Raw genomic sequence first — 54511 nt, 5'->3', positions numbered from 1 at the left:
TAGAGGAAATACACAAATTTTTGCAGGTGATACATTATATATTCTTATTTCGAAGAAAAAACGGGATAAAGTAAAAGCATTTTTCCAAAAAAATACGTCTGATGGGGACGAAAGAGAAGGAAAAACCAGTTAAAAAATTGGTTAAAGTCTTTACGAGAAAAACAGCACTCGATTATTGAACGGAGTGCTGTTTTTGCTGTTGCATCAAATAAAGAGATTTATAATTGGGGTGATGTTTTAAAAGTTCTGAGACCGTTACAAATTTATACCCCTCTTCCTTTAACTTCGGCAAAATTTGTTTTAATGCTTCAATGGTTTGGGTTCGATCTCCTCCCGTATCATGAAACAATACAATATCTCCTGACCTGGCATGGTTAAGCACTTGACTTACAATTTTACCTACGCCTGGATTTCTCCAATCAAATGTATCTTGATGCCAAGACCAAAGAATAATGGTATACTGCTGATTTTTAGCAGCTTTTACTACCCGATCGTCATAATAGCCAGTAGGTGGACGAAACAGGTAAGGTTTTATTCCTGTAATAGCTTGTATACGTTCATCCGCTTTTTCAATTTCTTGTTCAATTCTCTCTACTTCCTGGCCCCTTACTTTCAAATGGCTATATGTATGATTAGCAAGTTCATGCCCTTCACGAACTTCTCTTTGAGCAAGCTTGGGAAACGATGTTACTCGATCGCCGACTACAAAAAAAGTTGCTTTGGCACCGTACTCTTGCAATAAATTCAAAATGGTAGGCGTATATTTAGGATCTGGTCCATCATCAAATGTAAGCGCAATTAACTTCTCGTCTTTCATGGGAACTTCCCATACGATATCTCCTTTTTTTTCATAATAAAATCTGCTCTTCTTTGCAGCATCCGCCTGAATACCATAGAAATTAATGGAAACAATAATGATAATTGACAAGCACCATTTCACTCAATGACCTCCTTTTTTGTCTAGGTGTGATTCATGCGTATTGTCAATAAACGCTTTGATACCAACTGCAAATAATCGTTCATCACCCAAACACACGCGCTGTTGACGGCGATTAGCTGCAGAAGTTGATTTACGGTTTTTCATAGTCTTCTCTCCATTACTAATTGATTGTGTTTTTAGCTTTACCAAAAAGTCAAAAATAAACCTACGGGTTCTAACATGGCGAAAACATTTTTTTATAGTAATTACACGCTGTCTAGCGTTTTGAATAGGAGATATATACATGCGAAAATTTTATTTAGCGCTTCTGTTAATGATAAGCATAACCATGGTTATACTGCCTTCTGTTAAAGCAGTCAGTGAAAGCAATAAGGAACATCAGCAGCTCACCGTAAGCGAACAAGGATATTCTCTTTCATTGCCCAATGAATATACGCTTCAAAAAGAAGAGGATGGAAAAGATATTCTTTTTTCAACCAAGACTCCCTATACGTGGATGCGAATTGAAGTCCTTTCCGGGAAAGAAAGTACAAGCAAATCATATCTAGATCGTTCAAAAAAATTGTTTGATGACCAGTTTGGAAAATCGTTAAAAATTTCTTCTGCATCCCCATTTCTTCAACCCGTTGTGTTTGCATCTACATCAGGGAGTAAAAAAGAAACGGCAAAGCTGTATGTACTGAGAGAAACAAAGGGGCACCCTGCTTTAAAAATCACGATGGTTACAGCTAAAAATTCTGATGATGAAAAAAAGTTAATTTCAATTGTGAACTCAGTAAAAACGCATGAATGAAAATAGATAAGGAAGCCAGCTATGAAAAAAAAGATATTTCTTGTTTGCTTTATATGTTTGATGAGTGGCTGCTCAACTGCTTTTCGTGAAGAGCTTATTAACACACAAGAAGAAATTCCAAAAGAACGCTTGCCACAGCAAAAGTTCACCTATCCTTACAAAGGAAGCAGCAGAACAGATGCGGGTTATCTTAAAAGAAGCACCAATCAAAACTATACGCTTTACGTACTAGAAGGATACGAGTTTACAGAAGAAGAGCCACGAAAAGATGTCATTTACAACAAAAAAAATGATGCTTTGTGGATGCGGATTGAAGTGTTTCCCTCAAATAAAAGTGTAAAGGAGCTCAATAAAGAAACAAAAGAAATTTTAAGAGCTGGCTTTTCAGAAGTGGCTTCCCTTGATACGCACCTCATTCACCATAACTTAGAGATAGAAGCTGCGTACAAAGCATCAGATGATAAAAGTAACGCATACGGTTTTCTCGTTCGAAAGCAAAATCATCACCCTACTTTCCGGTTAACGATCTTTGCTCCTAAATCCGAAAGGGATTTAACGCCGTTTTTAGAAATGGCGAGAACGCTTCAAAATGCATAAAACAGAGAAAAAGTCGGTTTACAAAGTGTATAAACCGACTTTTTCTTTATTTCATATCTAACAGTTTAGTTTTTAAATCTTTTTCCATTTGATACAGCTCTGATTCCGCCTCGGTACGCTTCGTACGTCCTTCTTCTTGTATCTTTAGCACTTCTTCTAACGTGGTAATCAAATCGGACTGTGTTTTTTTCAATGTTTCGATATCGACAATCCCCGCCTCGTTTTCACGAGCTACTTCAATCGTGTTCTGCTTGAGCAGCTCTGAATTTTTAGTAAGCAAGTCGTTTGTTGTCTTAGATACTTGCTTTTGGGCTTCCATTGCTTTCTTTTGGCGTAATAAAGTGGTTGCGATTACTACTTGATTTTTCCAAAGGGGAATAGCTGTTAAAATAGAGCTTTGAATTTTTTCAACAAGGGTCTGATTGACTTCTTGAATTAATCGAATCTGCGGTGCACTTTGAATGGCAATTTGACGGCTCAGTTTTAAATCATGCACTCGTTTTTCTAGCCTATTGATAAATTGATTTAAATCATTGACCTCCTGAGCCATCAAGTAGTCATTTTTTTGAGATGCTGTTTGCTGAAGCTGGGGCAGCGTTTCATTCTGCAGCGCCACTAACTTGTATTCTGCCGCTGCAATGTAGACGTTAAGCGCCTCGTAAAACTGTTTATTTTTATCATATAAGCTATCTAGCATTGTAATGTCTCGATACAGCATTTGTTTTGAGCGCTCTAACTTATCTGCAATTTTATCAATTTCAACATTAATGCTTTGATATTTTGTTAATAAATTTTGAATAGGCCTAGAGACTCCTGAAAACAATCGACCGATAACTCCTTTTTTCTTTGCAGAAAAATCATCGGGATTCACTTGGCGAATCTTACTCATTAAATCTCCTATAACGTCTCCTACTGGTCCCGTATCTTTCGTTTGCACATGCTGTAGCACAGATTGAGAAAACTGAGATAGTTCTGACTGAGCTGCTACCCCGTACTGTAAGATAGCCTGCTGATTTTTATAATCAATTTGATTTGCGATTTTCTGTGCTTTTTCCTGATATTCCGGTGTCAAATCATCGTATGTGTTTCTTTTTGCAGCGCGAGAGTCCGATTGTACCTGCGGGGTAGGCGACGCAAAAGGATCATCAAGCAGCGCATCTAACGATTGATTTTGATTATATTCTTTCATCATAAAATCCCATCCTTTGCATTTACGTTACTTTGTGCGATTAGTAGCTGTCGGTATATACGGCTGCTCTTCTTCAAATGCTTGTTTTAGCACTTTAAGCTCTACATCTAATGTCAGCTTATCTTGTGAAAGAGCATTTGTTAATAAATGCTCATACTTCCCTGATAACCCGCGCAGCATGTCTTCCGCTTCATGAAGACTTTCTTTGACTTCTATGCTTTTCGTTGGTTTTGATAATAAAAACATATACCTTTCAATGACGGTAACCGTTGATTGTAAGTAGTTCGTAAAAAAGGGCTGAACATCTTTATAACGTGCGGGCTCTTTTTCTACCATTTCAATGATGCTTTTACCTACTTTGTATAGTTTAGAAAGTTCTGTCCACATATGAACAGACCGAATTTTAAAACGATAGCTTCCAATGGTTCTTAATTGCTTTCTTGCCTCTTTTACTTGATGACGAACGTATGCAATTTCTTCTCTATACGGATTTTGATAATGACGTCGAGCACTGCTTATAATAAAGAACAGGCTCATCACGACCATTACTCCTATACTAATGCCAAAGGATTGAATCATCGTGGTACTAAATCCAAAATAGCTGACCGGAACGGCTACTGCTCCTGTTACCCAAATGGCAAGAATCTTTTTTATGATTCGAACGACTTTCATCGCTTTCACTCCTATCTCAAATGTGACCGAACTTTTAAACGTATACATATTATACCATTGTCTTCCCGTCTCTTAAAACGATTACTGTTATAATTTATATACGGATAAAACCTTTAAAGGTTTCACAAAACAAAAAAACAGGCAGCTATTAAAAGCTGCCTGTTTTTTATTGATCTTCGCGCTTGTTGTAATCATACTTCGAGCGTTCAATTGGTTTGAACCCTTCTGGTGTATGAAAGCGGAGTAAATCTCCGTAAACAAGTTTATCTGATAGTTCTAGCTTTTTCTTAACTAGTTCATCATACTTATCGTACTGTTTCGCTTCCTTATCTGAAAGCTGCTTGCCCGTTGCATTGTCATACACTTTCTGGTCAACTTTTGTTACCTTAGGTGTAACAAAGTCACCGTTACGGAAAGGCACAACTTGCTGATGTTCTTTTGATAATAAGTCTGTACCAAAGTCAATATAGTCTTTTGTATCAAGACCTAATAAATGCATCACTGTTGGACGAACATCTACGTCTCCACCATACGTATGATTTACGCCGCCTTTAAGGCCTGGTGAAGTAATAAATAATGGTACGCGCTGCAGCTGAGCTTGTTCAAAATCATTGATGTTTTTACCCATTACTTTGCCCATTGCACGCTTATGGTTTTCAGAAATACCGTAGTGGTCACCGTACATCACGACCATCGTATTGTCTGCTAAGCCAGAGGCCTGTAAATCCTCAAAGAATTGCTTGATTGATTCATCTAAATAACGAGCCGTTTGGAAGTATTGGTCAACTGACTTATCTCCCGTATTGTGAGGTCCAATCGTTTGGTCTTCCTTATCTAGCGGATAAGGGAAGTGGTTTGATAACGTAATGAACTTCGCGCTAAATGGCTGCTTTAAGCCTTTTAGGTACGGCATTGATTCTTTAAAGAATGGTTTATCTTTTAAACCATAGTTCAGCGTATCTTCGTCTGACATATTGTAATAAGCTGAATCAAAGAATTTTTCTACACCCATTGATTTATACATTTCGTCACGGTTCCAGAACGATTTTCCATTTCCGTGGAACACAGATGTTGTATAGCCTTGCTGATCTAGAATACCAGACAGCGACTGATAGGTGTTATTTGCTTTTGTTGTAAATACAGAACCTTGAGGTAAGCCGAATAATGAGTTCTCCATCATGAATTCAGCATCTGATGTTTTACCTTGCCCTGTTTGATGGAAGAAGTTATCGAAATACATTGTGTTCTGATCTTTTAATAGTGAATTTAAGAATGGCGTTACTTCTTCACCATTTAACTTATAACCAATCATAAATGACTGAAGTGACTCTAATGAAATATAGATGACGTTTTTGCCTTTTGCTTGACCGAAATATTCTTTGTTCGGCTCAGCATATGTTGCTTTTGCATAGTTCTCTACCTCAGCCACATCACTGCTATCTGCTAGCGCGCGCTGTGCTGAAGATTTCGAGCTCTGGATGATGTCATAGATCGTATAGTTATACGTTCCTAAATATTTTACTAAATAGTTGCGGTCAAATGTTCTTGTTAATAGTTGCGGACGATCCATTTCCGCTAGTGCGATGTTGGCACTTAAGAATAAAATCCCTGATAAAAATACACCTGTCACAGTACGTCGACTAATCGTTGCTGGTAAGTCAACTTTTTTCCATAGTACTAAAACTAAAAGAATAAAGAAATCTGTGAAGTATAAAATATCAGTTGGGCTAATTAAAGCCATGGCACTGCCGCCTAATTGACCAAAGTTGTTTGACTGAGTCAATACAGGAACAGTAATAAAATCATTAAAGAAGCGATAGTACACTACATTTGCGTACAGGATGAATGAAAGTAAAAAATTCATTCCAAGCAGTGCTCGTACTTTTCCGCGCCCTTTAAATAGTAGTGCAATGGCAAAAAAGAAAATTGCCGAACCAATTGGGTTTATGAAAAGTAAGAACTTTTGCATAAAATTATCTAGCCCTAAGTTAAATTCGATACGATAAACGGTATACGTTTTAATCCAAAACAACAAAACTGCAATTAGAAATAACGGCAGCTGTTTCGAAAAAATATTTTTACCGTTTGTCATGAGCTGTTTCATATTCCCACCTCTGTCTCTATTGAAATTTAAGCTCACTTTTATTTTTATAGTAAATGTAAAAAGAAATCTCTCTTACAAAAAATGTAAGAGAGCTAATCTGTTCTTTCACATTTTAACTCTTTTAAAAAAATTGTCAACACCGCTACGTATAATTTTCACCAAACGTGAGAAAATAACTACTTTCTTATTCCCAGCTATATCGGCTTTCAAACACAAATGTTTCCTATGCTTTTTTCTTCTCACTATTTAATACGGACAGCTTCTCTTTAAGTTTCACTATTTTATATTTATTTTTTATTTTGTCCACTATACATATAAATTTAACACTTGCCTTAGTTTTCCTTCTCCTTTACAAGAGAATGCATAAAAGCACTTGTGAATATTTGTTATATCAATACCTCTTATTTTCTTTTCTTTCTACAGTAAACCACATATTTTGAGTTATTTCTTTCTTTAAATTTGAAAAAAATGTGTCAGTTTGCATCGAAAATTTTTATTTTTTTACCTTTTTGTTTATAATATAAATTATAAATATTATTTGAAATTTCAGATCTCTTTAACGTCTGATCTAGAAAGTGCATTTTTTATATAAAGTTGGAATGAGTATGGGCTATGCATGCTTGTATACCTAGAAGTTTAAACGTCTTACATTTTTATAAAGGAGAAAAAATGAAAGAATGTATTGTTTTCATTACAAATATTATTAATGTATTGCACGACGGATTAATTTATATTTTTTATTTACTAGGATTTTCTCTTTCAGATAAAGAACTTCACTTCTGGATTATTGGTATTATTGGACTTCTCACGTTTTTAAGCGTTTATATGATCTTTAAATTATTGTCAAAGTGGAAATTTAGTATTACAGCTATTTCTTTTATCTATACCCTTACCGTTATGCTTGTCTTAGTTTTTGCCATTGAAATTCAGCAAGGAATTACCACTCGGGGCAATATGGAATTTGATGATGCCATAGCAGGTTTATGGGGGTTTTTAGTCTTTTTTAGTATTTATATCGCCTTTGCTTCTTTTTTTCTTTTATCCAAGAAGTTATTGTCTTCGAATAAGGAGAAAAAGATAAAAAACGAGGCCCCTACTCGGAGCCAAAGGCACGTGAATTAATTTCATTTGAGTTTCAAAACAACTTGATGAATTCGTATTCGATTATATCGTTGAACCAAGATAAACGGTACGTTTGCGACAATCGCATAAATAACCATCCAAACACCTATAGAAGGAGAGTTCCATATAAAAAAAAGAATAGAAGGAAGTATGCTGATCCAGTGAGTTAACTCTGCTCGATTTGTTTCAATTAAAAAAAGCTGTGCATATTCCTTCGTTCTACTCTCCCATTTCTTTTTATAAAATCCTCGCTTAAATAGCTTTCCTGCATCAGGAAGCCACGTTTTCCATCGGTGCACCCCGAATTTTTTATATATCCCAACTGTTTCCCACCTTTGAACCTTAAACAGCGCAAGGTCCTTCTTTAAATAAAAGGCAGAAATTTTTGTGCATCTGTAGGCGATGAACATGTGAATCACAAACCATGCCATGATATTAATTAAGAGCTGAGCACCTGTCATTTTATCACTTTCTTCTTTTTTTCTTCTTCTATAGATATGCTGCGTTCTTTCCATTTAACTTGCTTTCTCACCGCCGTTTGGACGAAAGACCATACGAATAGACCCAGAAAAAACAGTATATGAATAGGAAATAAGCACAAAGAAAAAAAGGTAAACGAACCTATTTTTCTTAAGCTATTAAATAAGAGGCTTACATAGCAAACATAGCTGCTAATTGCCAAGCCTGCATGTTGATTCCATAGAGTCGGTAAAAAAAGGATATAATTAATCATGCTAGTAAGCCACAAGCTTACTAGAAATAAATAAATGGCTTCCGTTTTCCCCGCACCTGAAGCAAAACTTTTACTCCACCCTCTTATAAGGCTTTTCATACCATTTGGATACATGCGCATGGAAAGAGCTCCCTGTCCACTCATACACGTAATAAATTCACCTTGTTTGTTCATTTTCTCAACCAGCGCCATATTTTCAACCACTTCTTTTTTTATCCCTTCGTGGCCTCCGCTTTGAAAGTAGGAGGCTGCGCTGCAAAGCAAGCACTGCCCGAAACCGACAGAAGGACTTTTCCAATTTTTAAAGGGGTGAAACGCGCCAATCGATGCAAACGTAACATAGTGAAATAAAGCAGAAAGCATTTCATAAGGCCTCTTAACAAGGTGATAAGGATGAACCGACAGCACACCCCCTTGCTGTTGATAATAGAAAAATACTTTTTCAATTCCGTCTTTCTCTACTGTAATATCAGCATCTAAAAACAAAAGCACCGAGCCTTTTGCTTCTCGTGCTCCATTCCAGCATGCCCATGACTTTCCTAGCCACCCAGCTGGAAGTGCGCCCGGTTGCACTACTTTTACGCCAAATGCTTTGGCTACCCTCTCAGTATTATCTGTTGAGTTGTCATCTACAACAATCACTTCAAAGTCAGCGTTCCGTAACTGGAGTGACTGCAATAAAAAGGTAAGGTTTCTTTCTTCATTTCTAGCTGGAATAATAATGGACAAACATGACATATTGTTTCTTACTATTTTTACACGTTTAAATGTAGGGATAGTGATGACAAGCGTAGCTGTCAAGACAAGAGCAACCAGTAAAAAAGACATCCTTTTCTCCTTTCCTTCACGTATGAAAATTAGCGAACTGGACAAAATAAAAAGTTGTAGACCTATTTTTATTTTGCGTGAAGTCATTTTATACACATTGTTGACAACTCGCTTTTGTTTTATAAGGAGGAAAAAGATGAAAAAGAAAGTAATTGTTGTAGGCGCAGGTTTAGGTGGTCTGTCAGCTGCTATTCGTCTGTCAGCTGATGGATATGATGTAACAGTCGTTGAAAAAAGCGAGCGAATTGGCGGTAAGTTAAATATTCGCAGCGGCAAAGGATTTTCTTTCGATACAGGACCTTCTATTTTAACGATGCCGTGGGTGCTAGAGCAGCTGTTTGACAGTGCAGGCCGCAATATCCACGACTACTTAACAATAGAACGAATTGAGCCTCAGTGGAGAACTTTTTTCCAAGATGGAACACAAATTGATTTGACCAGTGACCTTCCTCGCATGCTTCAGCAGCTTCAAGAACTTGCTCCAGAAGACATTGAAGGTTTTTTTGACTATTTATCTTATGCAAATAAAATGTATGAATCGAACTTAAAAAGTTTTTATAAAAAAAGTTTATCTGGACTGCATGATTTACGAACGATGCACACGGTAAAAGAACTGCTTCAAATGGATCCAATGAGATCTATGGATGCTACTACACGCAAATATTTTTCAAACAAACATTTGCGTCAATTGTTTAATTTTTTAATTATGTACATCGGTTCTTCTCCTTATCATGCACCGGCTGTATTAACACAGCTTGCTCATGTTCAACTAGGATTAGGTATTTATTACGTAAAAGGCGGAATGTACAAAATCGCTGAAGCGATGGATAAGCTTCTTCAAGAGCTTGGCGTCACTGTGCATCTAAATACGCCGGTAAAAGAAATCACAACAAGCGGAGCAAAGGCAACTGGGATTACACTAGAAAATGGCGAGAATCTATCAGCAGATATTGTGGTATCTAATCTAGAAGCAATTCCAACTTACCGCTATTTATTAAAAAATCATGCGCAGGCAGCTAAGCAAACTCAGCAGCTTGCTAAATTCGAGCCTACTGTTTCTGGCCTTGTTCTTTTATTAGGGGTTAACAAACAGTACAAGCAGCTTCAACATCATAATTTCTTCTTCTCAAAGGATCAGAAAGAAGAGTTTGATACAATCTTTAACAAAGGTCAAGTAGCCATGGATCCGACAATTTACATTGGCGTATCGTCTAAATCAGACCCTACGCAAGCTCCTGAAGGAAAAGAAAATCTGTTCGTTCTTACCCATGTACCTCCTTTAAAAGAAGGCGACGACTGGGCTGCATTAAAAGACCGCTACCGGGAAGTCATATTGAAAAAGCTTGAGGCAATGGGATTAGAAGACTTACGTTCAAGCATTGAGTTTGAATATACGTTTACTCCTAACGATATCCAAGAGCTTTACGGTGCTAACGGTGGGTCCATTTATGGGGTAGCAACTGACCGTAAGAAAAATGGAGGTTTTAAAATTCCGGCAAGAAGTCAGCTTCTTTCTAACCTTTATTTTGTGGGCGGCTCTACACACCCTGGAGGCGGCGTGCCAATGGTGACATTATCAGGTCAGCTTACAGCGGACGCAATTAATGAAGATTTTCAGATTCCTCGTATGCAAAAAGATATTGGATAATGAAAAAGTGCAGGAAATTCCTGCACTTTTTTTAAAAGTTCATTTTTGACTGTCCACCGTCTACGTTTAACGTAGCACCCACTATCCATGAAGCTTGAGAAGATGCTAAAAAAACAACGGCGTTTGCCACTTCTTCCGGCTCCCCAAAGCGCCCTGCTGGTATTTCGTTTTCAACAAACTGCTTAATTTTCTCCGGATTTTCATCCATTCTTTTTTTCCAATTACCCGTTTCATGCAAAATGCTTCCCGGCGCTACTCCATTTACACGAATTCCTTTAGAAATCATTTCATCTGCAAACGACTTTGTAAAGCTGATAAGCGCTGCTTTTGCGTTATTGTACGTGACTTTCCCTCCACTTTCTCTCCCGAAAATAGACGTCACATTAACGATTGCCGCATCTTTTGTCATACGAGCTGCTGCTAGCTTGCTCAAATGAACAGCTGAAAAATAGTTAAGCTCCATCGCTTCTTTGAAAAGGGATAAATCTGTTTCCATTGCCTTGCTTCCATTACTTCCTCCAGCGTTATTAATTAAAATATCAATGCTTCCGAAGTCTTTAATGAATTTCTCGATTAATGCAACTCTGTCTGATTCGTTTGTTAGGTCTGCTGTATATGTACGTACGTTTTCTAATTTTGACTGTGCATCCTGTAGCGCTTCCTCTCCTCTTGCCGCAATTCCAACGTTTGCTCCTTCTTGAATAAACGAGGCAGCAATAGCTTTCCCAATTCCTTTTGACCCGCCGGTAATAAGTACATTTTTATTTTGCAACTGTAAATCCACACGTATCCCTCCACGTTAAATGATAATTACTATACTTTCTATCATAGCTCACTGCCTGTCAAAATTAAAATCATATACTGTTTTACCTTTTTACTCCTTTTAAACCGGTGCGTTTTATGGATACGTTCTTTGAATTTATTGTCAGAACTCTTAGCAAAAACAAGCCACGGCGTGATATAATGCTTTTTGGTGTAAATGTTTTCAAATTGGGGGTTTTTTAATGCAACAAATGTTTTCAACGTCTCAAAAAGTTAAGCAGTTCATTTTTATTTTATTTCCGATATTGGTCACCCAGTTTGGAATGTTTTCAATGACTTTTTTTGATACGATGATGTCAGGAAGGGTAAGTGCAGACGACTTGGCAGGGGTAGCGATTGGTTCAAGCTTATGGGTGCCTATTTTTACAGGGCTAAGCGGAATTTTAATGTCTATTACGCCAATTGTTGCACAGCTTGTCGGAGCTAATCAAAAGAAAAAAGTTCCGTTCTCCGTCATTCAAGGGCTTTATGTCTCCATTTTAATGGCCGTTGTTATTATTTTAATCGGCTTTTTTGTTGTTGATCCTATTTTAAAAGGGATGAATTTAGAAGCAAACGTAATGCGCATTGCCAAACAGTATTTAATTGCTTTATCTTTTGGTATTATTCCGCTTTTTATTTATACGGTTTTACGAAACTTTATTGATGCTTTAGGGCAAACTCGTACGTCTATGCTTATCACCATTTTAGGGCTTCCGGTTAATGTAGCTTTAAACTATGTATTAATCTTCGGTAAGCTGGGCTTCCCACACTTGGGTGGAGTAGGCTCCGGTTATGCAACTGCCGTTACGTATTGGTGCATACTCATTGTATCCATTGTAATTATTCATAAAAAAGAACCTTTTTCTAACTTCAGTTTATTTAAGAGATTTCACCGTATCTCTTTTTCTACTTGGAAAGAAATATTAAAAATTGGTTTACCTATCGGTTTTTCGGTCTTTTTCGAAACAAGTATTTTTTCAGCCGTCACGCTGTTTATGAGCTCGTATAATACCATTACAATCGCTTCTCACCAAGCAGCTATTAATTTTGCCTCATTTCTCTATATGATTCCGCTGAGTATTTCTATGGCTTTAACGATTGTTGTTGGATTTGAAGCGGGTGCTAAGCGTCATCAAGATGCACGAAGCTATAGCAGGATCGGTGTAACTATCGCTGTGGGCATGGCTTTTGTTTGCGCAGGTCTTTTATTTACTCTTCGAGAATCAGTAGCATCTTTATATACAAAAGATGCAGAGGTACTCGCATTAACTTCTCATTTTTTGATTTATGCAATTTTCTTTCAGCTTTCTGATGCTCTTCAAGCTCCTATTCAAGGCGCTCTGCGAGGATATAAGGATGTAAATGTTACCTTTTTAATGTCCTTGGTATCTTATTGGGTAATTGGTCTACCTTTAGGCATTGTTTTAGCAAAATACACCGATTTGCAGGCGTTTGGCTATTGGATTGGACTAATTGCGGGGCTTGCTGCAGGAGCAACAGGACTTGCGTATCGTTTGATAAAAATACAAAAAAAGCAGCTGCTAGAGGAGAATAAATCTTCTCGAACGGCTTAAACAAAAAAAGAACGTTCTCAAAAGAACGTTCTTTTTTTGTTTAAAAATGGATTGATACTCTTCCTTATACTAAGGCCTAAAACTTCTTATTTGTTTAAGGTACGCTCTAACTCTTGTAAAAGCTGTTCCGCACCTTTTTTACTTAACACAACGTTTCCATTCCCAAAGGTTAAGTTTTCGCGCGTAATTTCCCCAGTTACTAAGCAAGCACCATACGGGCTATACTTTTGTAAAATAATAATATCTTCATCAACATATATTTCTACTGGATCACCTGTGTTGATATTTAAAATGCGGCGCAATTCAATAGGAATTACTACGCGACCCAATTCATCTACTTTTCTTACAATTCCTGTAGACTTCATAAAATCCATTCCTTTCATAGTAAACAAATAATATCTTCTCGATACAAATCTAGTCAAATTCGTCAGAGTTGCTAAAACCAAAATGCTTCAATGATGGTCTGATAACGGTTTATAAGTTCTTAAAATATGGCAAATAACGCATTAAATAGATTTATATACACTTTGTATCATATCAATTCGTACACTATTTATGAATAGTACATAATCTTTAAAATCGAATTCATCCATATATGTTAAAAGTGTGTATTTTATCCATAATATAACTATATATCCATCTTTTACACTACTTTGTACCCATTTTATAACTTTTATTCCGACATAAGACGACAAAATCAGCTATAGAAAAAACGTGTCTTTTCTAACTAAAGACACGTTCATTTGGACCCGAAGTTGTCACGAATAGCTTTTTGAATCATAGCTTCACACCGCTCCAACTCTACTTTTAATTGTTTTTTATATAGTTTAGCTTTCTCTTCTCCCTCATTTGTAAATGTATAATAAACCACTTCTTGAAGCTTCATTCCTTCTTTTTTACGCTTCACCTGTTTGAGGACACCGTCTTCAATCAAGTCATGAAGGGCTTTGTATACTTCAGAATGATTAGGTTTGAACCCAAAAGGGCGAAATTCATCTCTCAACACATCTAATAACCGAAGGCCATACAGACGCTCTTGTTCTGTCATCGTAATCATATATAATTTTAAGAAAGCACGTTGTTTTAATAGAAAACCACTGGATGTACGCTTTTCTCTCATCTCAACTTCCTCCTTCACATACTTGCTTTCATTCAGGAAAATAGAAAGCTCTATACGTAATTATACTTTTTTTATTCTACATAATCCTTCTTTTTCACTCAAAATCTCTTTTTTTTCTCACATTTTTTCACTTATTTACGCGTTTTTCTCATTCTTTGTAAGCAGGCATTGAATTTTCTTTTTTTCATATATATAGAAGGAATTTACGTGAATATAAGGAGGGGTTCCTTTGAGTAAAAAATATGAAGAGATTGATTGGGGTTCGATTCAGCATAAGGTAGAAGATATGCTTGGAAATCACTTTTGGAGCGATTTAAATCACATCTTACCAAAGCGATTTCCAAACGTCGACTTATATGAAACCGATAAAGAAGGCATTATCGTCGTTGAGGTTCCTGGACTGCATTCAACTAACGACATTCAAATCAAGTTGGACGCAAATATATTAACAGTTGAAGGGAACGTTCCTTATGCTTATGAAGCTTCTAAACAAAAGTTAAAGCTCAACGAACGCCATACAGGCGTATTTTCTCGCACGGTCAAACTTCCTTTTCACTACACAGACGAACCAGTTCGCGCTAAGTACAAAAATGGATTATTGGAAATTCGACTGAATAAGATAGAAAATGACCAAACCATTGCCATACAATTTGAAGATGATTAACTGCACGTAACAAAAACCCTTCTGTTAGCAGAAGGGTTTTTGTTAGAGCGCTGAACTTAACACAATGTTTCCTTTTGGCGTCTTATTATTCGCGTTCGGTTCTAAAGTAATCGCCATAACATCCCACTTTTCAGTCTGTTCTTTTTGGCTCATCGTATAGACCACTGTCCCGTTTCCATTTTTATCTGTTACAAAAGCACCTGCCGGATGAGGCTTATCACCTTTTATGAGCCACACCTGATAGACTTCATTCCCCTTTACGTTTTTCAAGTTATTCGCTTGAATAACCACATTTAAATTTCCACCTTTTTTCGTAAGAGATGCTGTTGCTTCGCCAGAAACGTTCGGCTCTGCCTGCAGCTTCATTGTTTTCTCAGATGTAAGAGGTTCGTTTTGAGGAGCAACCGAAACATTTGGCTCTTGTTTGCCTTTGTCTCCATCTTTCAACAGAAAGTAGCTGTTTCCTGCAAGGGATAAAAGAAGTGCCGCAGCTAATCCAATAATGATGGACTTTTTATTTGATTTCTTAGACGCAGCATGTTGTTTTTCACTTTTTAAAGCGATTGGTTCTCTCTTTGTCTCATCTTGATCTTCTTCAAATACGTTCGCAAGTATTCGCTGTTTCATTTCTGGCGGAGGAGATTGTTCTGGTGTCAAATACGTTAGATCTCCAAGAACTTCCTCCAGCTCTCTTAGTTCTTCTTGACAGCTTTGACAGTTTTTCAAGTGCATTTCAAACTCTTTTTTCTCATGGGAAGTCAACTGATCATTATAGTAATCAATTAGTTTATTGCACATACTCATGAATCAGCTCTCCCTTCTGTATCAGTACCTAAATATGTTTTTAATTTCCGCAACGCTAATCGCACCCTACCCTTTACTGTTCCTAATGGGATTTGCTGCTCTTCTGCTACTTTTTGCTGCGTTAATCCCTTAAAATAAACGGATTGAATAATCTTTTTTTGGTCTTCAGACAATTTTGATACGGCGTGCCGTACTCTCTGCTGTTCTTCTTTCCACTGAAGCTGCTCGTCAATCTGAGGATGATCATCTTCAATAAAATCAAAAATTTCTTCTGAGAAAATAGGATCGTTTTTTCTTTTTCTTACAATATCAATCGCGGTGTTTCTTGTAATCGTAAACAGCCATGATGAAAACTTCCCTTTTTCATCGCTGTAAACTCCTTTTCCTCTCCACAGCTTAATAAATACTTCTTGAACAGCTTCTTCAGCAATATCAGAGCTATTTGTTAACCGGTATATAAACGAATAAAGAATTCGCTCATACTTGTCATACAGCAGTTCAAGGGCTTTTTTGTCTCGTTCTTTTATTCTATTGTATAAGACAACGTCGTTTTGCTCTTTCATACCCTTCTCCTTTAACTCTTATGAGTCCTTATTATATAATCGAATTACCTTTGAATTTGGATCACTTTCACATCTTTTAAACGTACCTTTATTTTTCAAAAATAACAAGTAATTATACTTTTTTTATGGAATAGGAGCGAAATCGTCCAATGAAACATTTAATTCTTTTTGATGGTATATGTAATTTATGTAATAGCAGTGTTCAATATATTATTAAACATGATGAACAAGCTTTGTTTTCTTTCGCTTCTCTTCAATCAGATTTCGGAAAGCAGCAGCTAGCCTCTCACGGCTTACTTCCTGAGCAATTAGACAGCATTGTATATATTCATGGAAAACAAAGATATGTAAAATCAACGGCTGCTTTAAAAATCGCTAAGCGCTTAGATGGACCCGTTAAATTTTTATATGCTTTCATTATCATTCCTGCACCTATTCGAGATATAGTATACAACTGGATCGCTCGCAACCGATATAAGTGGTTTGGCAAACAGCAGCACTGCATGCTCCCAACTTCTGATATGAAAAAGCGGTTTGTTGATGACTAAAAAAGTTTGGGATATAGAGAAAAAACAGTTCCAAAGAGGAATGTATGTTAAGGAAGTTTATTCATTAAAAAATCCGAACTGATTCAACATTCTAATGAAAGAATGCTGAACTATAGTTCGGATTTTTCAGCTAACATATGGTTGTACGAGTTTTTTAACTTCCACCCATTGCTTTTTTATTCGTTGCTTCAATTGCCTGTTTCATTATTAAAGAGAAGTCCTGTTCTTTCATCACTTTTAACCCTTCGGCAGTAGCGCCGCCTGGAGTTGTTACTTGCTCTCTTAAAGACGCAGGATCTTTGGTTTCATGCAGCATTTGTACAGAGCCATACATCATTTGAATAACTAAATCTTTGGCTGTTTTTTCGTCTACACCGTAAGCAGTAGTTGCATCAATTAACGATTCTGCAAAATAATATAAAAACGCAGGTGCACTGCCAGTTACAGCCGTTAGCTCATGTACTTCTTTCTCTGAACACTCATGCGCTTCACCAATTCCTTTTAAAATCATGTGAAGCACTTCTTTATGCTCTTTTGTGGCAAAAGTTCCAAGTGTATACAGTGACATCGATTGTCCAATCATAGCAGCTGTATTTGGCATAATCCAAGCGACAGGCGTATCCTGCGGAAGATGATTTTCTAAGTAACTCGGACCAATCCCTGCCGCTAACGTTACGACAAATTGTTGATTTAAATGAGTCGAAAGTTCCTTGAGCACGGAGGGATGGGCCTCAGGAGGCATCGCTAAAATAATAACATCCGAATTGTCAACTTCTTGGCGCCAATTTTGCGTCGTTTGTACGCCGTACGTTTTTTCAACACGCTGTAACCGCTCAATGTCTCCGTTGTTTGACATCACCACTGCCTCAATACTGTCAGCGCTGCTCGTAACCAAACCAGCCGCTACAGCTTCAGCCATTCGTCCTGCTCCAATAAATAAAATTCGCTGTTTTTTCATCTGTTACTCCCAGTTATATGTCCAGAATTCTTCTCTAGTTAATAAACGTTCCATTTGCGGATAGTCAGATAAGCGGTCGAAGTCAATTGCGTTCATCATTCCTTCTGTTTGAGAACGATGGGCTTTTAACGCTTCAATTTTTTTATCTTTCATCGCTGTTACATCAAAAATAACATCTGGTTCTCCAATATGTTCAATACGATCTTTCGAAAACGCATGACACCAAACAACCGGACGCTTTTCTTTTGGCATACGTTTTACCGCTTGAATCGTAGCTGCTCCTGTAGCATTATGATCAGGGTGTACCGCAAAGCCAGGGTAATGCGTTAAAATGTGAGTCGGCTTTACATCGTTAATGATTTCTTCAATTTTATCTGCAAAAACATCAATATCAAGAAATTCCAGCATTTTATCACGAAGCCCTAGCATACGCAAGTCTTGAATATCTAAAACGTTCGCTAAATCTAAAAGTTCTTTTTTTCGGATTTGGGGTAAAGTTTCACGGTTAGCAAACAGCGGTCTACCCATATTTCGTCCCATTTCACCTAGCGTAATACAGGCATATGTAACGGGCGTTCCTTTTTGTCTCGCTTGCGTGATCATTCCTGCTGCTCCATATGCTTCATCGTCAGGATGCGGAAATACAATTAATAATCTTTCTTCCATGTTCTATTCTCCTCTCTTTTCTGTTATGAAAACGGATGTTCACTTAATTGAAGGGCAACTGCTAAACGACCTTCAAAGTCATGCCCAGCTAGAAGAAGTCGACCTTCTTCATCAATTTCCCAATCTGTTAATCCCTCTGCATAAATCCATCCTAAGTCAATTTGAAGACCTACACGATAAGGACCTTCTCCAGTTATCTTTCCGTTTGAAATAGTGACTTTACCATTGCGAATAAAAGCCCCAACTGTCATTACTTTTTCATTTACGTGTGAAGCATATGCACCGTTTGTCGTTTCAAGGTGTACATATACGTCTTTATTTAAAAATGTTTGTATTTTTTTTTGGACTGTTTCTTTATGAATTGGTTGCACGCTTGTTACTCCTTTCTCATGTTCATAAATTGTATTGTACTAAAAATCATGAGCGAATCCTAATGTTTAGTTCTAGACTTTGAATTTCTTTATTCCATCGTTCATAATCATACATAAATGTTAATTCTTTCCAATCCAACATGCTGATTTCTTGAATGTCTATAATAATCTCAGCAAGTTCACGACTAAGCATACCTAGTTCTTTTCCTTCGACCAGCTTTTTTTTGTACCGATTAAAAGCTGGATCTAATTGTTCAATTTGTGCATAAATTTCATGGATAGAGCCATATTGTTGAATAAGAGGCAGTGCGGCTTTTTCTCCTACACCAGGAACGCCCGGAATATTGTCAGATTTGTCACCAAGCAATGCTTTTACGTCCACCCATTGACGAGGATGAATATTGTATTCTTCTTGAAAGTGCTTAAAGCCATAAACAAGATCTCCCACCTGCTTTTTAGCAATAATTTGTGAAATATGTTGATCTAGGAGCTGAAGCAAGTCTCGGTCGTTGCTGTAAATATATCCTGGGCTTTGCTTTTCTTTGCTCCACTTATTTGCCAGTGCGCCGATTAAATCATCTGCTTCATAAGAAGACAATGACATTTGATAAATCCCGACGGTGTCAAAAAACTGCTTTAACGTTTCGTACTGCTGAATCAGCGGCTCAGGCAGCTCTGCTCTTGTTTGCTTATATAGGGCGTATGTATCTTTACGTTTTGTATCCTCGCGCTTAACATCCCAAGCGACGAAAATATGGGTTGGCTCATATTGGTGAATCAATGCATGCATTTTTTGAATCGTTACTCTCAGGGCATTCGTAAATTGGCCCTTACTGTTTCTTGTCAACGCTGCTTCATCTCTGCCATAAGAAGTAGCAAAATAACAGCGGCTTAATAAATTAAATCCATCAATTACTAATAGTGTTTCGTTCACATGGTCACGTCCTTTGAAAACTTTGCTCCTTTCGCTTTTAGAGCAAACATACTATAGCACTTGTTCTTTGCACGCGTCAATGAAGGGCACAAAGCTCAAAACACGCCCATTTTTTTCTCTCAATGTAAATGTAGTATAAAGATGTTAAATTGTTGTTATGATTTATTCGTTTGACTTTTAGAACTTTTGACTATCCTATAAAATGAGGATGAAAGATCAATCCTACAAATGAAGGTGAAAAAAGTGAATAAAAACACGATGATTAAAACATTAAAAGTTATATCTGTTGTGTCGCTTCTCGCTTTGTTATTTATCATTGCTTATGATCGTTCCATGTCTACATCCATGATTATTTTGTTCAGTTCGCTCATTTTCTTTGTATTTGTACTTAGCGACTTTTTTTTCGATCGCAAGCCATGGGGATTAAAAGGCCTTCAATTATATATATCACTGATGTTATTCATCATTGCCATTTTTGAAATGCATCAAGTTGTCAGTTCACTTTGCGTTATTTCCATTATGGCTCTACCAAAAGTTATTGACGAATTAGCTTAAGTGTGAATGATAAATGATAAAATCCATGATCACAATGATCATGGATTTTATTACGTTTTGAGTAATTTTTCAGAGATGCGAAGAGCTTCTTCTATGCCAAATTTACGCACTAAACTGATGGCTTCCTTTATTTCTCGTTTTTTCAAATCATGGGTCGGATTTAAATTTAACAACACTTGAATAACAACTAAATCCCGCATCGTAAACATCATATTCTTTTTCATATCTCGCTGAAATGTATACTGCTCTTTTAAGAGCCGGTCACTTATTGCTAACACTTTCGACTCCGGAAGATGTAGCTGCGCTCCTGCTTCTTGACAAGACCACAATTTTTTCACTCGATCTTCAGCATTCATATTTGCGACTCGTGCATATGTAATATCGCTGTTTTCTTGACGAATCTCTATCTCTTTTAACGTTGGCTTTAGCACCGTTTTTCGCTTGGAGGCTTTGTTCTTATCAACTCCTGTATCCCTGGGGCTTCTGCCGTGAACGGTGTAAATGTCGTATTCATTTTCTCTTTTTACATCTTGTTTATTGTATTTTGGAAAATAACCATTTACAAGCATCGTTCTTAGCATATCCAATTCTTTTTTTAATCCATGAACTTCAATATATCCAACAGTATAAATCTCTTTGTGAAATTTTTTTGTGTTGCTAACGCCTTTTCCTGCAACGTGAGCTCTTATTCTTTCTAATAGAGAGCCTGTCGTTGTTCCGATATACAAAAGCCTGCCGGGTTTATCGAAGAAAAAATAAATGCCGGGAGCGGAAGGCAATTGTCCTATTTCTGCTGTACTTAGCAGCTTCTGCAGTACCTGTATGACTGCTAAATCAATTTTCGCTGTCATTATTTTTGATAACCTTTTAACATTTCTTCATACACTTTTAGATGCGTATACACAGTTTGAAGAAGGGGTACGTGTATAGACGATTTTTCAGCTAATGTCAGCAAATATCCTTGAAGGTGGTCTCCTTCAATTTGAGAACTTTTTTCCATATCACGCTGCATCGATGACTTCATGTCATACGTCATTTTGTCCATCGTATTCATATGCTGTTCAATAATCCCTTCAGCTAATGGTGCATCGTATGCCATCATAATATTTTCAACTTCTTTAAAAAGCTCTTGTACGAATTGACGTCCTCCTTTTGCCGCTAGCACTGGGCCAACAGGTGCGCGCATAAGAGTGGTCATGCCTGACATAACCGTAATAAATAAATACTTATGCCACATATCCTGTTCAATATATGAACTTTTTACAAACGAAGCTTTTGTACCACTGAACGCTTGCTCAATCAGTTGTAATCTTTCTGTTTCCTTCTGCTTAAATTCACCAAATACAAGTCTGTGAGCAGGACTCGTCTGGACGACATCTCCATCTTTGTTTAACGTCGTCTCAATAAAGCACAGTCCCCCAATGACTTTTTCTTCCCCAAAAGCTTCTTGTAAAGGACCCACGTGAGCCATACCGTTTAACAATGGTACGACAACTGTCTGATTCCCTATAAAAGGACGCACGTCCTCAATTGCTTGTTTAAGATGATAAGCCTTAGTTGTGAACAAAATAACATCATAAGGCTCTTTCATCTCAGATTTTGTAATAGCTTGTACAGGTGAAGTGAAGTCACCGTGTATGCTCTTGATAACAAGTCCATTTTGTTCCAGCTCTTTTTTTCGGCGATCTCTGACAAGGAAAGTCACATCCTCTCCTTTTTCCACAAGCCTGCCTCCAAAGTAACCTCCAACGCCGCCTGCGCCTAAAACTAATATTCGCATAACTTTTGCTCCCCTTTTTCTTTTTCTTTTATTGTAGCACAGCTAGTTTGAAATTTTATAATATTCTTATTTCATTGTGTATTTTGAGTTTTTTACAAAAGATAGCCATAGCGCTTTTAAAGTTGTTATAATGAATACAAAAAAGCATAAAAATTTACTCTTAGATATTTATCCCCTCTTGGATATACTATTTACCAATCGGTAATCGGAAAAGTTTCGATTTAAACAATGTTATTTACATAGGAGAGACTGAAATGAAAACAGAAATCTACATTTTATCTGGGTTTTTAGGCAGTGGAAAAACAACGTTACTTAAACAGCTGCTTCAGCAAGAAAAAGATCGTAATCGCAACATTGCTGTTGTGATGAATGAGCTTGGCCAAGTTTCGATTGACTCAAATGAAGTAGAAAAAGACACGCCGTTAAAAGAATTGCTAAACGGCTGCGTGTGCTGTACTATTCAAGGTCAATTTGAAACTCAGCTTCATTCACTTCTACAGGAGAACACATTGGATGCTATCTATATAGAAACAACCGGAGTTGCACATCCCATTGAAGTGTTGGATGCCTGTATGTCTCCTCTTTTTGCACATCAAGTCACGATTAAAAGTATTATCACTACACTCGATGCAACAAGGTGGAAAGAACGTGGGTCCTTAAGCATTCAACTTCAAAAACTTCTTCAAGAACAAGTAAAACATGGGGATGTAATTTTATTAAATAAAACGGACATGCTGTCTGAGGCGGAAAAGTCTTCCCTGCTTTTTGAGGTTCAATCAATTAACGCTCGTGCAATAACATTATTAACGACATTTTCCCGCGTGAAGCTTGACCTGATTCAAAAAGCTCAGCTGTCTCAAAAACAGCCGCACGAGAAGGCTCATGTTGAAGATCATCTTCATTTGAAAACATTTGTATATGAGTTTACAAAAAAAGTGGATCTTGAATTATTTGAAAATTGGCTGCGCCAAATGCCAGATACCATCTATCGTATTAAAGGCTATATGCGCTTTACTCATTCGGATGATACGTATTCGTTTCAATATTCATACGGCATGCCTCTATATATGAAAGAAATGATGAAGCTGCCCACCACTCTTGTCTTTATAGGGGAAAACCTCGACCACGCTCAGATGAAACAAGAATTATTTAATCTTGAACAGCAGTCCAATTAAAAATCCCGCCTAGAGCGGGATTTTTTTATTACTTATAAACAGGCATTTTGTACTCTGCGCAAAATTTCATATGCACGATTTCCGGCTAACTCTGTCAATTCTTCAAATTTTTCATCTCTTTTCAAATCAAGTTCAATAATTTCTTTTGCCAGCTCAATAATCTCTTCTTTTTTCAATTGTTGCACAGCCATTTAAAACGCCCTTCCCTTTTAGAATTTATGTATATTCTCACATTTATTTTCTATTCATCATTTTGAAAGCAAGTGATTAACCACAAGGCTTTATCCTGTATGGTTAACCACTTGGGATCGAGTTAATCATTAGTTTATAGGACTCTTTTCCCTATTTCATTATTTATGTCACTTTTTCTCACATAGTAATTCAAAAATATAACATATATATGTTAGAATGTATTACATGTTATAAATTTTTGTATTTTTTTCCTTTATAATAATAACATACTACTACGTACTCAGGGGTGAGGGAGATTGTCTACGAATGAAGCGTCATATCGAGATAAAAAAGTCATGTCTATTGGGATTGTAAAAGAATTAACCGGTTTATCAGAAAGGCAAATTCGCTACTACGAGAAAAGAAGCCTGCTCTTTCCGGACCGAACCAATACGGGTATCCGGAAATATTCGTTTTCAGACGTCGAACGATTAATGGATATTGCCGATCGCATAGAAGAAGGAGTTCAAACGAGTGAAATACGCACAGAACTGGCCAAAAAAGATGAAGCGAGAAAAATGAAAGAAGTAAAAAACCAAATGCTTCAAGGTCAGTTGAACGCTCATTTCAAGCGGAAGCTATAAAGTATACATACGGTGACTTTCCCGTCTCCGTTTTTATTTCTTTACGGCAGACAAAAAAGCGCATATCTAAAGATATCCGCTTTTTTGTCCGTTAAGCTGAGCGCCCTTTAAAGAATTTCGGCTGATGAGAACTCATGAACTTAGTTTTAGATAAAATGAACATAACCGATCCGCCCCAAATGAACAAAAAGGCAATCATCTCTACGCTAGAAAACGGTTCATGATAGACGAACACTCCTAATAAAAGCGTCATGGTAGGAGCGATGTACTGTAAAAAACCGACCATCGATAGCGGAATAAGCGGCGCTCCTTTAGCAAAATACAGTAGTGGCATAGCTGTAGCGACACCGCCGCCAATTAAAAGAGCGCTCAGATCAAGCGACTGAAGAGAAAAACTTGAAGATCCTTTCACTAAAAGAAAGATAAAATAAATAACAGCAATAGGTGCAACCATCATCGTTTCAATCGTTAATCCTACTTTTGCTTCTAATTGAATAGTCTTTTTTACAAGACCGTACAAACCAAAGCTAAACGCTAAGCTTAATGATACCCATGGGATATGCCCGTATGTAACTGTCATAACGATAACACCTATAGCAGCCAATCCAACAGAAGCACCCTGCCAAAAATTAAGCTTCTCTTTTAAAACGACTATACCAAGCAAAATACTAACGAGCGGGTTGATGTAGTAACCTAAACTTGTTTCAATAATATGATTATGGTTAACCGCCCAAATGTAAACGAACCAGTTGATGCTGATCAGCACTGAAGCCACAAATAAAATGACCGCTTGTTTCGTATTACGAAATAATAAACCAAGCGTCTTCTTTAAAGCACTCATTTGCTTTGTCACAAGCAAAAGTAAAAGCATAAAAACAAATGACCATATGACACGGTGAGCGAGTATTTCATTCGCATTCACTTCGCCAAGAAGCTTCCAGTAAAGCGGAAAAAGCCCCCACATAACGTAAGCGCTGGCTGTATAAACAATACCTGCTCGTTTAGAATCTTGATTCATTTCTCAACCTCTTTTCTTTATCTCTCTGTCTCTTATCATTATAGATGCATTTACCTCTTTTTTATAGCTTTATTTTGCCTATCGAAATAGCTCATAAAAAAAACGATCGCTTTTAGCTCGACCGTTTTTTATACCTTATTTTTTAGGCTGTTTAAATACTTTGGCACTGCGAATATACTCTACATCCTGTACATTTTCTCGCGCGTTAGCGATTCGAGCCGCAGCAAAGAAATAATCGGATAAACGATTTAAATACTGAAGCACCGCCGCATTAATTTTATACTCACGCTGCACGCCAACAACAAGCCGTTCTGCTCGGCGTGTAATCGTCCGGCAAATATGAAGCGTTGTCGCTGCAGGTGTGCCTCCAGGTAAAATAAAACGCTCAATGGCCGGCGCTTCTGACATATAGACATCAATGCGCTTTTCAAGTACTGATATCATGTCGTTTGTTACTTTGTACGGATGATCATCTTTTGCAAATGCTAAATCACTTCCACAGTCAAAAAGCTCATGTTGAATCGTAATTAGCTCTTCTTTTACATCTTTTAATGTTGCTTCATCCAGCTGATAAATCGCTTGACCTACAAAGCCATTTAGCTCATCAATCGTACCGTATGCTTCCACTCGAATATCATCTTTATTTACTCGTCCTCCAATTAAGCTTGTCTGCCCTTTGTCCCCTGTTTTTGTGTAAATGTTCATTGTATTTCCTCCTTCAATCGATTAGCAATTCCGTACCAAATGTGATCTACTTTCCGGGCATGTGCCGCTAAATGCTGATACGCATACCCGCACTCATCTCTCCACTGCCGCTCTGTTGGATCTAAAGGAACAATCCCTTTGCCGACTTCAGTTCCAATCACTATTAACTGTTCCCATACACCGCTGTCTCTCCACTTCTGTATTAACTTTTTAACAACAAGATGCGGAGACTCCAGCTCGCTATGTATTAATTCCTTAACATAGTGCTCAAATCCTTCTAGTACTATGTAACTTTCTTCAAACTCAAACGCTGGTAAAACGGGGTCTTCATACAAACAATGCCATTTTATCGACTCACTGGCATAATGCTGCTTCACCCATTTTCTTTTGCCGGTAAATGCACCGCCGAATACGAAATGCATGCTCTTCTCTCCTTTGCCTGTTTGTATGTACACGCTACTGAAAAACCTTCTCCGTAAGAAAAAGAAACATCCCAAAGCGACGCTGTCTGTTTAAAATGAGATGCAAGTAAACGCAGTGGTCCGCCGTGTGAAACAATAGCAATGTGATGCAATTGCTGACTGGCCGCCAAATCGACCGCTTCTTCCCACGCTGCCCAAACTCGTTTTGAAAAGCCTGGGAAGCTTTCACCATTCGGAGGCGTACGTTCTGTCCAGTGATCAATCCAATCTCTATACGCCCGTATGTTTTTTAAATCTTCATACGTCTTCTCTTCCCAATCTCCAAAATGCAGCTCACGCCAATTTTTACTTTTAACCACCTGAGATTTAGGAAAAACAACTGAACTTGTTTCTAGCGCTCTTTTTAAGTCACTGGAAATAACGAGCTGAGGTTCTAGAAAAAGCTCTTTTAATTCATTTTTCCCTTCTGTACTTAAAGGCGGATCACTCCACCCTATATATTTTTTCTGTTGATTTTCAAGCGTCATGCCGTGACGAATACATGTGATAACCAAAGAATTATCCATAAAAACGTTTCTCCTCCTTCAATGGTTGCCCCTATAACATCTCCTGTTACGCCACCAAACTGCGAACGATAAAACCGTATCCACAGCCATAAAAACCCGGCAAAGAAAAGAATAATGAATTTATTGTCCATAAAAACAGCGAAAATAGCAACTAAGAATAGGCTCATGATGATAAATCCATAAATAGACCGTTTGGTGACTCCTTTTTGAAAATAAGCAGCCAGACCCGTATCTTTAGCGGGCTTATCTCTCATCAACAAAAAGGCTGCTCCAATTCTTGGAAGTGTAAAGACTACTAAACATGCCCAAATTGATAAAGAAGAAAGAGACGCTAATTCATAGATCGCACTAAAACGCAGCAGAAGCAGAACCATAAGAGAAAGAATAGCAAAAGACCCAACGTGCGGATCACTTAAAATCTGCAGTTTTTTTTCCTTTGACTGATGAGAAAAATACGCATCGCTTACGTCCATCCAGCCGTCTAAATGAAGACCGCCCGTTAAGATAAGCGGTAAAAGCAAAACTAAAATACTACCAACAATCGTAGTGATAGGTGAAGACTGAAGCAGCTGTAAAAAGCTATAAAACATCAAGCCTAGTAACATACCAATCCACGGCAGCACAAAAAGTGAGCGTGCCGTTCTTTTTTCAGTCCATTGAACGGTTTTAGCCAGTGGTAAGATCGTAAAAAACTGGAGAGAAATTCGTAGTATGGCTATCCATTCTTTCATATATCTACACATTCCTTTCCTTTTTTAAAACGATAGATTCCCGCTTCTGCACAAATAGCCACATCTGCTTTTTCTACAATATACTGATGTAATTTCCCTAACATCTTCATATAACTATATGTGGGCTCTTCTAATACGCCCGCTTCAAATAGTTCATTAGATACTAGCACAACCGTCTGAGACTGCGCAAACAGCTTATCGAGCGTTTCTGTCATATGACGAAAAACCGCTTGTTTCCCTTCTTTTGTTTGCCACCTTTTTTCTGTTAAAAAAAGCTCATTGGCAAGCCAGTTCGTGACACAATCCAAAAGTATAGCATCATCACTTTGAAGATTCGGCAGAATTTTTTGTAAATCTACAGACTGTTCGATCGTTATCCAAGGCGTGTTCGCTACTTGGCGTTCTGTTTGATGAAGCTGGATGCGTTTTTGCATTTCCTTATCTGTTTGCCTGCTTGTGGCAATATAAACAGCGCGCTTTGTACAAAAAGTTTGAACCATATTCTCCGCTGCACGTGATTTTCCGCTTCGAACGCCTCCGCTAATAAAGATGATCATATTTCATCAAGTCCTTGTTTGATTACGTTAAGTAAATAGTCATTTTCTTCTTTCGTTTTCACAGCCAAACGGATATAGCGGCCATTTAAAAATGGGAAGTTTTCAGTATGACGAGCTACCACGCCATGGCTTGCTAAATAGACAAGCCATTCGCGCGTTTTAATAGAAGACGGAACACTGCAAAGATAATAGTTTGTCTGAGAAGGAGAAACCAAAAGCCCCCATTCTTTTAGTTGACTCAAGATCCGTTCCCGTTCTTGTTTAATATAATGTACGGTTTCTTTTACAAAATCTTTTTCATCCACACATATCATGCCTACTTGCTGCGACAATCCATTTACACTCCAAGGAGGCTGCTTTTTAGACATCTTGCTGATGATTTTTTCATTTGCCAAAATATAGCCAAGACGAAGCCCGGCAATATTAAACATCTTTGTCATGGAACGCACAACAATGATATGTTCATAATCCAGAATAAGAGAATCAAATGAAGGCTGATATTCGACAAAATCAATAAATGCCTCATCAATCATTAAGTATGTACCATGATGAGCAGCAGCTTTTACTACTTTCATCCATTCCTCATGACTATACATAACGCCCGTTGGATTATTTGGATGGCAAATCCACAGTACTTTTATGTCCGGAAGAATGCTCATAATCAACTCTATATCCCAGCTCCAGCCATTTTCTTCAGCTAAAGGAATGTATGTCACTTCACATCCATAAGCTTTACTTGCCTGTTCATATTCAACGAAAGTCGGCTGTACAATCCCTGCTTTCTCTCCTGAAAATAACGAAGCAATAAGGAAAAACGCTTCAGCGGCACCATTTGTAGGCAACACTTGAGCAGCTGAAACATGATGATGAGCTGCAAGTTTATTTTTCAGCTTCGTTACTTGAGGATCAGGATAACTAAACGCTGCATCCTTGAATTCGTTCCACTTTTCGTGAAGCACAAGGGGAGCCCCTAAAGGATTTGTGTTCACGCTAAAGTCTTTTATATGCGACAAATTCTCGGCCCCTATTGCTTTTAAAAAGACAGTAGGATTAGCTCCATGTGTAGGTAATAGCACTAATAACTCCTCCTAACAAAAAATATAATAACCACGTAGCATAGACCGTCCTTTTCATAATGAAAACAGCTTGTTCAATATGACCGGCTTGCAGGGGAATGAGTGGTTCACCCATTTTTGCACGATTAGATTCTATGCCTTTATATGTATTAAGTCCGCCGAGTTGAATACCTAACAGAGCCGCCACTGCGCTTTCCCCGTATCCGCTATTTGGACTTGGATGCTTCTTAGCATCACGCTTAATCAAACTCGTTACATGCCCAAGAGAATACTGGCTTTTTGCTACATTAACAGCCGTCATCACCACTGCAGTTAACCGACTTGGAATATAGTTTAATACGTCATCGGTTTTTGCACTAAAGTAGCCGAACAGAAAGTAGCGGTCATTTTTGTACCCAACCATCGAATCACATGTGTTAATAGCCCGGTAAAAAAATGCTAGGGCTCCTCCTCCTATAAATGCATAAAAAAGCGGAGCTGTAATACCATCACTTGTATTTTCAGCCACGGTCTCTACCGTCGCTCTGGCAATTTCTCCTTCTGACAAACGATCTGTATCTCGTCCCACAATCATGCTTACTTCATATCTAGCTTTCTCCATATCTCCTAGCTGAAGCGGCTTTTGTACCTTATAGGCAGCTTCGCTTAAAGAACGAGTGGATATAGTAGTCGCAATCATTACGCCCTCTACTAAAACACCTGCTATAAAATGAACTCCGTACAAAGCATGGAGGAACAAAAAGGGAACAACTCCTGCGAGCACAGCCATACTTATCACAAGAAGCAATCCTTTGAATCGTTTTCCTGCACCTGTATTTAATCTGGAATCCATCCAATAAATCCATTTGCCAAACCAGCGAACGGGATGCGGCCAATTTTCGGGGTCACCTATAATTCGGTCAATTAGTAAAGCAATCGTCATGGCCGTCATGTGTGCAATTATCGCTTGTGTAATACTCATTTCTTCACCTCTTTCCCTTAAGTCCCTGCTCTAAGCTTATTTTCACCAGCTTGGCTACCGCTTGCCCTAAAGCGGTCATAGAGCCTGCATATTCATATAATGCTCCTTGCTGAGACGCTGCAACTGAGATGCTGTCCGTAGATGTTCCCGTAGCAATCGTCTTTGTAGCCGGATCTATGACACCCAGCTGTGACAGCGTTTTTGTTTTGGCTTCTGTGGCCGCGATAAAAAGCTGTAAAAACGCAGCATCCGTAAGCGTACCTTCCACGAAAAAAAACATATTAATTGTACCGGGAGAGGAATAGAACGGGACAGCTTCATCAGCTGTAATATCTACTGCATTTCCTACTCCAGCCGTTATCACGGAAGCTACTCTTACTCCGTAGCCTTCATAACAGTAAACCGCTCTTTCTTTTAACCAAACGGCTGTCATCAACCCTACGATTTGCTCATGGCGCACATTTTCTTTCATCAAATATTGCTCATACTCCAAAGAAGGAGTATCTGAATAATAGTCTTTGTGAACAAATCGATTGTAAAAGGTGTCCGTTTCCGTAATGCCTGTTCCTAAAACCCCTGAGCTGTATGTTTTATAAGAAGTCTCGGTTTTCATGATTAAAAGCTCAGGCCGTTCTTCAATTTTAAGATGTGAAAAGGGACCAATCCCCTTTTCAATTCGAACTGGAATATGGTCCCTCTTCTTATTTATTGTACACCTCAGGGTATACTGCTTTTGCTAAGTCCTCTAAGCCATCTACAATACGAGGTCCTAAGCGATTGATTTTGTTTTGATCAACCTTCTCGATGTTACCCTCTTTTACAGCAGTCATGCTGCTCCAAGCGGGACGCTTCATAATCTCATTTTTGTCTGCATCATACGTTGCGATAATAACGTCAGGGTTTAACTTAACAACTTGCTCTTCAGAAAACTTAACCCAACCCTTTTCACTAGCTGCTACGTTATCCGCACCGATCATAGTAAGCATTTCGTTCATGAACGTACCTTTTCCTGTTGTATAAATCTCAGGAGCTCCTGATACCTCTATCCATACTTTTTTACGATCTTCTTTTGAAATCGTTTTTGCTTTTTTCTCAATTGAAGCTACTTTTTCTTTCATGTCTTTAATTGTTTGATTAGCTTCTTTTGTTTTACCTGTTAATTTACCGATTTGCGTAATAGAATCATAAACCGTATCAAACGTTGTTGAATCTTTTACAACAAATACCGGAATACCCGCACTTTCAATTTGTTTAAATACTTCATCCGAAACGCCCATACTTGAAGCGTGTGCCAGCACTAAATCAGGATTTAAAGCAATAACTTTTTCCGCATTAACGTTCATATCTCCTACCTGCGCTTTTTTCTTTACGCTTTTAGGATAATCATCGTTGCTTGTAACACCGACTAATTCTTTTTCAAGGCCAAGGGCATATACAATCTCCGTATTACTTGGCATTAAGGAAACAATTTTCTTAGGCTGTTTTTTCAACGTGATTTCTTTATCACGCGCGTCTTTTACCTTCACTGGAAATGCAGCTTGTGACGTTTGTTCCGTATCTTGCTTCGTTTTTTTATCACTGTTGCTTTGGTTGCCTGCACCGCATGCAGCAAGTACGATGACTAACAGTGCAATAATGGAATACGAAAGCCATTTTTTCATCTAAATACTCCCCCTATATATTGTTCATTGTGAATACGAAACCTCCACGTTAAAGAAAAAGCAAATGATCATGCAAAAAGCAGCGCTATCCCGTTTTTCCGCTTTGACTATGTATACTGCTCGCAGGTAGCTTCAAAATAAAAAAGCTTTACTTTCAATTGAAAGCAAAGCAGGTAACGTCAAGATAAGCAGGAAAAGAATCCGTTCACTATACTTGATATGTATGTTCATTACCCTGCTTCACCCTTCCTCGAAGGTTTCACAGCTAACAATAAGGCAGGTCTCCTGACTTACGCACAGAGCGCTTACAGTGGCGGGACCGCGCTGGTTTTTCACCAGACTTCCCTTTTCACTCAATCTTTAAATTGAGACCTTATTGCTTTACGATTATTCACTTGTCCTAGTATACCCCACTCATGGAAAAATGGAAATAGCCATTCTCACAAAAAAAGCTGCGAGAATGCTCTCGCAGCTTAAGGAATTAAAGAGTTGCTAAAAATTCACGGACCGCTTCAGGCGTTTTAGCATTTGCACTGTGCAAGTGTGCAATTTTTTCACCGTTTTTATATACAAGAAGAGAAGGAATACCCATTACATTGTTTTCAGCAGAAAGTTCTTCAAACTCATCCTTATCAATTTTAAACCATGCTTTATCTGTATTTTCGTCAACGATTTCATCAATGAACATATCCAAACGTTTGCAATCAGGACACCACGTTGTCGTAAAAATCCCAACGCTTAGTGTTTCGTTCTTAATTTGTTCGCGAAATTGTTTTTCTTCCGTAAATTGTTTCATTATGTTACCTCCAACATCTATTCGTTCCTTCTCCCTATTCTATGGTAAGAAGTCTGACTTCATTATAAACGATTTTTTTATCATTGTGCTAATGTTTCAGCTTATTTAGACCATAACGGTTTTAGACGTAAAAAAATGCTAGCTTAAAAAAGCTAACATTTCGAAATCGCAGAATGTTGTGTCTATTATCAGCTAAACCATTTAGGCGGCATGTTTCGGTTCCAATAAATTTTCCCTAAATCATAATGCTTCTGAAAATTATCTGCAGCCGCATGATAGTGAAAATTAAACCAGTATCCATCTTTTGGAGGATTTTCACGCCGTACATGAAATCGTATTAAGTCCTGACCGGTTTCCCGGTCATATACATGGAAAATCTTTTCACCGTAGCCAGCAGCAGGGTGCTCGCTTATCTCGAGATTCTGAATCGACTGTTCACGTTCAGTGCCAATGTCGGTCAGCACTTCTTCAATTTTAGGTAACACTGCTAGACGAAATTCATCTTCAATGACAGGTCCAATTTTTGTTCCGAATTTTTCCACTGACTGTTTTTCAGCTGATTCCATTGCATACGTAACAAATGATGAAACGTCTTCATATTTTGGTTCTTCATATGGCAAATGAATATCTTCTATAACAGCTGTGACAGGAGTTGTTTCTCTTACATACCCTGCTTTATGTTGCTTGTCCGCTTTTGCATCATCAACGTATAAATATTCTGGTGGAGTGACAAGCCCAAATGTAAATACTGTAATAAATACAATTAGCATTCTTTTTATCCATCTAGGCATTCGTATCTTTCCTTTCTCATCTTTTCCCATATGGTCTTTTCATATCGTAAAATTCATTGTTATAACTCACTAGGTATTGTAACATACTTATTAATTTTTTACCTATATTTGCTTATTCATTTATGCTGCCTACGGGCATTCGAAGACTTTTTAGTTAGCACCTTCCTTCTTCTATTTGAGGTTGTCACACCGAGCGGAAACCTATACAAGATATTCCTTTTTTGCTGGATGCTTAAACACAAAAGTATTTTTATGTTCAAAAATATATCATACTTTTATGAACTTTAGATGAAATTCATAAAAAAAACTTCCAAAACTTTTTAATTCCTAAAAGGTTTTGGAAGTCTTTTCAATGATCGGGATTCATTTTACTTTTTTGTTTATTATTGTATATCAATTGTCCCGTAATGAAATTTTGATGTTTTTCGTTTTTGTACGGTAAATCCATGTTCTTCAAAACGACTGCTTTTCCAATGATCTTTTAGCACGATCTTTTGTTTGGCTACTCTTTTTGCTTCTTGTATAGCCATTGGCGTCAGCGTAGTATACAGTGCTATTGCTTTAATACCGTTAATTCCATTCGATTCATCAATTTGCTCTTGAAACATAGGATCAAAGTAGACAACATCAAAAGAATTATCTTCACAACACGCCAAAAACGATTCAAAATTTTGATGAACCACGTTTATACGCTTCATTGCATCGTTCAACTCTTGTACGTCACTTTCCCAATTTAAAAGTCCTTGTTTGACTAAATAAGCTACATAGCGGTTGCCTTCTAGTCCGACAACTTTCCCGCTTTTCCCTACCGCTGCGCTCGCCATCATACTATCCGATGCAAGACCAAGTGTACAGTCAAGCACGCTCATTCCTTTTTCTAAACCAGCAGCTTTAATAAACGGATCACGTTCTCCTCGCAGCCATCTCTTTACTCTAAACATAGCGGAATTTGGATGAAAAAAAATAGGTTCCTCTTCATTTTGGACATGCAATTCTACTCTATTCTTACCGACAACCAGCACGTCTGCAGCTTGAAGATTTTGAAGATCTGCAACGGATTTCTTCTCTCTTACTACAAAAGGTATACTTAAATCAGCGGCTACTTGTTTGGCTTTTACAGTCATCTGTTCATTTGTTCGACCAGCAGTCGTAACAATCACTTTCATAACTCCCCCTACACTGTTTGGCTATTTACATAAAGAAAAAGGATGCCGATAGACATCCTTTTTCTTATAAAGTATATGCGATTTTTCTCTAAAAATCTATATACTAGATGTGACAAAAGCAGGACATTTTATGAACAGTGCTGCTTAAAGCCATTTAAAATATTTTCAAAAATAACTTCTAACGGCTGACCTTCAATTTCATGTCGAGGAATAAAATGAACGACTTCTTTTCCTTTTAAAAGCGCCATAGACGGTGATGAAGGCTCAATGTCCCCAAAATATTCACGCATTTTAGCTGTTGCTTCCTTATCTTGGCCAGCAAAAACAGTTACCACTTGATCTGGTTTTTGCTCAGACTGTAAGTACGCTTGCGTTGCTGCAGGACGTGCTAAACCAGCAGCGCATCCACAAACTGAATTAACGACAACAAAAGTTGTTCCTTCTACGTTTTCCATAAAATCAACTACGGCTTCCTCTGTTGTTAATTCTTCATAACCAGCTTGAGTTAATTCTTGACGCATTGGTTTAACTAACTGACGCATATATTCTTCATATGCCATTGACATATTAACATTCCTCCTAACAATCATTCACGCTAAAAGCATACTATAAAAACCAGGAAAAATCTAGCTACTCACTCTTCAAATCCTTATCGTTGTCCCGTTCTCCTTTTCCATTTGACAAAAAAAGATTAAAACCGGGTCATATCATCTAATTTTTTTCCATAAAAATGTCGATTTTTACTATTAATATTCCATTTTTTGTACTATAGTAGTAAATAGTAGTTTAGTAGAAAGGATTTTCAAATTGAACCAGCGATTTAAACCGAACAAACGATTTAAGCCAAACAAACGATTTTATGCATTTTTGTCTTTAGTGTTAGTGATCGTCGCTTCTTTGTTTTTTATTACAGAAGCCAAAGGAAGTGAATCCGCTGCATCTCAGCAAGTATTAGCATCTACTGCGTTGCCGCTGAAAGAAGCTGCATCTTCAGCACAGCCTGAGAAGCTGCTTAATACACTTCATCATAATATGTATGTAGGAAATACGGTAAACGATCAAAATCAAGCTCTTACACAGCCTGTTTACCTTACGTTTGACGATGGTCCAACACCTGATACTCTTCATATTTTAGATGCTTTGCGTCAATATAACGTAAAAGCAACTTTCTTTATGTTAAAGCATCAAATTGACGTTCACCCTGAAATTGCTAAAAAAGTAGCACAGGAAGGACATGCCATCGGCTGTCACGGCGTCTCTCATGATATTCATGTCATGTATAGTGAAGACGGCGCCGCGTTAAAAGAAATGCAGGAGTGTCAAGCGACCGTTAAGAAAGTAACCGGTGTCGACAGTAAGTTAATCCGCGTTCCTTACGGCAGCGTTCCCTATTTAAAAGAGCCTCACCGTACAGAGTTACTAAGCCACTTTAAATTATGGGACTGGAATGTAGACAGCGAAGACTGGGCACTTCGTTCTGCACCTAGAATTATTCAGGGGCTTGAACCTCATATTCAAGGGGTTAACTCCAATGGAAGAACACCAGTCATTTTATTTCATGATAAATCCTTTACGGCACAATCCCTTCCTGCTATTTTGACTTACTTAAAGCAGTCGGGCTATCAGCCTATTAAAATTGATAACACCATGCAGCCTATGCAGTTTCCAACTCCCGCTGCAAAACAGTCGTAAAAAAAGATCATTCAGATGAATGATCTTTTTTTATGCTTTTCTGCTTTCCGTCATTTGTTTCCAAACAGAACCTTTTGCTTCTTCTCCGCCTTCGATACGTTCAATTGCTAGCTTGATTTGTAAATCTACCTCAAATTCTTTATCATTCTCTGCTGCTTTTAATGCAGGAAGAGCCGTCTCGTCTCCTACCTCGTATAAATACATAGCTGCACGCCAGCGAACAAGCTTGTTTTTATCACCAAGAGCTTCACACATTGCCGGAATACCTTCTTCAAAACCTAAATCTGACATGCAGTCTCCAGCAGTACGGCGCACAGTGACTGATTTATCTTTTAATGCTTTGTATAAGTAAGGCAGTACCGCTTTTGATTCAATCATTCCTAAGTAGACCGTAGCTAAGCGGCGAATAGATGCTTTTTCATCATCAAGCACTTTATTTAAAACGTCTAAATCAGCTTCTGTTGGATCCATTTGTTCTAAATGGGCATAGCGCACTGACCAATCGTTGTCTTCTAGCATTTCTTCTGTAACTTTATAGGTTTTACGCGGCTGTACAGCTTTTCCGCCTTCTTTTTCTTCTTGTGCATTAGCCACAAGGCGAGTTAATCTTTCTTGCGGATATGCTGCTGCTAACTCTTCTACTACTTCGTCTCCGATAGCAGCTAACTCTCCGTAACGAACGCCTTGTTCTTTCCATTTCCGTTCTAATACCACATTATCTGAAAAACGTTGAAGTTCTGCTACCGCTTTTGCGAATCGCTCGGGCAGACCAAATCGCTTTTCTTCATTTCCGTCCGTTAGCTTGACTTGCATCGGTACATTTTTGAACATTTGAATTGACACATTGACCTCACCAAAATGCTCATTCATTTTGTGCTGTTCACTGCTGCTTTGCAAATCTTCACCAAACGCTGCACGAACTTGCGGCAAAATTTGCTTCCAGTCATATTTGGCATTTCGCTCTACTGCCAAGAAGTCCGCTACGTGGTAGACTCCTTTTACCCCTTCTACTTTCAAGATGTCTTGAACAACTTCAGGAGCTGCTTCAGCATTTTTTTCCGTATAGTTATTGCTTTTTCCGCCTGATAACACTTCGTCTAAATTAATTTTCATTGTATTCGGACTTGGCGTTGGCTCAATTGATTTAATGTTCATATCGTATCGTACTCCTCTCATTAAAATTGTAGCATGTGCTTTATACTCAGTCTAACGACTTGTTTACGCGTTTTCAATTTCTTCAATCAGCTCTGAAAGCTCTGCCCAGCGATCAAGCAGTGCACTTAATTCTTCATTTGCTTTTTCTTGTTCTAACGATAGGTTATGCGCTTTTGTATAATCGCTGCCCACCTGTTCAATTTCACTTGTTAAGCGGTCAATTTCTTCTTCTTTTGCTGCAATATTATCTTCGATTTCTTCCCATTCTTTTTGTTCTTTATACGTTAAGCGACGCTTTTTTGTTTTCTCCGGCTGTTTTGGCTTTTCTTCTTTCACTTTAGCCTGCTGAACCATTGCCTGCTTCTTCTTCATCGCTTCTTCCAATTGATCTGTATAAGCGCCAAAATAAATCGAAATGTTTCCTTCTCCTTCAAAAACTAGTAAGTAATCTGCTACTTTATCCAAGAAATAGCGATCATGCGATACAGTGATAACAACACCTGGAAATTCTTCGAGGTAGTCTTCAAGCACCGTTAGCGTTTGAGTATCCAAATCATTAGTCGGCTCATCTAGAAGCAAAACATTTGGCGATGTCATTAATAATTTCAATAAGTATAAACGACGGCGCTCTCCCCCGGACAATTTTTGAATCGGTGTTCCGTGCGTATGTGAAGGAAATAGAAATCTCTCAAGCATTTGCGACGCAGAGATCATCTTCCCATCCGTCGTATGCACAACTTCTGCCGATTCTTTAATATAATCAAGCATGCGTTGATTCAAGTCCATATCATCGCTTTCTTGGGTATAGTAAGCAACTTTAACCGTTTGTCCTCTGTCAATTTCACCGCTGTCCGGCTCAATGCGTCCTGCAATCATATTCAACAGGGTAGACTTTCCGCTTCCATTTTTCCCGACAATTCCAATTCGATCTTGTTTTTTTACGATGTGCGTAAAATCTGAAAGAATAATTTTATTTTCATACGTCTTAGACACATCTTTTAATTCAAACACTTTTTTCCCAAGGCGACTGCCTGCTAAACTTAAATCCAGTGATTCTTTTTCAGAGGAATCGATTTTCCCTTCTAATTCATCAAATCGCTGAATACGCGCTTTTTGCTTAGTCGTACGCGCTTTTGCTCCTCTGCGAATCCAAGCCAATTCATTGCGGTATAAGTTGCTTAATTTTGCTTGAGTTGCTTTTTCCTGCTCTTCTCGAATCGCTTTTCCTTCTAGAAAAGCAGCATAGTTTCCTTTATAGCTATATAAATTTCCACCGTCTAATTCAAAAATCCGGTTTGTAACAGCATCCAAGAAATAGCGATCATGAGTAACAAGCAGCACGGCTCCTTGATATTTGGATAAATATTCTTCGAGCCATTTAACGGTCTCATAATCTAAGTGGTTAGTCGGCTCATCTAAGATCAGTAAATCAGGTGTTTGAATTAGGCTTTGCGCAATGGAGACGCGCTTTTTCTGTCCACCTGAAAGCTCACCAATTTTTGCACTCATATTTGAAATTCCAAGCTTCGTCAAAATTGACTGTGCGTTAGAATTGGCTTCCCACGCGTTCATCGCATCCATTTTCTGCTGTAAATCATACAATGTTTGCTGATTTTTTTCGTTTGCAGAGTCTTGCTCTAACGCATACAGAGCTAGCTCATAGTTTTTTAATAAGTTAAGAAGAGGCGTATCTCCGCTAAAAACTTGCTCCAGAACCGTTAAGTCTTCATCAAAATCCGGATGCTGCGGTAAATATGTCACGCTGTAGTCTTTAGCATGAACAATATCTCCTTCGTCTCCGAGCTCTAAACCTGCGATAATTTTAAGAAGCGTTGATTTCCCTGTTCCGTTTACACCGATTAAGCCGATTCGCTCATTTTCCGTAATGGTAAATGTTAGTTGATGAAACAGCTCTTTTTCTCCATACGTTTTTGTTAAGTTTTCAACAGTCAGCATTTTCATAATGATAATTCCACTCTTTCTTAAATTGAACTAAAAATTCTTTCATATATGTATGTCGCTCTTGCGCTAGAGACCGTGCTGTTTGAGTATTCATTAACGCAGTGAGCTTTAATAACTTTTCATAAAAATGTGCAATAGCCGTTGATTTCCCCTGTCTGTATTCTTCTTCCGTCATCTCACTTCGTACAGCAATGTTTTCATCATACAAAGCCGTGCCTTTAGCACCTGCATACATAAACGTACGTGCGATACCAATTGCACCGATCGCATCTAAACGATCTGCATCTTGAACAATTTGACCTTCAAGCGTAGCCATAGCCGGACGGTTTCCGCCTTTAAATGACATCGTTTGTAAAATGTGAACGATATGCTTGCAGTTCTCTTCTTTTACCTGATGACTCTTCAGCCACTCCCACACTTCTTCGTACGCCTTTTCAACATCTTCGACTAGCTTATCATCTACAACATCGTGTAAAAGTGCGGCTAGTTCGATAACTTCCCGATTGCCGCCTTCTTTTTTATATAAAAGCACTGCATTCCGACGCACGCGATCGATATGCTGCCAGTCATGACCCGTTGTGTCATGCGCAAGCTTTGCTTGAACCCACTTTTCCGTTTCCACTATTTTATTCATTTGCTCACCTCAATTATATCCACCATTATTTTAGCACAAAGTGAAGCGCTCGTCTCACTGACAGCGGATCACCGTTTGAAAACCCTTGCTTAAAAATAAAAAACAGATGGAGATCCACCTGCTTTTACAGCAATTCTTTTATATCTTTTTGAATATCTTTTGGTGCAGTTTGAGGTGCGTATCTCTTCACGACTTCACCTTGACGATTCACTAAAAACTTTGTGAAATTCCACTTTATCCCTTTGGAACCTAGTAGGCCCGGTGCTTGTTCTGTTAAGTATGTAAATAACGGGTGTGCATGCTCCCCTTTTACATCTACTTTTGCAAACATCGGAAACGAAACGCCATAGTTTAACTCGCAAAATTGTTCAATATCATTTGAACTTCCTGGCTCTTGACCACCGAACTGATTGCAAGGAAAACCTAGAACCGTTAGACCGTTTTCTTTTTCTTCTTCATACAGCGCCTGCAAATCTTTATATTGAGGGGTGAAGCCGCACTTGCTAGCTGTATTCACAATCAACAGCACGTCACCTTGATAGTTAGATAGCGATACGTCTTCGTCTTTAATTGTTTTTGCCGAGTATTCATACACGCTCATCAAAACGCCTCCTTTTCCCTATTGTAATTCACTTTATTTCGGAAGTACAACTGAAACGCTCTTATGATTTGTCGTAAAGAACCTTTAGCTGGTCAGTCGTTTGCAGCATGTAATCAATCATCTCGATTAAATCTCCTACTTGGTCTTCGTAAATAAATCGGTTAAAGGTTACCTCAATATTGTTTTCGTATTCGCTTCCTCCGATTTCATGAGTAATACGCTGCTTCACAACTCTTGTTGTTCCCCAGATCCGCTCACACATTTCCTGTATGTTTTGAAACTCAGCTTCTTCAAACGGTTTTTGTTTTTTTAGCTGAAAATGAATATAAACTGTACACCCTGGTTTTTCTACACGGGAAGGCGTTAATTCGGCATGAATGTTGTCTAAGTCGGTTGATAAAGTTAGCGACGCGGTACAGCAAAAATGCTGTTGAAAAGAAATACGGTACGTTCGAGTAAACTGAGCTAAGTCTACAAAATCTTCGCGATTCGTAACAGATACTTGCCCAGATAAGTCAAGATCATAGATCTCTCCTTCTACAACAACTTTTAAATTATCAAATACAATCGGATCAAACATTTCAACTACTTCCTTTTTTATAAAATACGAACAGTCAGCTCTTCTTCTTTCTTGCCAAATTAATTCATAACATACCTGTTATTTTGTTTTATATTGCAAGAAAGAGATTGAGACACAACTAAGTCCACCCAATTTACATCTAGAAGCCACTACACCCATGAAACTTCTTTTTACCATAGCTATGAAAAAATCCGAACGAGTTTGATTCTTCATCAAGAATCTTGCTTCATCGTTCGGATTTTCCTTCAACTAAAATACTCTTACCCCAGCCTCTTCTCTTAAAAAATCCCTAGTGCATGTCCATTCTCGTCAATATCCATATTGAGCGCAGCAGGTTTTTTTGGAAGGCCAGGCATTGTCATAATTGAACCTGTTAGCGCCACGAGAAACCCAGCTCCGAGTGAAGGACGGAATTCCCTTACCGTAATCTTAAAATCAGTTGGTCGCCCAAGCTTCGTCTGATCATCACTTAACGAATACTGCGTTTTGGCCATACAGATCGGCAGATGATCCCAACCGTTTGCTTCAAATTGCTGTATTTGCTTTAACGCTTTTGGAGCAAAATCTACGGCTTGTGCTCCGTATACAGTTCTAGCAATAGCTTCTACTTTTTCTGGAATCGAAGCCGACACATCGTAAAGAGGAGAAAACTGACTTTCTGTCTCGTTCATGACTTCAAGAATTTTTTCAGCAAGCATGACGCCGCCTTCTCCGCCTTTTTCCCATACTTCTGTTAAAGCAACGGGAACATTCTTTGAAGCACACCAATTCATAAGCGCTTCTACTTCACCTTTTGAGTCCGTCACAAAACGGTTCACGGCTACAACGTAAGGAACGCCGAATGCCTGAATCGTTTCAATATGCTTTTCCAGATTTTCAATTCCCGCTTCTAAAGCCTCAATGTTTTCTTCATTTAAACGCTCTTTAGGAACGCCCCCATGCATTTTCAAAGCGCGAATTGTTGCAACGATTACCACCGTTTCTGGTTTAATATCTGCCATACGAGCTTTGATATTGAGGAATTTTTCCGCCCCCAAATCTGCCCCGAATCCCGCTTCTGTTACTACATAGTCGCCTAGTTTTGCAGCCATTTTTGTGGCAATGACGCTATTGCAGCCGTGGGCAATATTAGCAAAAGGACCTCCGTGAATGAGGGCTGGAGTATGTTCCAACGTCTGTACAAGGTTTGGTTTAATCGCATCTTTTAAAAGAAGAGTAAGCGCTCCTTGTGCACCTAAGTCTGCAACCGTTACAGGCTCATTGTCCATATTATAAGCTACCACAATAGACGCTAAGCGACGCTTCAAGTCTTGTAAATCTGACGCTAAGCAGAAAATAGCCATAATTTCTGATGCCACCGTAATATCAAATCCATCTTCTCGAGGAACACCCTGCATCGGACCACCTAATCCAATGACGACCTGACGCAGCGCGCGGTCGTTCAAATCAACCACTCGTTTCCACGTGATTTTACGTGTATCAATACGCAATTCATTGCCTTGATGTATATGGTTATCTAAAATAGCCGCCAGCGCGTTGTTAGCTGTTGTGATGGCATGCAGGTCTCCAGTAAAGTGTAAGTTAATATCCTCCATTGGAAGCACTTGAGCATAACCGCCGCCAGCGGCACCTCCTTTAATTCCCATTACCGGACCAAGAGATGGTTCACGCATGGCGACAATCGCTTTTTTACCTAATCTATGTAATGCCTGAGCTAAGCCGACTGTCACTGTCGACTTCCCTTCTCCTGCTGGAGTTGGATTAATAGCTGTAACTAAAATCACTTTTCCATCTTGTTTTGTGTGTAAACGTTCCATAACGGACAAAGAAAGCTTGGCTTTATAATGTCCGTACGGCTCTAGCTCGGCCTCTAAAATATCCAGCTGCTCGGCAATCTCTTTAATCGGTTTAATGGTTGCCTCTTGTGCAATTTGCAAATCACTTTTTATTTGCTTCTTAGTTGTCATATAAAAACCCCTTTTCTGCTGAGAATTCTTTTCAAACACTTCATCAAAAAAGGATAAAATCCATTTTCTGGGGGAGATATGAAGTTTAATGAATACAGGAACGACTGCGCTGTAAATTTTACTGAGTTTCAGTCAAGCAAAAAAAAGCATAGCGACGCTCCAGTTTAACCTTATTGTACCATTTCATTTTAGCCATTACGCATATTAATGCTCTTTTTTTTCAAAATTCAATTGCTTAATATTCTGTATATTCCTATAATAGTATATTGTACATAAATGTTGAACCTCATTTTCACGTGAGAAAGAACATTTATACGCGTCATTACTTCGAAATCGAATAGGAGGAATTTTATTGCCTATTAATATTCCACGTGATCTTCCGGCAAAAGAAATTTTAGAAAAAGAGAGAATTTTCATTATGGACGACGTACGCGCGGTTAACCAAGAAATTCGCCCGCTTAATATTGTTATCCTAAACTTAATGCCGGAAAAAGAAAAAGCTGAAACGCAATTATTACGTTTACTCGGGAACTCGCCGCTGCAAGTGCATATTACACTTCTTTACACAGCAAGTCATAAAGCCAAAACAACGAGTAAAAATCACCTAGATCAGTTTTATAAAACGTTTGAACAAATTAAAGAACGAAAATATGACGGAATGATTATTACAGGAGCACCTGTAGAACATATACCATTTGAAGAAGTAAACTACTGGAAAGAACTTCAAGAAATTATGGATTGGTGTAAAACAAATGTGACTTCTACCCTTCATATCTGTTGGGGAGCTCAAGCTGGACTTTATCATCACTTTGGCATTGACAAGCGACCTCTTTCTGATAAATGCACGGGTGTATTTACGCATGTTGTATCGAGTGAAGAACCGATTAAGCTGCTGCGAGGATTTGATGATGTCTTTTATTCTCCTCATTCTCGTCACACCGACGTCGACATGAATGAAGTAAAAAACCATCCTGACCTTGAGCTTCTTTCCTACTCTGAAGAAGCTGGTGTTTATATGGCGATGTCTAAAGATGAAAAGTTTGTTTTCATTACAGGACACCCAGAATACGACGTTCAAACACTGCAAGAAGAATTTCTTCGAGATACAGAAAAAGGGCTAGAACCAAAGCTTCCGGAACACTATTTCCCAAACAATGATCCTGACAAAAATCCTTTAAAAACATGGCGTTCTCATGCCAACCTGCTGTTTATGAATTGGTTGAACTATTATGTTTACCAAGAGACTCCTTATCTGTGGGAATGAAAGAACCGATCTGTCCCAGTATTCAATTAAATTACGCATGCTCTTTTTTGTGTTAAAACTGCAGCAAATGAGAAATAAAATAGAAAACCTGCTGCTCGTTTAGGGCAGCAGGTTTTCTATTACTAATTCTTCTTCATTCCGCAATTAAAGCTTTCTTTCAGAAATTCAGCATCAACAACACGGCTTTTGAGATCCAACACTCACATACTATTGCTCATTCTCCCTTTTCATCTTCATTTAGTTTTGTTTCATCCATTTCCTTCGTTTGTTCTTCTACCATTGTGTCCAGCCACTGGGGTGGCTTACCGTCTTGGCTTTCATTGTATACTTCTGATATATCTTTTTCTTCCAAAGAGGATAAGATGTCATGAATGTCATTTTGATTGCCTAAAATATTGCCAAATCCTTGACTCACTTTTTTATGACTTCTGAAGTTTGTCGGAAAGTTATTACCAAAATTCACAGCTGAAGCATCTTCAATTGTGCCAATGTGGATGTCACCTATGCTAAAAGTTGATTCTAGAGCTTGATCAGGCTCCCTCATTTCTTTCATATGGGTTAGTGTATAAGGGACACTTCTTTCATTAATTTTAACTGATATTTCAGAAGGACCCTTTTCTTTATTTTTTGCTTTATTATTCTGACTACCCGATTTTCGATTGACATCAGAGTCATTTGTTATTTTTTTACCTTTCTTTCCTGGCGCTTGATATTGATTCGTTTGCGAAGGAAAAGTATTACCAATATTCAAAGTTCCACTAAGTTCTTTTACATCAATGTGCTCTAAATAATAAGACAGTTCGTCCAAGTTTAGTGTTTGAACGTTCTTTATATCTAAATGAAAAGAATGGACCGTTTTTTTTGAAAGTTCATTCATGTTTTTTTCTAAATCTGTAAGCCTTTTTTCAATGTTTTGGAGTATATTCAGCACCTTTTCATCCATAGAGTTTGACCCCTTATTTGATTTAACACTTTTAGCCCATCTACAACATATAATAGTGTATTAGATGACTTCTATTAATGTCTCATATGTATCGGGAGGAATTATGAAAATACATCTTCGTTCTCCTCAGATCGTTTTTGATGATCTCACCGTAAATACAGTTAAAAACAACGCAGGAGTTTTTATAGGGAAGAATGTGCAACAAAATTGGGAAACTACGATCAGCAGCAGTAATTCAGGTTTTGGAACAATTTTGGGAGATGATAATCAGCTATCCTATAACACACATCTTGTTCTTGGTGAAGATGATATAAATGATTCTTTTGAACAGGTCAGAAAGGAGGGGTGACTCTACGTTTTTATTCATCATTCTTTTTAGGGATTTTTGCAATTGTAGTATTATTTAAAATTTTATTAGAATCACCAACTACTTTTCCGAAACCATCAGAAATTCGACTTTTATGATTCCACTTATATTGAATATTAACGCCGTAAAATAGGCCTGAACTATTTTGAATTTTATTTACTTTAATCGAATGATAGTGAATATTAGCCATAGACAACACCTCACAGACAGAAGTTTGCTTCATCACATTCAATATAAAACTGAAAATACATTATCTTATATCTAAACTCTTATCTGTTTACCTCAAATTGAACGTCTCTTTAATCATTTGAGCTTTTACGTCTTTTCTATGATACTTACTCCATTTACGATAAAAGTATTCCTGTCATTACCTTTTAGTCTATGTTAATAGCTGCGATTACATCCTAAAATAAGCTAGCAAAAAACCATCTGTATAAAAGATGGTTTAACTCTATTACTAATCTATTCTCGCCACTCTGACAGAATAATTAATAGAGTGCTTAAACGGGTATTTGCAGAACCCGTTTTTCCTCATTTAACTTTGTGTAACAGGGGCGTTGTTGACATCTATATTTTCAGAAAAATAGGAATCAACGACGTCATTATCGTTAATGATATTTACAATTTGAGAGGCAAAGTTATTATAGCCGATTATTTCACCAAACCCTGTATTACTTTTCCAATTTACTTGCCAATCTGATTGAGTATTTTCCCCTGTGAAAATACCAGAATTAGTAGAAATATACGTAACATTAAGATTAGTAAATTTTATAATCAACTTTTTCAACTTCTTTCATCTTCTTTTTCCCTAGAATTGAGAAACTGGCTGAGGATTAATATTTTCCGGCTGGGTAATTGGAATGTCACAAACATCTTGATCATTAATGATATTCGTACTGCCCAGTATAGCTGAATTTACAGAAAATCCGTTTCCTAAGTTAAATTTACCTTGGGAATTCCAATCTGGCTGGCTATTTTGACCCGAAGCAATTACTGAATTGGAAACCATACTTACCACATTTATTTGGTTGAAAATGACGGAAACAGGCATTAGTCAATTCCTACGTTTTCTAAAATTTTAATGTAGTATATGCTTCCTTCTAAAGTATGGTTCAATCGATTTTCTGCAATCAAAAATGTTAGTTAGGTCTTACAATTATTCATTATACTTACTCTTCTTACAAATCGTTTTACACTGCCCTTAATCAGCAAGCCTGAAGGGAGGAATTTATTGATTATCCTTAAGAAAAAAAGTATTTAGTTATCTTTGTGCACAGCTATGTTTTTCTTTTTAATTTGCATTTAGAACATAGTTTTATCAAATAAATAAAGGGATTTAGACATAACAAAATCGATCTACAAACAAACGAGATAAATGGTCTAGTATGGATCGCTTGTTTCACCACTGTTGATTTCCGTACAAGACGTTGCTTTCCGCGGGCGGCCGATGAGCCTCCTCGCCGCTGCTGCTCCTGCAGGGTCTCACCTCTTCCGCTTTTCCCCCAGAAGTCTTCACCCTACCCTTCAATCAACAGCTAGAAGCACCTACATACAGCCTACGTTCACCCTACCAATGAAAAAATCCGAACGCGTTTGATTCTCCATCAAGAATCAAACGCGTTCGGATTTTTTTGTCCCAGCTTTTTTAAAGTTCTTTAATATATTCAATCACCGAATCTGGAAATTCGTTTCGAATTCCGCAATTCCCACAATAAAATCCGCTATATTCGTCTGTCGCAACGTACTGTCTTAGAAGAAACAATGTTAACCTGTTTGGGAGACCGCATTCTGTGCAAAACGCCAAGTATTTGCTGCGCTGTCTGTTTGCTGACATACGTTTCATCCTTTCGATTAACTATAGAAAGCGTTTTCTTATTTATATGGAGCTTTCTTATTAGTTTATGACAGCAATTACGGTCTACCTCCAATTATTGTCGCGACGAGAAGGGCGGAATAAACGCAGAATTAAATTAATTATAAGCACAATAGCTAAAATGTTAATTAACAACCCAAAAATCCCGCCCAGTGCACCCATATGACCAAGCAAACCGCCAAATAACATCCCTGCCAGACCGCCATAAAGCAGTCCACGAGCGAACCCTCCTCGTTTTGAACGGGTAACCCCTCGATTTACAGTTCCATTTCTGCGGTTTGAAAAATTAGACCTCGGCTCATTTTGTCTAACGCTTGGCTGTCTATTAAACGACCGCTTCCCTGACCGGTACGACCTTGCACTCACGTTATAGTCATCGTGATAGGAAATATATTCAGCTAAGGGAGATAAACTTAGCGAAAAAATCAATGCTACGGCAATCATTATTTTTTTCATCTGCTTTTTCCTTTCTTCACCTAATAGTAACTGTTTATTATAGTGCGCTGTTTCATGCATATCATACGTTTTGACACAAAAGGGAAATTCAGCTTCATACAAAATTTTTAATCGGGTATCATAACGTTATACTTTGCCCTAGAAAGGAGCGTGCATGTACATGATACGAAGAATTAGCATACTGCTTTTCACACTGTGCTTCTTATTTAATGGACCCCTTCCTGCACTATGTAAAGCGGAACAAGTAAAAAATGTAGAATTGCGTGACCGTTTGCTTTATCAAGGTAATAACCAACTAAAGCAAACCGCCCTAACATTTGATGATGGACCGGATCCTCGCTTTACTCCACATGTATTGGATCAGTTGAAAAAGCATGGTATTAAAGCAACCTTTTTTCTTATCGGGGCAAAAGCTCACGAACATCCTGAGCTGGTGAAAAGAATGGTAGCTGAAGGTCATGCCATTGGGATTCATACCTATTGGCACCCCAATTTACTAAAAGAATCTACTGAAAAGTTTCACTGGGAAATTGCCAAAACTCAGGCTATTATTAAAAACATTACCGGTTTTGAAACGCAGCTGTTTCGTCCTCCGTATGGAAATTTAACACAAGAAATGATCAACGAGCTGCCAAATGAAAATGTCTATGCGATTAACTGGTCTTCTGACTCATTGGACTGGAAGCAAATCCCGGAAACGGAAATTACCAATAATGTATTTAAGAACATGCACGCCGGAACAATTGTTTTGATGCACGACGGCGGCCATTGGACCATGGACCTTTCCAACACCGCAAAGTCACTGGATACCATCATTCCTAGACTTAAGCAAGAAGGATATCATTTTGTGACCGTCCCAGAACTTTTGCACATCCCCTATCCAAAAAATTAAGCGCCAAAGAGTTTCTGATTTAGAAACTCTTTGGCGCTTTACGATTTCCATTGATAGAAAGTAAATATGCCTCTCCTACAAAAAGAGCGTGTCAAAAGATCTAATTCAAATCCATCTTAAAACTCAAAAATATGTCTTATTTCTTCAAAACGTTATCATACTAAAGATACAAAAAGAGGCATTCTTTTTTTGTTCCATCGCTCTACAATAGAGGGAATTTACGGATAACCTCTAAAATAGGTTTTAAGTTGCATGATTAGGAGTAAATATTACTATAACTACTCTCATATTTTTAGACAAGCTGCATATAGATAAAATGAGAGAGTCGAACGTATTCCACATATCCCTAAATTTCTTCTTCACACAAAAAAAATGACGAACTTTTTTTGTCAACAGGTGCGTATAGATATGATAGAATTCCTATATAATGACCTGGATTCATTTCTAAACAAGGAGTTTTGACTATGATTAATGAACAAGAGACGTTGTTATTTATTAAAGAACTTGGCCGCTTGTTGAAAGACTATCAAAACTGTTCAAACGCCTCTGTAAAAAGTGAAATATATAAAGATATCGTGTTGTTGAGCAATGTTATCCAGTTAGATCACGTGAACGTTTCTTACGCTTAGAAAATCTTTTTTATTTCTTTATAAATTTCAGTTTTTCTACTATAACTACAGAAAAGGAAGAAAGGAGACGATTTCCATCCATCTCTTTTCTTCCTTTTCTCGTTATCGGTTTTTTATGGTTATTTAGAACATAGTTTTATTAAAATTATTGTAGAGTTTTTCGAGTGTCTTCGATCCAACTATTCCATCTACCTGCAAATAAAGTGCTTGTTGAAAATCTTTTACCGCTTTGAAAGTGGAAGACCCGAATATACCGTCTGCGCCTCCAAAAAGAGAATAACCTAAGTGAATAAGCATACGCTGAATTAACTGTACGTGATTTCCTCGATCTCCGTATTTAATTAACATGCTTGAAGCCTTTGGCGTCTGTGTTTTAGGTACTTTTCCACTTCGAAGCTCCGACAAAGATAAACCGAATGTATATTGAAAATGAGGGTAATCTTTTAAGCTTGTCCAATCTCCTCCCCATTCCAACCCAATTCTTTTTCCTATCTCTCCCGCTTTGTTCCATCTTCGATCAATGGTCCAGTCAACTTTTCCGTCGTTATCAAGCAGCGCAATGTCAAAAGCTAGTCCATAGTTATGATAAGAATAGCCGCCTTTGGCATTAGTCACAATACTTCCTGGTGTTGTTCGGCCTTGTGAATATAGTCTGTGCTGATGCTCTATCGATCTAAATCCTTCAGTGATACTAACAAATATGCTTTCTTTATATGCTTGCCCAATGAGATCGTACGCTTTTTCTTGCACTATTTCATGTACATCTTGCAACTTATTTTCTGCTTTTTGTAACAGCTTGTCTAATGATAAATCACTCATACTCCCCACTCCTTAACTAGATGGCTTCTCCTTATATATACGTATAAGACGAACTCTAAGGGAGGCATCCAGTATCAGTTTATGCGGGAAGCAGTTAAGTTAAGTGGTGCAACATGTAGAGCTGCTGTTATTTCAGCACCCAGTGGCTGATAGCCTTCGCTACTCCGTTATTGACATTTGTATCTGTCACCCAGTCCGCTGCTTCTTTTACAGCTTCCTGAGCATTTCCCATGGCAATTCCACATCCTGCCGCTTCAATCATAGCCATATCGTTTAAGCTGTCTCCCATAGCAATGACTTCATCCATTGAAATGCCCAAACGTTCACATACGGTCATAATCCCTTTTGCTTTATTGATACCAAGTGCATTAATTTCTAGATTCGTTAAACTAGAGTTGCTAATTTCAAAATCTGAAATGCCTGCTATTTGTTTCAGCACTTCTTCTCGTAAAGCATCATCTGGAATATCGTAGCCAAACTTCAGCCATTCCTGTGAGGCAATATCTTCTGGAAATTCGTCTCTCCACACTTTATCCGTAGTCACAGCCCAAAAGTTAAGCTTATGCTCTTGTGTTAAATTCCACATCTTCTCGATGGAAGAAGCATCAATTAACTTTCGTTCTACAAGCTCTCCAGATTCATCCCAAATTTCACTTCCGTTCACTGTAATAAGGTAAGAAGATAGCTGTAGAGACTGCGCATATTCACGGCATGTTAAAAGAGATCGCCCCGTGCTGAGCACCACATGAACACCTTGTTCTTGGGCTTTAGCAATGGCCTGACGATTTTCTGTAGAAATTTCTTGCTGATTGTTCAGCAGCGTTCCATCCATATCTAGTGCGATCAGTTTAAATTCTTTTTTTTCATTTGTTTGCATCTTTCTCTCTCCTTCTCATCAATAGTAGGTATGACATTACGCTGAGCATTTGACTTACACTATGTAACTCTTATTATAACTGTAGCACAGGAGCATTTCGCTCTGCATCAGATAAGCGTTAAAATGGTCAATTATTCTATGGGGAATAATTGAAGGAAAACAAAATGGCTTTGCCGTAATTTACATATAACGCTTTTCATTTTTAGTTATTTCAACTAGAATTTTGGTAAAAGGATGTGAATGTTATGAATACTATTATTTCACCAGCTGACTTACATACTGCATTACAGCAACCCCAACACTCCATTGTGTTGCTTGACTGCCGATTTACCCTTGGGAATTCTGAGGCAGGCGCAAGCGCTTATCAAAATGAGCACCTCCCGGATGCTCATTATTTGGATTTAGAAAAAGATCTGTCTTCTGTGGCTACTTTGCACGGAGGAAGACACCCGCTGCCTGACGTTCAAAAGCTAGCTCAGAAGCTGGGCAATTTAGGAATTAATGCTGATTCAAAAGTCGTCGTTTATGATGAACAAAACGGAATGATGGCTTCAAGAGCATGGTGGCTACTGCGATATATAGGAATTGAAGACGTACAAATTTTAAATGGAGGTTTTAATAACTGGAAGCAATCGGGATATGAAACAACGAAGAACGTACCAGAAGGTTCTCCTCAAACGTTTGTACCTTTCGTGCAACAAGATTGGGGACTTGCAGGAGTTGAATACGTAAAAGAGAATCTTCATAACCCTAATGTTGTTCTTATCGACTCTCGTGAAAAAAAGAGATATCTCGGCTTAGAGGAACCCATTGATCCTGTAGCAGGACATATCCCAGGCGCCATTCATTCTTTCTGGCAAGATGTGTTAACTTCAGAAGGTTTATGGAAAACAGATAAAGAGTGGAAGGAAATGTTTTCAGCTATTGATTCTCACGCTGAAATCATTGTATACTGCGGATCGGGTGTATCTGCTTGCCCTAACGTTTTAGCTTTAAAATCAGCAGGTTTTCCAAATGTAAAATTATATGCCGGCAGCTGGAGCGATTGGATTAGCTATCGTGACAATCCAATCGAGAAAAACAGATAGACAAAGAAGGCTCAGTCTCACCAAAAGTATAGAGGCTGAACCTTCTCTTTTTGTATTCTTCTTATTAGGCGCATGTTATTTACTAAGCCTTAACATAAAATCATGAAGCCGCTCTAAGGTAAGCAAATTTTGATTACATGCTTCGCTATCTTGACAAATATAATTTCCTCGTTGTGTAAATGTCCCTTGAACAGTTCCTTTGATTTCAGCAGTGAACATACCGACTTCCTCGTAGCTGTGGCAAAGCGTGCATATTCCCTTCTGATTGATAGGTTTAAACGTTCCTTGAATACCTTTTAACTTCTGGGTATCCGGATCCTGCGCTACGATAAACTTTCTGTTTGAGCCTTTATCGATCCAGCTGACATAGGAAATGCTCGTTAGATCAATGCTGTCAGCAGACGGAACTTTTAACTTTTTCACTTTTGGAAATAGCTTTTTCACGCCAGCTTCCGTAAAAGATTTAAATGGAATCACGTAAGGCTTTATCGTTTCTAAAAACACCTCTGCTTGCTCTTTATTTCTAACTTCAGCAACTGACAGCAGCACTTCTTCTTGTTCCTCGCTAAGCACATCAAACACATTTAATACTTTTTCTTTTGCAAGAGCTTTTAAAGCCTGCAGCACATCGGAATTGTTTACTGTTCCATGCCCATTGATAAGGATTTGCGTTTGGCTTTTGATAAAATTATATTGATCATTTCTTATAAACGCTTCCACGTTCTTCACTCCTTCTTCATTTAATCAGCTACTTTTTACTTTACAGTACGGATTCCTTTTACGAAATGTAAAAAATAAATCAGAAATAAACTATACCTAAAAAAGCGCGGGCATTCAGTTGCCAGCGCTTGATTTCTACCGTTGCTTTTTATATACAATTTTTTTGATGGTTTCGGTTGATAAAAAGTATTCACGGGCTAGTTCCTCAATTGAAGTTCCTTTTTCAAACAAATTCCTAATCCGTTCGTTTCGCTCGTCAATCAACTTTCTTCCACCAGAGCAAGTTCCCCATTTTCTTTTTGCCTTCTGCGGCTTTGGAATATAAATGGTTTCTCCTTGAATGTATTTTTGAATTTCACTAATCAGCTCTTCAGGTAAAATATTTGTTGCTTTTACATACGTCATTTCTGCCAGCTCCTTATGTGGTTTTGCTTATACAATAAGGGGCAAAGCCGTATATATTAGAAATGAGATATGCGCGGTTAGGCGATGTTCTATTACTAAACCGTCCACCCCATGCAAAGTATCGCCTTTCTAATATCAGGCTTTGCATGAGACGCTGCAGTATCCGGTAAACATCTTTTATTTACCATTTATTACACCTCCACTTTACATCGACTGTAAACCAAGCTTGTAGAAAATTACAATTATTGGCTCAAATTTTATTATAAGCTATCTATATTCTTGCACACAACACCTTCTTATTTATAAAGCTGACACCAAAAATAAAACGAACTTGCAGAGAGCTCGTTGTTCTCCCTGCAAGTTCGTTTTATTTTTGTTATGAACGCTTCTGCTTTTTGTTAGCTGAACTGCTTTGAACACCTTGTTCAGAAGTGGTCGTCCCTTGTCCTTCTACATTTGGTGAACCCAGCTCTGATTTTGAGCGGTCTTTTTTAATTTTACTCATGTCACTCACCTCCAGTTTGTAGTGTACCCTTTGTACAGCTACATATAAGGAGAGGTGTGCTGATTTTATTGTTTCTTAAGCATAAATAGCCATAGAAACGTTAAGGCTTGCTTTAATTCATTTGGGAGCTGTCCAATCAGCTTATCTGGAACATTTCGCTTATATACACCTTCGCCATCGATTACTTCCCATCCATTTTCTTTTGCAAGCTGTTCAAACTCCCACGGCATCATCGTATTGCAAATAACGTCTTCACCATATAGTCTTTGAAAACTATTGGTACGAGGCTGAGCAGTTGGTCCAAGAATACCTACACATGCATATCCTCCTGTTTTTACAACTCGGTGCAATTCCTTCAAAGCTAATCGCGGGTGCTCCGTCCATTCTAGGGCGTTGATTACCATAACCCCTTCTACTGATTCAGAAGACAGCGGAAGCTGCATAATATCAGCTTGAGCGAACGACAAATTTTCACTTTTATGCAGCTGGGATGCTTTTTGAATCATTTCTTCCGATAAATCAAGACCGACTGCTTTATATCCAGAAGCAGCTAGAAGAGACGTTCCAAACCCATCACCGCAGCCCACGTCTGCCACTATACCACCTGATTTAAGATGTTTTTGAATAAATGGAATCACTGTTTTCCGACTTCCGTTTTTCCACATCTCTTCACTT

General features: G+C 38.1%; 68 protein-coding genes and 1 riboswitch (2 of these 69 cut by a window edge). Of the genes, 17 read left to right on the top strand and 51 right to left on the bottom strand.

The features are described 5' to 3' along the window. A protein-coding gene (locus ACFX4E_RS15855; protein ID WP_098331606.1) for a potassium/proton antiporter crosses the window boundary here: on the top strand, positions 1-133 show its 3' portion. The gene continues 1346 nt to the left of window position 1, outside the view; only the last 133 of its 1479 coding nucleotides appear in the window; the start codon falls outside the window, past its left edge; its stop codon occupies positions 131-133. A gap of 39 nt (positions 134-172) precedes the next feature. Here ACFX4E_RS15855 and ACFX4E_RS15850 read toward each other — a convergent pair whose 3' ends face one another. Both ACFX4E_RS15850 and ACFX4E_RS15845 read right to left on the bottom strand, forming a co-directional pair. After that, positions 173-940 (bottom strand): polysaccharide deacetylase family protein, encoded by a 768-nt coding sequence (locus ACFX4E_RS15850; protein ID WP_025752060.1) that lies wholly within the window; start codon positions 938-940, stop codon positions 173-175. After that, on the bottom strand, positions 941-1084 hold the full coding sequence (locus ACFX4E_RS15845) for a hypothetical protein (RefSeq protein ID WP_013056734.1): 144 nt from the start codon (positions 1082-1084) through the stop codon (positions 941-943). A gap of 139 nt (positions 1085-1223) precedes the next feature. Between ACFX4E_RS15845 and ACFX4E_RS15840 the strand changes: the two genes are divergently transcribed. Beyond that, entirely contained in the window at positions 1224-1733 is a 510-nt protein-coding gene (locus ACFX4E_RS15840; RefSeq protein WP_098249885.1) for a hypothetical protein, read from the top strand. Between the two features lie 21 nt (positions 1734-1754). Further along, positions 1755-2330, top strand: a complete 576-nt coding sequence (locus ACFX4E_RS15835) for a hypothetical protein (protein ID WP_028408774.1) — start codon at positions 1755-1757, stop codon at positions 2328-2330. A 46-nt stretch (positions 2331-2376) separates the two neighbouring features. On the opposite strand, the gene ACFX4E_RS15830 is transcribed toward ACFX4E_RS15835, so the two are convergent. The 3 genes from ACFX4E_RS15830 to ltaS all read right to left on the bottom strand — a co-directional run bounded on the left by ACFX4E_RS15830 (position 2377) and on the right by ltaS (position 6295). Further along, entirely contained in the window at positions 2377-3522 is a 1146-nt protein-coding gene (locus tag ACFX4E_RS15830) for a toxic anion resistance protein (protein WP_013056731.1), read from the bottom strand. A gap of 24 nt (positions 3523-3546) precedes the next feature. Continuing rightward, on the bottom strand, positions 3547-4191 hold the full coding sequence (locus ACFX4E_RS15825; RefSeq protein ID WP_028408775.1) for a 5-bromo-4-chloroindolyl phosphate hydrolysis family protein: 645 nt from the start codon (positions 4189-4191) through the stop codon (positions 3547-3549). A 166-nt stretch (positions 4192-4357) separates the two neighbouring features. Continuing rightward, on the bottom strand, positions 4358-6295 hold the full coding sequence (gene ltaS / locus ACFX4E_RS15820; protein WP_013056729.1) for a lipoteichoic acid synthase: 1938 nt from the start codon (positions 6293-6295) through the stop codon (positions 4358-4360). Positions 6296-6964: 669 nt separating this feature from the next. Between ltaS and ACFX4E_RS15815 the strand changes: the two genes are divergently transcribed. Then, positions 6965-7417, top strand: coding sequence for a hypothetical protein (locus tag ACFX4E_RS15815; RefSeq protein WP_028408776.1), 453 nt, complete (start codon positions 6965-6967; stop codon positions 7415-7417). A 2-nt stretch (positions 7418-7419) separates the two neighbouring features. Here the strand turns inward: ACFX4E_RS15815 and ACFX4E_RS15810 are convergent, their stop codons facing one another. Further along, positions 7420-7932, bottom strand: coding sequence for a glycosyl-4,4'-diaponeurosporenoate acyltransferase CrtO family protein (locus ACFX4E_RS15810; protein ID WP_225049700.1), 513 nt, complete (start codon positions 7930-7932; stop codon positions 7420-7422). After that, entirely contained in the window at positions 7875-8978 is a 1104-nt protein-coding gene (locus tag ACFX4E_RS15805) for a glycosyltransferase family 2 protein (protein ID WP_028408778.1), read from the bottom strand. Before ACFX4E_RS15805 ends, ACFX4E_RS15810 begins: the two co-directional genes overlap by 58 nt. 136 nt (positions 8979-9114) lie before the next feature. Between ACFX4E_RS15805 and ACFX4E_RS15800 the strand changes: the two genes are divergently transcribed. After that, positions 9115-10626, top strand: a complete 1512-nt coding sequence (locus tag ACFX4E_RS15800; RefSeq protein WP_028408779.1) for a phytoene desaturase family protein — start codon at positions 9115-9117, stop codon at positions 10624-10626. Positions 10627-10657: 31 nt separating this feature from the next. Here the strand turns inward: ACFX4E_RS15800 and ACFX4E_RS15795 are convergent, their stop codons facing one another. Next, on the bottom strand, positions 10658-11410 hold the full coding sequence (locus tag ACFX4E_RS15795) for an SDR family NAD(P)-dependent oxidoreductase (protein WP_028408780.1): 753 nt from the start codon (positions 11408-11410) through the stop codon (positions 10658-10660). A 220-nt stretch (positions 11411-11630) separates the two neighbouring features. Here ACFX4E_RS15795 and ACFX4E_RS15790 point away from each other — a divergent pair, with 220 nt between their 5' ends. After that, positions 11631-13004, top strand: a complete 1374-nt coding sequence (locus tag ACFX4E_RS15790) for an MATE family efflux transporter (protein WP_377258674.1) — start codon at positions 11631-11633, stop codon at positions 13002-13004. 86 nt (positions 13005-13090) lie between these two features. On the opposite strand, the gene ACFX4E_RS15785 is transcribed toward ACFX4E_RS15790, so the two are convergent. After that, positions 13091-13369, bottom strand: coding sequence for an AbrB/MazE/SpoVT family DNA-binding domain-containing protein (locus ACFX4E_RS15785; protein WP_025752053.1), 279 nt, complete (start codon positions 13367-13369; stop codon positions 13091-13093). Between the two features lie 374 nt (positions 13370-13743). Beyond that, positions 13744-14124: a replication termination protein gene (locus ACFX4E_RS15780; RefSeq protein WP_013056721.1), complete on the bottom strand. Its 381-nt coding sequence runs from the start codon at positions 14122-14124 to the stop codon at positions 13744-13746. Between the two features lie 229 nt (positions 14125-14353). On the opposite strand from ACFX4E_RS15780, the gene ACFX4E_RS15775 reads away from it, so the two are divergent. Then, positions 14354-14788, top strand: a complete 435-nt coding sequence (locus tag ACFX4E_RS15775; protein ID WP_013082862.1) for an Hsp20/alpha crystallin family protein — start codon at positions 14354-14356, stop codon at positions 14786-14788. Between the two features lie 42 nt (positions 14789-14830). On the opposite strand, the gene ACFX4E_RS15770 is transcribed toward ACFX4E_RS15775, so the two are convergent. After that, a complete protein-coding gene (locus ACFX4E_RS15770; protein WP_028408782.1) occupies positions 14831-15592 on the bottom strand; it encodes an anti-sigma factor in 762 nt (253 codons plus the stop codon). After that, on the bottom strand, positions 15589-16155 hold the full coding sequence (locus tag ACFX4E_RS15765; protein WP_377238019.1) for an RNA polymerase sigma factor: 567 nt from the start codon (positions 16153-16155) through the stop codon (positions 15589-15591). Before ACFX4E_RS15765 ends, ACFX4E_RS15770 begins: the two co-directional genes overlap by 4 nt. A gap of 149 nt (positions 16156-16304) precedes the next feature. Here ACFX4E_RS15765 and ACFX4E_RS15760 point away from each other — a divergent pair, with 149 nt between their 5' ends. After that, complete coding sequence (locus ACFX4E_RS15760) at positions 16305-16703, top strand: thiol-disulfide oxidoreductase DCC family protein (RefSeq protein ID WP_028408783.1); 399 nt, start codon at positions 16305-16307, stop codon at positions 16701-16703. Positions 16704-16857: 154 nt separating this feature from the next. On the opposite strand, the gene proC is transcribed toward ACFX4E_RS15760, so the two are convergent. The 4 genes from proC to ACFX4E_RS15740 are packed head-to-tail and all read right to left on the bottom strand — an operon-like array spanning position 16858 to position 19632. Next, on the bottom strand, positions 16858-17661 hold the full coding sequence (gene proC, locus ACFX4E_RS15755) for a pyrroline-5-carboxylate reductase (RefSeq protein WP_028408784.1): 804 nt from the start codon (positions 17659-17661) through the stop codon (positions 16858-16860). A 3-nt stretch (positions 17662-17664) separates the two neighbouring features. Further along, entirely contained in the window at positions 17665-18327 is a 663-nt protein-coding gene (bshB2, locus tag ACFX4E_RS15750; protein WP_377258677.1) for a bacillithiol biosynthesis deacetylase BshB2, read from the bottom strand. Between the two features lie 23 nt (positions 18328-18350). Further along, a complete protein-coding gene (locus tag ACFX4E_RS15745; protein ID WP_013056714.1) occupies positions 18351-18698 on the bottom strand; it encodes a YojF family protein in 348 nt (115 codons plus the stop codon). A gap of 46 nt (positions 18699-18744) precedes the next feature. After that, positions 18745-19632 (bottom strand): 5'-3' exonuclease, encoded by an 888-nt coding sequence (locus ACFX4E_RS15740; protein ID WP_263034266.1) that lies wholly within the window; start codon positions 19630-19632, stop codon positions 18745-18747. A 243-nt stretch (positions 19633-19875) separates the two neighbouring features. On the opposite strand from ACFX4E_RS15740, the gene ACFX4E_RS15735 reads away from it, so the two are divergent. Next, positions 19876-20187 (top strand): hypothetical protein, encoded by a 312-nt coding sequence (locus ACFX4E_RS15735; RefSeq protein ID WP_016763842.1) that lies wholly within the window; start codon positions 19876-19878, stop codon positions 20185-20187. A 50-nt stretch (positions 20188-20237) separates the two neighbouring features. On the opposite strand, the gene ACFX4E_RS15730 is transcribed toward ACFX4E_RS15735, so the two are convergent. Continuing rightward, positions 20238-21038, bottom strand: a complete 801-nt coding sequence (locus tag ACFX4E_RS15730) for a GIY-YIG nuclease family protein (protein WP_377258680.1) — start codon at positions 21036-21038, stop codon at positions 20238-20240. Beyond that, complete coding sequence (gene panE, locus ACFX4E_RS15725) at positions 21038-21967, bottom strand: 2-dehydropantoate 2-reductase (protein WP_136789412.1); 930 nt, start codon at positions 21965-21967, stop codon at positions 21038-21040. Before panE ends, ACFX4E_RS15730 begins: the two co-directional genes overlap by 1 nt. Before the next feature lie 254 nt (positions 21968-22221). On the opposite strand from panE, the gene ACFX4E_RS15720 reads away from it, so the two are divergent. After that, a complete protein-coding gene (locus ACFX4E_RS15720; protein WP_098249895.1) occupies positions 22222-23142 on the top strand; it encodes a CobW family GTP-binding protein in 921 nt (306 codons plus the stop codon). A 32-nt stretch (positions 23143-23174) separates the two neighbouring features. Here the strand turns inward: ACFX4E_RS15720 and ACFX4E_RS15715 are convergent, their stop codons facing one another. Then, positions 23175-23333, bottom strand: coding sequence for a hypothetical protein (locus ACFX4E_RS15715; protein ID WP_013056708.1), 159 nt, complete (start codon positions 23331-23333; stop codon positions 23175-23177). A 297-nt stretch (positions 23334-23630) separates the two neighbouring features. Here ACFX4E_RS15715 and ACFX4E_RS15710 point away from each other — a divergent pair, with 297 nt between their 5' ends. Next, complete coding sequence (locus ACFX4E_RS15710; protein WP_013082852.1) at positions 23631-23957, top strand: MerR family transcriptional regulator; 327 nt, start codon at positions 23631-23633, stop codon at positions 23955-23957. A 91-nt stretch (positions 23958-24048) separates the two neighbouring features. Here ACFX4E_RS15710 and rarD read toward each other — a convergent pair whose 3' ends face one another. The 14 genes from rarD to ACFX4E_RS15640 all read right to left on the bottom strand — a co-directional run bounded on the left by rarD (position 24049) and on the right by ACFX4E_RS15640 (position 34973). After that, positions 24049-24975 carry an EamA family transporter RarD gene (gene rarD / locus ACFX4E_RS15705; RefSeq protein ID WP_013056706.1) on the bottom strand — a complete coding sequence of 309 codons (927 nt, stop codon included), beginning with the start codon at positions 24973-24975 and terminating at the stop codon, positions 24049-24051. A 135-nt stretch (positions 24976-25110) separates the two neighbouring features. Continuing rightward, complete coding sequence (locus ACFX4E_RS15700; RefSeq protein ID WP_060747415.1) at positions 25111-25680, bottom strand: cob(I)yrinic acid a,c-diamide adenosyltransferase; 570 nt, start codon at positions 25678-25680, stop codon at positions 25111-25113. After that, positions 25677-26102, bottom strand: coding sequence for a bifunctional adenosylcobinamide kinase/adenosylcobinamide-phosphate guanylyltransferase (locus ACFX4E_RS15695; RefSeq protein ID WP_028408792.1), 426 nt, complete (start codon positions 26100-26102; stop codon positions 25677-25679). The genes ACFX4E_RS15700 and ACFX4E_RS15695 overlap by 4 nt, the downstream gene beginning before the upstream one ends. Next, the gene (locus ACFX4E_RS15690) at positions 26054-26668 is read right to left on the bottom strand and encodes a histidine phosphatase family protein (RefSeq protein ID WP_028408793.1); all 615 of its coding nucleotides are present in this window, start codon (positions 26666-26668) and stop codon (positions 26054-26056) included. Before ACFX4E_RS15690 ends, ACFX4E_RS15695 begins: the two co-directional genes overlap by 49 nt. Continuing rightward, on the bottom strand, positions 26626-27399 hold the full coding sequence (gene cobS / locus ACFX4E_RS15685; RefSeq protein WP_028408794.1) for an adenosylcobinamide-GDP ribazoletransferase: 774 nt from the start codon (positions 27397-27399) through the stop codon (positions 26626-26628). Before cobS ends, ACFX4E_RS15690 begins: the two co-directional genes overlap by 43 nt. Beyond that, positions 27396-27956: a bifunctional adenosylcobinamide kinase/adenosylcobinamide-phosphate guanylyltransferase gene (locus ACFX4E_RS15680; protein WP_377238021.1), complete on the bottom strand. Its 561-nt coding sequence runs from the start codon at positions 27954-27956 to the stop codon at positions 27396-27398. The genes cobS and ACFX4E_RS15680 overlap by 4 nt, the downstream gene beginning before the upstream one ends. Beyond that, positions 27953-29032: a threonine-phosphate decarboxylase CobD gene (gene cobD, locus ACFX4E_RS15675; RefSeq protein WP_028408796.1), complete on the bottom strand. Its 1080-nt coding sequence runs from the start codon at positions 29030-29032 to the stop codon at positions 27953-27955. The genes ACFX4E_RS15680 and cobD overlap by 4 nt, the downstream gene beginning before the upstream one ends. Then, on the bottom strand, positions 29007-29993 hold the full coding sequence (cbiB, locus tag ACFX4E_RS15670) for an adenosylcobinamide-phosphate synthase CbiB (protein WP_028408797.1): 987 nt from the start codon (positions 29991-29993) through the stop codon (positions 29007-29009). Before cbiB ends, cobD begins: the two co-directional genes overlap by 26 nt. A 4-nt stretch (positions 29994-29997) precedes the next feature. After that, positions 29998-30606, bottom strand: coding sequence for an adenosylcobinamide amidohydrolase (locus ACFX4E_RS15665; RefSeq protein WP_028408798.1), 609 nt, complete (start codon positions 30604-30606; stop codon positions 29998-30000). A gap of 88 nt (positions 30607-30694) precedes the next feature. Further along, positions 30695-31654: an ABC transporter substrate-binding protein gene (locus tag ACFX4E_RS15660; RefSeq protein ID WP_028408799.1), complete on the bottom strand. Its 960-nt coding sequence runs from the start codon at positions 31652-31654 to the stop codon at positions 30695-30697. 258 nt (positions 31655-31912) lie between these two features. Next, a riboswitch (cobalamin riboswitch) is annotated at positions 31913-32045 on the bottom strand. Positions 32046-32135: 90 nt separating this feature from the next. Further along, entirely contained in the window at positions 32136-32450 is a 315-nt protein-coding gene (locus ACFX4E_RS15655; protein WP_013056696.1) for a thioredoxin family protein, read from the bottom strand. Positions 32451-32638: 188 nt separating this feature from the next. After that, positions 32639-33241: a YpjP family protein gene (locus ACFX4E_RS15650; RefSeq protein ID WP_028408800.1), complete on the bottom strand. Its 603-nt coding sequence runs from the start codon at positions 33239-33241 to the stop codon at positions 32639-32641. Between the two features lie 383 nt (positions 33242-33624). Next, the gene (locus ACFX4E_RS15645; RefSeq protein WP_377258734.1) at positions 33625-34401 is read right to left on the bottom strand and encodes a class I SAM-dependent methyltransferase; all 777 of its coding nucleotides are present in this window, start codon (positions 34399-34401) and stop codon (positions 33625-33627) included. 134 nt (positions 34402-34535) lie between these two features. Beyond that, the gene (locus ACFX4E_RS15640; protein WP_013056693.1) at positions 34536-34973 is read right to left on the bottom strand and encodes a BrxA/BrxB family bacilliredoxin; all 438 of its coding nucleotides are present in this window, start codon (positions 34971-34973) and stop codon (positions 34536-34538) included. Between the two features lie 241 nt (positions 34974-35214). Between ACFX4E_RS15640 and ACFX4E_RS15635 the strand changes: the two genes are divergently transcribed. Beyond that, entirely contained in the window at positions 35215-36099 is an 885-nt protein-coding gene (locus ACFX4E_RS15635; protein ID WP_098333307.1) for a polysaccharide deacetylase family protein, read from the top strand. 30 nt (positions 36100-36129) lie between these two features. Here ACFX4E_RS15635 and ACFX4E_RS15630 read toward each other — a convergent pair whose 3' ends face one another. From ACFX4E_RS15630 to ACFX4E_RS15605, 6 genes are all read right to left on the bottom strand, one after another. Continuing rightward, positions 36130-37254 (bottom strand): conserved virulence factor C family protein, encoded by a 1125-nt coding sequence (locus ACFX4E_RS15630; RefSeq protein WP_377258683.1) that lies wholly within the window; start codon positions 37252-37254, stop codon positions 36130-36132. Positions 37255-37317: 63 nt separating this feature from the next. Beyond that, positions 37318-39216 (bottom strand): ABC-F family ATP-binding cassette domain-containing protein, encoded by a 1899-nt coding sequence (locus ACFX4E_RS15625; RefSeq protein WP_098249904.1) that lies wholly within the window; start codon positions 39214-39216, stop codon positions 37318-37320. After that, positions 39197-39850 carry an HD domain-containing protein gene (locus tag ACFX4E_RS15620; protein WP_377258686.1) on the bottom strand — a complete coding sequence of 218 codons (654 nt, stop codon included), beginning with the start codon at positions 39848-39850 and terminating at the stop codon, positions 39197-39199. The genes ACFX4E_RS15625 and ACFX4E_RS15620 overlap by 20 nt, the downstream gene beginning before the upstream one ends. Positions 39851-39974: 124 nt before the next feature. Beyond that, positions 39975-40451, bottom strand: coding sequence for a glutathione peroxidase (locus ACFX4E_RS15615; RefSeq protein WP_025752029.1), 477 nt, complete (start codon positions 40449-40451; stop codon positions 39975-39977). Between the two features lie 61 nt (positions 40452-40512). Continuing rightward, positions 40513-41031 (bottom strand): hypothetical protein, encoded by a 519-nt coding sequence (locus ACFX4E_RS15610; RefSeq protein WP_028408806.1) that lies wholly within the window; start codon positions 41029-41031, stop codon positions 40513-40515. Between the two features lie 278 nt (positions 41032-41309). After that, on the bottom strand, positions 41310-42998 hold the full coding sequence (locus ACFX4E_RS15605; RefSeq protein ID WP_377238024.1) for a formate--tetrahydrofolate ligase: 1689 nt from the start codon (positions 42996-42998) through the stop codon (positions 41310-41312). Between the two features lie 352 nt (positions 42999-43350). On the opposite strand from ACFX4E_RS15605, the gene metA reads away from it, so the two are divergent. Then, on the top strand, positions 43351-44262 hold the full coding sequence (gene metA, locus ACFX4E_RS15600; RefSeq protein WP_028408808.1) for a homoserine O-acetyltransferase MetA: 912 nt from the start codon (positions 43351-43353) through the stop codon (positions 44260-44262). Positions 44263-44476: 214 nt separating this feature from the next. Here the strand turns inward: metA and ACFX4E_RS15595 are convergent, their stop codons facing one another. Then, positions 44477-45205: a hypothetical protein gene (locus ACFX4E_RS15595; protein ID WP_377238025.1), complete on the bottom strand. Its 729-nt coding sequence runs from the start codon at positions 45203-45205 to the stop codon at positions 44477-44479. A gap of 103 nt (positions 45206-45308) precedes the next feature. Between ACFX4E_RS15595 and ACFX4E_RS15590 the strand changes: the two genes are divergently transcribed. Beyond that, the gene (locus ACFX4E_RS15590; RefSeq protein WP_377238026.1) at positions 45309-45554 is read left to right on the top strand and encodes a hypothetical protein; all 246 of its coding nucleotides are present in this window, start codon (positions 45309-45311) and stop codon (positions 45552-45554) included. A gap of 10 nt (positions 45555-45564) precedes the next feature. Here the strand turns inward: ACFX4E_RS15590 and ACFX4E_RS15585 are convergent, their stop codons facing one another. From ACFX4E_RS15585 to ACFX4E_RS15565, 5 genes are all read right to left on the bottom strand, one after another. After that, positions 45565-45762, bottom strand: coding sequence for a hypothetical protein (locus ACFX4E_RS15585; protein WP_028408811.1), 198 nt, complete (start codon positions 45760-45762; stop codon positions 45565-45567). Between the two features lie 345 nt (positions 45763-46107). Beyond that, a complete protein-coding gene (locus ACFX4E_RS15580) occupies positions 46108-46359 on the bottom strand; it encodes a hypothetical protein (protein ID WP_034275938.1) in 252 nt (83 codons plus the stop codon). Between the two features lie 21 nt (positions 46360-46380). Further along, positions 46381-46581, bottom strand: coding sequence for a hypothetical protein (locus ACFX4E_RS15575; RefSeq protein WP_225049698.1), 201 nt, complete (start codon positions 46579-46581; stop codon positions 46381-46383). A 636-nt stretch (positions 46582-47217) separates the two neighbouring features. Further along, positions 47218-47406 carry a hypothetical protein gene (locus ACFX4E_RS15570; RefSeq protein ID WP_014460480.1) on the bottom strand — a complete coding sequence of 63 codons (189 nt, stop codon included), beginning with the start codon at positions 47404-47406 and terminating at the stop codon, positions 47218-47220. Positions 47407-47490: 84 nt separating this feature from the next. Then, complete coding sequence (locus tag ACFX4E_RS15565) at positions 47491-47901, bottom strand: hypothetical protein (protein WP_028408813.1); 411 nt, start codon at positions 47899-47901, stop codon at positions 47491-47493. A gap of 160 nt (positions 47902-48061) precedes the next feature. On the opposite strand from ACFX4E_RS15565, the gene ACFX4E_RS15560 reads away from it, so the two are divergent. Both ACFX4E_RS15560 and ACFX4E_RS15555 read left to right on the top strand, forming a co-directional pair. After that, positions 48062-48793 (top strand): polysaccharide deacetylase family protein, encoded by a 732-nt coding sequence (locus ACFX4E_RS15560; protein ID WP_377238027.1) that lies wholly within the window; start codon positions 48062-48064, stop codon positions 48791-48793. Between the two features lie 464 nt (positions 48794-49257). Then, complete coding sequence (locus ACFX4E_RS15555) at positions 49258-49422, top strand: hypothetical protein (RefSeq protein WP_013056680.1); 165 nt, start codon at positions 49258-49260, stop codon at positions 49420-49422. Positions 49423-49545: 123 nt separating this feature from the next. Here ACFX4E_RS15555 and ACFX4E_RS15550 read toward each other — a convergent pair whose 3' ends face one another. Beyond that, positions 49546-50241 (bottom strand): peptidoglycan-binding protein, encoded by a 696-nt coding sequence (locus ACFX4E_RS15550; protein WP_377238028.1) that lies wholly within the window; start codon positions 50239-50241, stop codon positions 49546-49548. Positions 50242-50368: 127 nt separating this feature from the next. After that, on the bottom strand, positions 50369-51118 hold the full coding sequence (locus ACFX4E_RS15545) for a Cof-type HAD-IIB family hydrolase (protein WP_028408816.1): 750 nt from the start codon (positions 51116-51118) through the stop codon (positions 50369-50371). Between the two features lie 245 nt (positions 51119-51363). Between ACFX4E_RS15545 and ACFX4E_RS15540 the strand changes: the two genes are divergently transcribed. Continuing rightward, the gene (locus ACFX4E_RS15540; RefSeq protein ID WP_028408817.1) at positions 51364-52206 is read left to right on the top strand and encodes a sulfurtransferase; all 843 of its coding nucleotides are present in this window, start codon (positions 51364-51366) and stop codon (positions 52204-52206) included. 75 nt (positions 52207-52281) lie between these two features. Here ACFX4E_RS15540 and ACFX4E_RS15535 read toward each other — a convergent pair whose 3' ends face one another. From ACFX4E_RS15535 to ACFX4E_RS15520, 4 genes are all read right to left on the bottom strand, one after another. Then, on the bottom strand, positions 52282-52926 hold the full coding sequence (locus ACFX4E_RS15535; protein ID WP_098249909.1) for a FusB/FusC family EF-G-binding protein: 645 nt from the start codon (positions 52924-52926) through the stop codon (positions 52282-52284). A 135-nt stretch (positions 52927-53061) separates the two neighbouring features. Continuing rightward, complete coding sequence (locus ACFX4E_RS15530) at positions 53062-53331, bottom strand: CD3324 family protein (RefSeq protein ID WP_028408819.1); 270 nt, start codon at positions 53329-53331, stop codon at positions 53062-53064. A 376-nt stretch (positions 53332-53707) separates the two neighbouring features. After that, positions 53708-53836: a YuzL family protein gene (locus ACFX4E_RS15525; protein ID WP_013056674.1), complete on the bottom strand. Its 129-nt coding sequence runs from the start codon at positions 53834-53836 to the stop codon at positions 53708-53710. Between the two features lie 65 nt (positions 53837-53901). After that, positions 53902-54511 carry the 3' portion of a class I SAM-dependent methyltransferase gene (locus ACFX4E_RS15520; protein ID WP_028408820.1) on the bottom strand. It continues 71 nt past the right edge of the window, so only the last 610 of its 681 coding nucleotides appear in the window; its start codon lies off the right edge, out of view — the gene reads right to left on this strand; the stop codon is at positions 53902-53904.

The organism is Priestia sp. YIM B13491 (assembly GCF_042787605.1).
Lineage (GTDB): Bacteria > Bacillota > Bacilli > Bacillales > Bacillaceae_H > Priestia > Priestia megaterium_E.
This window is presented reverse-complemented; position numbering and strand designations above follow the sequence as displayed.

Excerpts from the sequence above, each read along its gene's own strand:
- ACFX4E_RS15845 (WP_013056734.1), bottom strand. The coding sequence starts at position 1,084 with ATGAAAAACCGTAAATCAACTTCTGCAGCTAATCGCCGTCAACAGCGC.
- ACFX4E_RS15840 (WP_098249885.1), top strand. The coding sequence starts at position 1,224 with ATGCGAAAATTTTATTTAGCGCTTCTGTTAATGATAAGCATAACCATG.
- ACFX4E_RS15835 (WP_028408774.1), top strand. The coding sequence starts at position 1,755 with ATGAAAAAAAAGATATTTCTTGTTTGCTTTATATGTTTGATGAGTGGC.
- ACFX4E_RS15830 (WP_013056731.1), bottom strand. The coding sequence starts at position 3,522 with ATGATGAAAGAATATAATCAAAATCAATCGTTAGATGCGCTGCTTGAT.
- ACFX4E_RS15825 (WP_028408775.1), bottom strand. The coding sequence starts at position 4,191 with ATGAAAGTCGTTCGAATCATAAAAAAGATTCTTGCCATTTGGGTAACA.
- ltaS (WP_013056729.1), bottom strand. The coding sequence starts at position 6,295 with ATGAAACAGCTCATGACAAACGGTAAAAATATTTTTTCGAAACAGCTG.
- ACFX4E_RS15815 (WP_028408776.1), top strand. The coding sequence starts at position 6,965 with ATGAAAGAATGTATTGTTTTCATTACAAATATTATTAATGTATTGCAC.
- ACFX4E_RS15810 (WP_225049700.1), bottom strand. The coding sequence starts at position 7,932 with ATGGAAAGAACGCAGCATATCTATAGAAGAAGAAAAAAAGAAGAAAGT.
- ACFX4E_RS15805 (WP_028408778.1), bottom strand. The coding sequence starts at position 8,978 with ATGTCTTTTTTACTGGTTGCTCTTGTCTTGACAGCTACGCTTGTCATC.
- ACFX4E_RS15800 (WP_028408779.1), top strand. The coding sequence starts at position 9,115 with ATGAAAAAGAAAGTAATTGTTGTAGGCGCAGGTTTAGGTGGTCTGTCA.
- ACFX4E_RS15790 (WP_377258674.1), top strand. The coding sequence starts at position 11,631 with ATGCAACAAATGTTTTCAACGTCTCAAAAAGTTAAGCAGTTCATTTTT.
- ACFX4E_RS15785 (WP_025752053.1), bottom strand. The coding sequence starts at position 13,369 with ATGAAGTCTACAGGAATTGTAAGAAAAGTAGATGAATTGGGTCGCGTA.
- ACFX4E_RS15780 (WP_013056721.1), bottom strand. The coding sequence starts at position 14,124 with ATGAGAGAAAAGCGTACATCCAGTGGTTTTCTATTAAAACAACGTGCT.
- ACFX4E_RS15770 (WP_028408782.1), bottom strand. The coding sequence starts at position 15,592 with ATGAGTATGTGCAATAAACTAATTGATTACTATAATGATCAGTTGACT.
- ACFX4E_RS15765 (WP_377238019.1), bottom strand. The coding sequence starts at position 16,155 with ATGAAAGAGCAAAACGACGTTGTCTTATACAATAGAATAAAAGAACGA.
- ACFX4E_RS15760 (WP_028408783.1), top strand. The coding sequence starts at position 16,305 with ATGAAACATTTAATTCTTTTTGATGGTATATGTAATTTATGTAATAGC.
- proC (WP_028408784.1), bottom strand. The coding sequence starts at position 17,661 with ATGAAAAAACAGCGAATTTTATTTATTGGAGCAGGACGAATGGCTGAA.
- bshB2 (WP_377258677.1), bottom strand. The coding sequence starts at position 18,327 with ATGGAAGAAAGATTATTAATTGTATTTCCGCATCCTGACGATGAAGCA.
- ACFX4E_RS15730 (WP_377258680.1), bottom strand. The coding sequence starts at position 21,038 with ATGACAGCGAAAATTGATTTAGCAGTCATACAGGTACTGCAGAAGCTG.
- panE (WP_136789412.1), bottom strand. The coding sequence starts at position 21,967 with ATGCGAATATTAGTTTTAGGCGCAGGCGGCGTTGGAGGTTACTTTGGA.
- ACFX4E_RS15720 (WP_098249895.1), top strand. The coding sequence starts at position 22,222 with ATGAAAACAGAAATCTACATTTTATCTGGGTTTTTAGGCAGTGGAAAA.
- ACFX4E_RS15715 (WP_013056708.1), bottom strand. The coding sequence starts at position 23,333 with ATGGCTGTGCAACAATTGAAAAAAGAAGAGATTATTGAGCTGGCAAAA.
- rarD (WP_013056706.1), bottom strand. The coding sequence starts at position 24,975 with ATGAATCAAGATTCTAAACGAGCAGGTATTGTTTATACAGCCAGCGCT.
- ACFX4E_RS15700 (WP_060747415.1), bottom strand. The coding sequence starts at position 25,680 with ATGAACATTTACACAAAAACAGGGGACAAAGGGCAGACAAGCTTAATT.
- ACFX4E_RS15695 (WP_028408792.1), bottom strand. The coding sequence starts at position 26,102 with ATGCATTTCGTATTCGGCGGTGCATTTACCGGCAAAAGAAAATGGGTG.
- ACFX4E_RS15690 (WP_028408793.1), bottom strand. The coding sequence starts at position 26,668 with ATGGATAATTCTTTGGTTATCACATGTATTCGTCACGGCATGACGCTT.
- cobS (WP_028408794.1), bottom strand. The coding sequence starts at position 27,399 with ATGAAAGAATGGATAGCCATACTACGAATTTCTCTCCAGTTTTTTACG.
- ACFX4E_RS15680 (WP_377238021.1), bottom strand. The coding sequence starts at position 27,956 with ATGATCATCTTTATTAGCGGAGGCGTTCGAAGCGGAAAATCACGTGCA.
- cbiB (WP_028408797.1), bottom strand. The coding sequence starts at position 29,993 with ATGAGTATTACACAAGCGATAATTGCACACATGACGGCCATGACGATT.
- ACFX4E_RS15665 (WP_028408798.1), bottom strand. The coding sequence starts at position 30,606 with ATGAAAACCGAGACTTCTTATAAAACATACAGCTCAGGGGTTTTAGGA.
- ACFX4E_RS15660 (WP_028408799.1), bottom strand. The coding sequence starts at position 31,654 with ATGAAAAAATGGCTTTCGTATTCCATTATTGCACTGTTAGTCATCGTA.
- ACFX4E_RS15655 (WP_013056696.1), bottom strand. The coding sequence starts at position 32,450 with ATGAAACAATTTACGGAAGAAAAACAATTTCGCGAACAAATTAAGAAC.
- ACFX4E_RS15650 (WP_028408800.1), bottom strand. The coding sequence starts at position 33,241 with ATGCCTAGATGGATAAAAAGAATGCTAATTGTATTTATTACAGTATTT.
- ACFX4E_RS15640 (WP_013056693.1), bottom strand. The coding sequence starts at position 34,973 with ATGTCAATGGCATATGAAGAATATATGCGTCAGTTAGTTAAACCAATG.
- ACFX4E_RS15630 (WP_377258683.1), bottom strand. The coding sequence starts at position 37,254 with ATGAACATTAAATCAATTGAGCCAACGCCAAGTCCGAATACAATGAAA.
- ACFX4E_RS15625 (WP_098249904.1), bottom strand. The coding sequence starts at position 39,216 with ATGAAAATGCTGACTGTTGAAAACTTAACAAAAACGTATGGAGAAAAA.
- ACFX4E_RS15620 (WP_377258686.1), bottom strand. The coding sequence starts at position 39,850 with ATGAATAAAATAGTGGAAACGGAAAAGTGGGTTCAAGCAAAGCTTGCG.
- ACFX4E_RS15615 (WP_025752029.1), bottom strand. The coding sequence starts at position 40,451 with ATGAGCGTGTATGAATACTCGGCAAAAACAATTAAAGACGAAGACGTA.
- ACFX4E_RS15610 (WP_028408806.1), bottom strand. The coding sequence starts at position 41,031 with ATGTTTGATCCGATTGTATTTGATAATTTAAAAGTTGTTGTAGAAGGA.
- ACFX4E_RS15605 (WP_377238024.1), bottom strand. The coding sequence starts at position 42,998 with ATGACAACTAAGAAGCAAATAAAAAGTGATTTGCAAATTGCACAAGAG.
- ACFX4E_RS15595 (WP_377238025.1), bottom strand. The coding sequence starts at position 45,205 with ATGGATGAAAAGGTGCTGAATATACTCCAAAACATTGAAAAAAGGCTT.
- ACFX4E_RS15590 (WP_377238026.1), top strand. The coding sequence starts at position 45,309 with ATGAAAATACATCTTCGTTCTCCTCAGATCGTTTTTGATGATCTCACC.
- ACFX4E_RS15585 (WP_028408811.1), bottom strand. The coding sequence starts at position 45,762 with ATGGCTAATATTCACTATCATTCGATTAAAGTAAATAAAATTCAAAAT.
- ACFX4E_RS15575 (WP_225049698.1), bottom strand. The coding sequence starts at position 46,581 with ATGGTTTCCAATTCAGTAATTGCTTCGGGTCAAAATAGCCAGCCAGAT.
- ACFX4E_RS15570 (WP_014460480.1), bottom strand. The coding sequence starts at position 47,406 with ATGTCAGCAAACAGACAGCGCAGCAAATACTTGGCGTTTTGCACAGAA.
- ACFX4E_RS15565 (WP_028408813.1), bottom strand. The coding sequence starts at position 47,901 with ATGAAAAAAATAATGATTGCCGTAGCATTGATTTTTTCGCTAAGTTTA.
- ACFX4E_RS15560 (WP_377238027.1), top strand. The coding sequence starts at position 48,062 with ATGATACGAAGAATTAGCATACTGCTTTTCACACTGTGCTTCTTATTT.
- ACFX4E_RS15555 (WP_013056680.1), top strand. The coding sequence starts at position 49,258 with ATGATTAATGAACAAGAGACGTTGTTATTTATTAAAGAACTTGGCCGC.
- ACFX4E_RS15550 (WP_377238028.1), bottom strand. The coding sequence starts at position 50,241 with ATGAGTGATTTATCATTAGACAAGCTGTTACAAAAAGCAGAAAATAAG.
- ACFX4E_RS15545 (WP_028408816.1), bottom strand. The coding sequence starts at position 51,118 with ATGCAAACAAATGAAAAAAAAGAATTTAAACTGATCGCACTAGATATG.
- ACFX4E_RS15540 (WP_028408817.1), top strand. The coding sequence starts at position 51,364 with ATGAATACTATTATTTCACCAGCTGACTTACATACTGCATTACAGCAA.
- ACFX4E_RS15530 (WP_028408819.1), bottom strand. The coding sequence starts at position 53,331 with ATGACGTATGTAAAAGCAACAAATATTTTACCTGAAGAGCTGATTAGT.
- ACFX4E_RS15525 (WP_013056674.1), bottom strand. The coding sequence starts at position 53,836 with ATGAGTAAAATTAAAAAAGACCGCTCAAAATCAGAGCTGGGTTCACCA.